The sequence below is a fragment of the Pseudomonas sp. S60 genome (assembly GCF_016647865.1).
Classification (GTDB): Bacteria; Pseudomonadota; Gammaproteobacteria; order Pseudomonadales; family Pseudomonadaceae; genus Aquipseudomonas; species Aquipseudomonas parafulva.
This window is the reverse complement of the sequence record NZ_JACVVH010000002.1, coordinates 107668-162446: the sequence shown is the minus strand read 5'-3', so window position 1 is coordinate 162446 and position 54779 is coordinate 107668. Positions and strand designations below refer to the sequence as shown.

General features: G+C 63.7%; 57 protein-coding genes (2 of these 57 only partly in view). 27 read left to right on the top strand and 30 right to left on the bottom strand.

Features of this window, described 5'->3' with window-relative positions; genetic code table 11:
- The 5 genes in view from IAE33_RS01745 to ydcS are tightly spaced (at most 16 nt apart) and all read right to left on the bottom strand, a layout consistent with a single transcriptional unit that may run on beyond the window.
- Window positions 1–964: the 5' portion of a gamma-aminobutyraldehyde dehydrogenase gene (locus tag IAE33_RS01745; protein WP_201161852.1), read on the bottom strand. It extends 461 nt beyond the left edge of the window; only the first 964 of its 1425 coding nucleotides appear in the window; it begins with the start codon at window positions 962–964; its stop codon lies beyond the left edge, outside the window.
- Window positions 965–980: 16 nt separating this feature from the next.
- Window positions 981–1787, bottom strand: a complete 807-nt coding sequence (locus IAE33_RS01740; protein WP_201161851.1) for an ABC transporter permease — start codon at window positions 1785–1787, stop codon at window positions 981–983.
- Window positions 1777–2688 (bottom strand): ABC transporter permease, encoded by a 912-nt coding sequence (locus IAE33_RS01735; RefSeq protein ID WP_201161850.1) that lies wholly within the window; start codon window positions 2686–2688, stop codon window positions 1777–1779. The genes IAE33_RS01740 and IAE33_RS01735 overlap by 11 nt, the downstream gene beginning before the upstream one ends.
- A 1-nt stretch (window position 2689) precedes the next feature.
- Complete coding sequence (locus IAE33_RS01730) at window positions 2690–3721, bottom strand: ABC transporter ATP-binding protein (RefSeq protein WP_201161849.1); 1032 nt, start codon at window positions 3719–3721, stop codon at window positions 2690–2692.
- Window positions 3722–3731: 10 nt separating this feature from the next.
- On the bottom strand, window positions 3732–4883 hold the full coding sequence (ydcS, locus tag IAE33_RS01725; protein ID WP_201161848.1) for a putative ABC transporter substrate-binding protein YdcS: 1152 nt from the start codon (window positions 4881–4883) through the stop codon (window positions 3732–3734).
- A gap of 161 nt (window positions 4884–5044) precedes the next feature.
- On the opposite strand from ydcS, the gene IAE33_RS01720 reads away from it, so the two are divergent.
- The 15 genes from IAE33_RS01720 to IAE33_RS01650 all read left to right on the top strand — a co-directional run bounded on the left by IAE33_RS01720 (window position 5045) and on the right by IAE33_RS01650 (window position 21128).
- Window positions 5045–5731 (top strand): tellurite resistance TerB family protein, encoded by a 687-nt coding sequence (locus IAE33_RS01720; RefSeq protein ID WP_028634864.1) that lies wholly within the window; start codon window positions 5045–5047, stop codon window positions 5729–5731.
- 128 nt (window positions 5732–5859) lie between these two features.
- On the top strand, window positions 5860–7482 hold the full coding sequence (locus IAE33_RS01715) for a methyl-accepting chemotaxis protein (RefSeq protein WP_201161847.1): 1623 nt from the start codon (window positions 5860–5862) through the stop codon (window positions 7480–7482).
- Window positions 7483–7487: 5 nt separating this feature from the next.
- Entirely contained in the window at window positions 7488–7994 is a 507-nt protein-coding gene (locus IAE33_RS01710) for a chemotaxis protein CheW (protein ID WP_201161846.1), read from the top strand.
- On the top strand, window positions 7991–9289 hold the full coding sequence (locus IAE33_RS01705; RefSeq protein ID WP_201161845.1) for a CheR family methyltransferase: 1299 nt from the start codon (window positions 7991–7993) through the stop codon (window positions 9287–9289). Before IAE33_RS01710 ends, IAE33_RS01705 begins: the two co-directional genes overlap by 4 nt.
- The gene (locus IAE33_RS01700; protein WP_201161844.1) at window positions 9286–9951 is read left to right on the top strand and encodes a chemotaxis protein CheW; all 666 of its coding nucleotides are present in this window, start codon (window positions 9286–9288) and stop codon (window positions 9949–9951) included. The genes IAE33_RS01705 and IAE33_RS01700 overlap by 4 nt, the downstream gene beginning before the upstream one ends.
- Window positions 9948–12224, top strand: a complete 2277-nt coding sequence (locus IAE33_RS01695; protein ID WP_201161843.1) for a hybrid sensor histidine kinase/response regulator — start codon at window positions 9948–9950, stop codon at window positions 12222–12224. The genes IAE33_RS01700 and IAE33_RS01695 overlap by 4 nt, the downstream gene beginning before the upstream one ends.
- Window positions 12221–13234, top strand: a complete 1014-nt coding sequence (gene wspF / locus IAE33_RS01690; RefSeq protein ID WP_028634870.1) for a Wsp signal transduction system protein-glutamate methylesterase WspF — start codon at window positions 12221–12223, stop codon at window positions 13232–13234. Before IAE33_RS01695 ends, wspF begins: the two co-directional genes overlap by 4 nt.
- A gap of 51 nt (window positions 13235–13285) precedes the next feature.
- The gene (gene wspR, locus IAE33_RS01685) at window positions 13286–14290 is read left to right on the top strand and encodes a Wsp signal transduction system regulator diguanylate cyclase WspR (protein WP_028634871.1); all 1005 of its coding nucleotides are present in this window, start codon (window positions 13286–13288) and stop codon (window positions 14288–14290) included.
- A 150-nt stretch (window positions 14291–14440) separates the two neighbouring features.
- A protein-coding gene (gene prfB / locus IAE33_RS01680; protein WP_154660095.1) for a peptide chain release factor 2 occupies window positions 14441–15536 on the top strand; the annotation gives its coding sequence in 2 pieces (ribosomal slippage) (window positions 14441–14512 and window positions 14514–15536; 1095 coding nt in all).
- Window positions 15537–15629: 93 nt separating this feature from the next.
- Complete coding sequence (lysS, locus tag IAE33_RS01675; RefSeq protein ID WP_028634873.1) at window positions 15630–17132, top strand: lysine--tRNA ligase; 1503 nt, start codon at window positions 15630–15632, stop codon at window positions 17130–17132.
- Between the two features lie 141 nt (window positions 17133–17273).
- A complete protein-coding gene (locus IAE33_RS01670; protein WP_028634874.1) occupies window positions 17274–17978 on the top strand; it encodes a TetR/AcrR family transcriptional regulator in 705 nt (234 codons plus the stop codon).
- Between the two features lie 28 nt (window positions 17979–18006).
- On the top strand, window positions 18007–18555 hold the full coding sequence (locus IAE33_RS01665) for a hypothetical protein (protein ID WP_201161842.1): 549 nt from the start codon (window positions 18007–18009) through the stop codon (window positions 18553–18555).
- 77 nt (window positions 18556–18632) lie between these two features.
- On the top strand, window positions 18633–19910 hold the full coding sequence (locus IAE33_RS01660; RefSeq protein WP_028634876.1) for a flavohemoglobin expression-modulating QEGLA motif protein: 1278 nt from the start codon (window positions 18633–18635) through the stop codon (window positions 19908–19910).
- A complete protein-coding gene (locus IAE33_RS01655) occupies window positions 19882–20805 on the top strand; it encodes an alpha/beta hydrolase (protein WP_201161841.1) in 924 nt (307 codons plus the stop codon). Before IAE33_RS01660 ends, IAE33_RS01655 begins: the two co-directional genes overlap by 29 nt.
- Complete coding sequence (locus tag IAE33_RS01650) at window positions 20802–21128, top strand: hypothetical protein (RefSeq protein WP_028634878.1); 327 nt, start codon at window positions 20802–20804, stop codon at window positions 21126–21128. Before IAE33_RS01655 ends, IAE33_RS01650 begins: the two co-directional genes overlap by 4 nt.
- A 140-nt stretch (window positions 21129–21268) precedes the next feature.
- Here IAE33_RS01650 and IAE33_RS01645 read toward each other — a convergent pair whose 3' ends face one another.
- The 3 genes from IAE33_RS01645 to IAE33_RS01635 all read right to left on the bottom strand — a co-directional run bounded on the left by IAE33_RS01645 (window position 21269) and on the right by IAE33_RS01635 (window position 23126).
- Window positions 21269–22051 carry an OmpA family protein gene (locus tag IAE33_RS01645; protein WP_028634879.1) on the bottom strand — a complete coding sequence of 261 codons (783 nt, stop codon included), beginning with the start codon at window positions 22049–22051 and terminating at the stop codon, window positions 21269–21271.
- 50 nt (window positions 22052–22101) lie between these two features.
- A complete protein-coding gene (locus tag IAE33_RS01640; protein ID WP_201161840.1) occupies window positions 22102–22515 on the bottom strand; it encodes a DUF4398 domain-containing protein in 414 nt (137 codons plus the stop codon).
- Window positions 22516–22784: 269 nt separating this feature from the next.
- Window positions 22785–23126, bottom strand: coding sequence for a pilin assembly protein (locus IAE33_RS01635; RefSeq protein ID WP_201161839.1), 342 nt, complete (start codon window positions 23124–23126; stop codon window positions 22785–22787).
- Between the two features lie 199 nt (window positions 23127–23325).
- On the opposite strand from IAE33_RS01635, the gene ppc reads away from it, so the two are divergent.
- The 7 genes from ppc (at window position 23326) to IAE33_RS01600 (ending at window position 30473) form a co-directional block, all read left to right on the top strand.
- On the top strand, window positions 23326–25953 hold the full coding sequence (ppc, locus tag IAE33_RS01630; protein WP_201161838.1) for a phosphoenolpyruvate carboxylase: 2628 nt from the start codon (window positions 23326–23328) through the stop codon (window positions 25951–25953).
- Window positions 25954–26210: 257 nt separating this feature from the next.
- Window positions 26211–26861 carry an adenylate kinase gene (gene adk / locus IAE33_RS01625; protein ID WP_201161837.1) on the top strand — a complete coding sequence of 217 codons (651 nt, stop codon included), beginning with the start codon at window positions 26211–26213 and terminating at the stop codon, window positions 26859–26861.
- A gap of 107 nt (window positions 26862–26968) precedes the next feature.
- Window positions 26969–27643, top strand: coding sequence for a tRNA (adenosine(37)-N6)-threonylcarbamoyltransferase complex dimerization subunit type 1 TsaB (tsaB, locus tag IAE33_RS01620; RefSeq protein ID WP_201161836.1), 675 nt, complete (start codon window positions 26969–26971; stop codon window positions 27641–27643).
- A gap of 129 nt (window positions 27644–27772) precedes the next feature.
- Complete coding sequence (locus IAE33_RS01615; protein ID WP_028634885.1) at window positions 27773–28054, top strand: hypothetical protein; 282 nt, start codon at window positions 27773–27775, stop codon at window positions 28052–28054.
- A 3-nt stretch (window positions 28055–28057) separates the two neighbouring features.
- A complete protein-coding gene (locus IAE33_RS01610) occupies window positions 28058–28927 on the top strand; it encodes a DUF72 domain-containing protein (protein ID WP_201161835.1) in 870 nt (289 codons plus the stop codon).
- 26 nt (window positions 28928–28953) lie between these two features.
- Entirely contained in the window at window positions 28954–29784 is an 831-nt protein-coding gene (locus IAE33_RS01605) for an isocitrate lyase/PEP mutase family protein (protein ID WP_201161834.1), read from the top strand.
- On the top strand, window positions 29784–30473 hold the full coding sequence (locus tag IAE33_RS01600; RefSeq protein WP_201161833.1) for an extensin-like domain-containing protein: 690 nt from the start codon (window positions 29784–29786) through the stop codon (window positions 30471–30473). Before IAE33_RS01605 ends, IAE33_RS01600 begins: the two co-directional genes overlap by 1 nt.
- Window positions 30474–30475: 2 nt before the next feature.
- On the opposite strand, the gene IAE33_RS01595 is transcribed toward IAE33_RS01600, so the two are convergent.
- Complete coding sequence (locus IAE33_RS01595; protein ID WP_201161832.1) at window positions 30476–31096, bottom strand: energy transducer TonB; 621 nt, start codon at window positions 31094–31096, stop codon at window positions 30476–30478.
- A 104-nt stretch (window positions 31097–31200) separates the two neighbouring features.
- Here IAE33_RS01595 and IAE33_RS01590 point away from each other — a divergent pair, with 104 nt between their 5' ends.
- Entirely contained in the window at window positions 31201–31977 is a 777-nt protein-coding gene (locus tag IAE33_RS01590; protein ID WP_201161831.1) for a class I SAM-dependent methyltransferase, read from the top strand.
- 22 nt (window positions 31978–31999) lie between these two features.
- On the opposite strand, the gene IAE33_RS01585 is transcribed toward IAE33_RS01590, so the two are convergent.
- Window positions 32000–32647, bottom strand: a complete 648-nt coding sequence (locus IAE33_RS01585) for a TetR/AcrR family transcriptional regulator C-terminal domain-containing protein (RefSeq protein ID WP_201161830.1) — start codon at window positions 32645–32647, stop codon at window positions 32000–32002.
- 159 nt (window positions 32648–32806) lie between these two features.
- Between IAE33_RS01585 and IAE33_RS01580 the strand changes: the two genes are divergently transcribed.
- On the top strand, window positions 32807–33904 hold the full coding sequence (locus tag IAE33_RS01580) for an efflux RND transporter periplasmic adaptor subunit (RefSeq protein ID WP_201161829.1): 1098 nt from the start codon (window positions 32807–32809) through the stop codon (window positions 33902–33904).
- 6 nt (window positions 33905–33910) lie between these two features.
- Window positions 33911–36979 (top strand): efflux RND transporter permease subunit, encoded by a 3069-nt coding sequence (locus IAE33_RS01575; RefSeq protein WP_201161828.1) that lies wholly within the window; start codon window positions 33911–33913, stop codon window positions 36977–36979.
- A 73-nt stretch (window positions 36980–37052) separates the two neighbouring features.
- Here the strand turns inward: IAE33_RS01575 and IAE33_RS01570 are convergent, their stop codons facing one another.
- A complete protein-coding gene (locus IAE33_RS01570) occupies window positions 37053–37739 on the bottom strand; it encodes a DUF4197 domain-containing protein (protein ID WP_201161827.1) in 687 nt (228 codons plus the stop codon).
- Between the two features lie 31 nt (window positions 37740–37770).
- Entirely contained in the window at window positions 37771–40257 is a 2487-nt protein-coding gene (gene plsB / locus IAE33_RS01565) for a glycerol-3-phosphate 1-O-acyltransferase PlsB (protein WP_201161826.1), read from the bottom strand.
- 231 nt (window positions 40258–40488) lie between these two features.
- Here plsB and IAE33_RS01560 point away from each other — a divergent pair, with 231 nt between their 5' ends.
- The gene (locus tag IAE33_RS01560) at window positions 40489–40698 is read left to right on the top strand and encodes a cold-shock protein (protein ID WP_028634906.1); all 210 of its coding nucleotides are present in this window, start codon (window positions 40489–40491) and stop codon (window positions 40696–40698) included.
- 81 nt (window positions 40699–40779) lie between these two features.
- On the opposite strand, the gene IAE33_RS01555 is transcribed toward IAE33_RS01560, so the two are convergent.
- The 4 genes from IAE33_RS01555 to IAE33_RS01540 all read right to left on the bottom strand — a co-directional run bounded on the left by IAE33_RS01555 (window position 40780) and on the right by IAE33_RS01540 (window position 45868).
- Window positions 40780–41154, bottom strand: a complete 375-nt coding sequence (locus IAE33_RS01555; RefSeq protein WP_028634907.1) for a hypothetical protein — start codon at window positions 41152–41154, stop codon at window positions 40780–40782.
- Window positions 41155–41171: 17 nt separating this feature from the next.
- Window positions 41172–41984: a putative RNA methyltransferase gene (locus tag IAE33_RS01550; RefSeq protein WP_060481773.1), complete on the bottom strand. Its 813-nt coding sequence runs from the start codon at window positions 41982–41984 to the stop codon at window positions 41172–41174.
- On the bottom strand, window positions 41984–43135 hold the full coding sequence (gene dapE, locus IAE33_RS01545) for a succinyl-diaminopimelate desuccinylase (protein ID WP_201161825.1): 1152 nt from the start codon (window positions 43133–43135) through the stop codon (window positions 41984–41986). Before dapE ends, IAE33_RS01550 begins: the two co-directional genes overlap by 1 nt.
- A gap of 141 nt (window positions 43136–43276) precedes the next feature.
- Window positions 43277–45868 (bottom strand): glycosyltransferase, encoded by a 2592-nt coding sequence (locus IAE33_RS01540; protein WP_201161824.1) that lies wholly within the window; start codon window positions 45866–45868, stop codon window positions 43277–43279.
- Window positions 45869–45987: 119 nt separating this feature from the next.
- On the opposite strand from IAE33_RS01540, the gene tcdA reads away from it, so the two are divergent.
- Window positions 45988–46794 carry a tRNA cyclic N6-threonylcarbamoyladenosine(37) synthase TcdA gene (tcdA, locus tag IAE33_RS01535; RefSeq protein WP_201161823.1) on the top strand — a complete coding sequence of 269 codons (807 nt, stop codon included), beginning with the start codon at window positions 45988–45990 and terminating at the stop codon, window positions 46792–46794.
- Window positions 46795–46801: 7 nt separating this feature from the next.
- Here tcdA and IAE33_RS01530 read toward each other — a convergent pair whose 3' ends face one another.
- The 14 genes from IAE33_RS01530 to IAE33_RS01465 all read right to left on the bottom strand — a co-directional run.
- A complete protein-coding gene (locus tag IAE33_RS01530; RefSeq protein ID WP_201161822.1) occupies window positions 46802–47212 on the bottom strand; it encodes a SufE family protein in 411 nt (136 codons plus the stop codon).
- Entirely contained in the window at window positions 47209–48414 is a 1206-nt protein-coding gene (locus IAE33_RS01525) for a cysteine desulfurase (protein ID WP_201161821.1), read from the bottom strand. The genes IAE33_RS01530 and IAE33_RS01525 overlap by 4 nt, the downstream gene beginning before the upstream one ends.
- Before the next feature lie 81 nt (window positions 48415–48495).
- Complete coding sequence (gene dapD, locus IAE33_RS01520; RefSeq protein ID WP_028634914.1) at window positions 48496–49530, bottom strand: 2,3,4,5-tetrahydropyridine-2,6-dicarboxylate N-succinyltransferase; 1035 nt, start codon at window positions 49528–49530, stop codon at window positions 48496–48498.
- Between the two features lie 29 nt (window positions 49531–49559).
- Window positions 49560–49907 (bottom strand): ArsC family reductase, encoded by a 348-nt coding sequence (locus tag IAE33_RS01515; protein ID WP_201161820.1) that lies wholly within the window; start codon window positions 49905–49907, stop codon window positions 49560–49562.
- A 67-nt stretch (window positions 49908–49974) separates the two neighbouring features.
- Window positions 49975–51081, bottom strand: a complete 1107-nt coding sequence (locus IAE33_RS01510; protein ID WP_201161881.1) for a phage integrase Arm DNA-binding domain-containing protein — start codon at window positions 51079–51081, stop codon at window positions 49975–49977.
- On the bottom strand, window positions 51062–51304 hold the full coding sequence (locus IAE33_RS01505) for an excisionase (protein ID WP_080667897.1): 243 nt from the start codon (window positions 51302–51304) through the stop codon (window positions 51062–51064). The genes IAE33_RS01510 and IAE33_RS01505 overlap by 20 nt, the downstream gene beginning before the upstream one ends.
- A 34-nt stretch (window positions 51305–51338) precedes the next feature.
- Window positions 51339–51836, bottom strand: a complete 498-nt coding sequence (locus IAE33_RS01500; protein ID WP_201161819.1) for a hypothetical protein — start codon at window positions 51834–51836, stop codon at window positions 51339–51341.
- A gap of 53 nt (window positions 51837–51889) precedes the next feature.
- On the bottom strand, window positions 51890–52810 hold the full coding sequence (locus tag IAE33_RS01495) for a DHHA1 domain-containing protein (protein ID WP_236405945.1): 921 nt from the start codon (window positions 52808–52810) through the stop codon (window positions 51890–51892).
- A gap of 107 nt (window positions 52811–52917) precedes the next feature.
- On the bottom strand, window positions 52918–53151 hold the full coding sequence (locus tag IAE33_RS01490; protein WP_201161818.1) for a hypothetical protein: 234 nt from the start codon (window positions 53149–53151) through the stop codon (window positions 52918–52920).
- Window positions 53152–53194: 43 nt separating this feature from the next.
- The gene (locus IAE33_RS01485; RefSeq protein ID WP_201161817.1) at window positions 53195–53521 is read right to left on the bottom strand and encodes a hypothetical protein; all 327 of its coding nucleotides are present in this window, start codon (window positions 53519–53521) and stop codon (window positions 53195–53197) included.
- A 35-nt stretch (window positions 53522–53556) separates the two neighbouring features.
- Complete coding sequence (locus IAE33_RS01480) at window positions 53557–53934, bottom strand: phage protein NinX family protein (RefSeq protein WP_201161816.1); 378 nt, start codon at window positions 53932–53934, stop codon at window positions 53557–53559.
- Complete coding sequence (locus tag IAE33_RS01475) at window positions 53931–54152, bottom strand: hypothetical protein (RefSeq protein ID WP_201161815.1); 222 nt, start codon at window positions 54150–54152, stop codon at window positions 53931–53933. The genes IAE33_RS01480 and IAE33_RS01475 overlap by 4 nt, the downstream gene beginning before the upstream one ends.
- Window positions 54149–54400 carry a hypothetical protein gene (locus IAE33_RS01470; protein WP_201161814.1) on the bottom strand — a complete coding sequence of 84 codons (252 nt, stop codon included), beginning with the start codon at window positions 54398–54400 and terminating at the stop codon, window positions 54149–54151. The genes IAE33_RS01475 and IAE33_RS01470 overlap by 4 nt, the downstream gene beginning before the upstream one ends.
- Window positions 54397–54779, bottom strand: partial view of a hypothetical protein gene (locus IAE33_RS01465; protein WP_201161813.1) — the 3' portion only. Its footprint extends 370 nt past the window's final position; only the last 383 of its 753 coding nucleotides appear in the window; its start codon lies beyond the right edge, outside the window; the stop codon is at window positions 54397–54399. Before IAE33_RS01465 ends, IAE33_RS01470 begins: the two co-directional genes overlap by 4 nt.

Genomic DNA, 54779 nt, shown 5'->3' with positions numbered 1-54779 from the left:
GCGGGCCCAGCTCTGTACCCTCCGCATCCTGCAGACCCTGCTTGAGGCTGGCCACCGCCGCACCCAGGCGTTCGACGAAACGCTCGTAGATACCGTCCTGCACATACAGGCGGCAGGCCGCGGTGCAGTCCTGGCCGGCATTGTAGAAGCCGAACGTGCGGATGCCGTCGATGGCGGCGTCGATGTCGGCATCGTCGAACACCAGCACCGGGGCTTTGCCGCCCAGCTCCATATGGGTGCGTTTTACGCTGTCGGCGGTGGCACCGATGATGTGAGCCCCGGTGGCGATCGAGCCCGTCAGCGAAACCATGCGCACCAGCGGGTGAGTGACCAGCGGGTTGCCCACCGTCTGGCCGCGGCCAAACACAATGTTCAGCACCCCTGGTGGCAGCAGCGTCTTGGCCAGCTCACCCAGGCGCAAGGCCGTAAGCGGGGTCAGCTCCGATGGCTTGATCACCACGGTGTTACCCGCAGCGAGTGCCGGGGCGACCTTCCAGGCCAGCATCATCAACGGGTAGTTCCACGGCGCGATCGAGGCCACCACCCCCAGTGGGTCACGGCGGATCATCGACGTGTGGCCTGGCAGGTACTCGCCGGCAGCCAGGCCACCCAGGCAGCGTGCGGCACCGGCAAAATAGCGGAATACGTCGGCAATCGCGGGGATCTCGTCGTTGCGGGCAGCGCCCAGCGGTTTGCCGCAGTTCTGCGATTCCAGCCCGGCCAGCTCGTCACCGTTGGCCTCGATGGTATCTGCCAGTGCCAGCAGGGCCTGCGCGCGGTCCTTGGGGCAGGCCTGCGACCAACTGTCGAACGCCTGATGCGCGGCACGCACCGCGCTATCCACCTGGGCTTCGCTGGCTTCCTGGATTTGCGCCAGGGCTGTGCCCTTGGCAGGGTCCAGCACGGTCCAGGCCGGGCCTTCGCCGGCAACCAGCTGGCCATTGATCAGCATCTGGGTTTGCATGGGGGTTCCTCCGGGTTCATTTGCCGCTGCCCGCAACGGCGTCGCCGCCCCGGGTCAGGTAGTAGGCGCCAAGAATGGGCAGCATGGTCACCAGCATCACCAGCATGGCAACCACGTTGGTCACGGGTACGTCACGTGGGCGGCTGAGCTGGTTCAGTAGCCAGATGGGCAGGGTTCGCTCATGGCCCGCGGTGAAGGTGGTCACGATGATTTCGTCGAACGAGAGGGCAAAGGCCAGCATGCCGCCTGCCAGCAGCGCGGAGCCCAGGTTGGGCAGGATGATGTAGCGGAACGTCTGCCAACCGTCCGCGCCCAGGTCCATCGAGGCTTCTATCAGGCTTTGCGAGGTGCGCCGCAGGCGCGCGATCACATTGTTGTAGACGATCACCACGCAGAAGGTGGCGTGGCCGACCACGATGGTGAACACACCCGGTTCGATACCCAGGCTGCGGAACGCCGAAAGCAAGGCGATGCCGGTGATGATGCCGGGCAGGGCGATAGGCAGTATCAGCACCAGCGAAAGGCTTTCCTTGCCGAAAAAGCTGCGCCGGTACAGCGCCGCCGAAGCCAGCGTGCCAAGCACCAGCGCAATCAGCGTGGCCAGGCAGGCCACCTGCAGGGAGAGGCTGATTGCATCCAGCACGTCGGGCCTGGCCAGCGCCACGGTGAACCACTTCAGGGTCAGGCCCCGGGGCGGAAAGCTGAACGCTGCATCTTCGGTATTGAAGGCGTACAGCAGAATGATCAGGATGGGAAAGTGCAGGAACAGCAGCCCGCCCCAAGCGGCCAGGCGCAGGCCCCAGGGCGCCTTGTCAGAGTGCATCGAAGGCCCCCATGCGCTTGACCACAGCGAGGTAGAGGGCGATCAGCACAATGGGCACCAGGGTGAACGCCGCAGCCATGGGCATGTTGCCGATGGCACCCTGCTGGGCATAGACCATGCTGCCGATGAAGTAGCCGGGCGGGCCCACCAGCTGTGGCACGATGAAGTCGCCGAGGGTGAGCGAGAAGGTGAAGATCGAGCCGGCGGCGATGCCGGGTATCGACAGCGGCAGGGTCACCTGCATGAACGTTTGCAGCGGCCTTGCCCCCAGGTCGGCCGAGGCTTGCAGCAGCGACGGCGGCAGGCGCTCCAGCGCGGCCTGGATCGGCAGGATCATGAATGGCAGCCAGATATAGACGAACACCAGAAAACGCCCCAGGTGGGACGTGGACAACGTGCTGCCACCTACCCCCGGAATGCCCAGTATGGCCTGCAGCAGGCCGTCCAGAGCCAACTGCTGGGTGAACCACTGGGCCACGCCGCCCTTGGCCAGCAGCAGGGTCCATGCGTAGGTCTTGACGATGTAGCTGGCCCACATGGGCATCATCACTGCAATGTAGAAAAACGCCTTGGTCTTGCCGCGGGTGTAGCGGGCCATGTAATAGGCAATGGGGAAGGCCAGCACCGCACTTGCCAGTGATACGGCGACTGCCATGGTCACTGTGCGCACGATGATGTCGAAGTTGGACGGGTTGAACAGCGCTGCGAAATTGGCGAGGGTCAGCGTTGGCGTCACTGCCATGGTGAAGTCATCGAACGTGTAGAAGCCTTGCCACAGCAGGTTCAGCAGCGAGCCCAGGTAGATGGCACCGAACCACCCCAGCGGCGCAACCAGCAGCAGCGCCAGGTACAGGTTGGGGCGCTGGTACAGCACGTTGCACAAGGTGCGCAGTGGGGTCATGTCAGTACGCCTCGGTGTCCTGCAGCTGGGTCATGGCCTCTTGCGGCCAGTGCGCTTGCACGCGTTGCCCCGGCTGCCAGGCCTGGGGCATGGCCTGCCAGCTGTCATTGGCCTGGCTGACCGCCAGCAACTGGCCGCTGTCCAGCTGTACTTCGAAGCGCGTGGCACTGCCTTGGTACTGGATATCGCGCAACAAGCCTTCGACTTGAACGTGACGGCTGTCGGGCCCGGCGGCGCCCAGGCGGATGTGTTCGGGGCGGATGGAGAAGGGCGCAGGGCTGCCGCTGAGGGCTTCGGCCAGCGGGCCACGCACCACGTTGGAGGTGCCGACGAAGGACGCCACGAAGGGGGTGGCTGGGTTCAGGTAGAGGTTGCGCGGCGTGTCCACCTGTTCGATACGGCCACGGTTGAACACCGCCACCCGGTCGGACATCGACAGCGCCTCGGTCTGGTCATGGGTCACGAACACGAAGGTGATGCCCAGTTGCCGTTGCAGGTTCTTCAGCTCGACCTGCATCTGTTCACGCAGCTTGAGGTCCAGCGCCCCCAGCGGCTCGTCCAGCAGCAGCACCCGCGGGCGGTTGACCAACGCCCTGGCCAGCGCCACCCGCTGGCGTTGGCCGCCCGACAGCTGGGCAGGCTTGCGCGCGCCGTAACCGGCCAGGGCGACCATGGCCAGGGCGTTTTCGGCACGGCTATGGCGCTCGGCCTTGGGCGTGCCCTTTACCTTCAGGCCGTAGGCCACGTTGTCCAGCACGTTCATGTGCGGGAACAGGGCGTAGTCCTGGAAAACCGTATTGACGTCTCGCTGATACGGCGGCACGCCAGCGGCTTCCGCCCCATGGATGCGGATGGAACCGCTGCTGGGCTGTTCGAAGCCCGCTATCAACCGCAGGCACGTGGTCTTGCCAGAGCCCGAGGGCCCGAGCAGGGAGAAAAATTCCCCTTCGGCGATGTCGATGCTGACCTGGTCGACTGCCTTGACCTCGCCGAAGGTGCGGGAAACCTGGGTGAACTGGACGGCTAGGGGCATTCAGAAAACCTCAGCGTCCGCCCATGATCGCGATGTAGTCCTGGGTCCAGCGGCTGTAGGGTACGAACTTGCCGCCCTGCGCCTGTGGGGTTTTCCAGAAGGCAATCTTGTCGAAGTTATCGAAACCATTGGTCTTGCAGCCTTCAGCGCCCAGCAGCTGGCTGCCGGTGCAGGCGGCCGGTACGGCGGGTAACGAGCCGAACCAGGCGGCCACATCGCCCTGCACCTTGGGTTGCAGTGACCAGTCCATCCACTGGTAGGCGCAGTTGGGGTGCTTGGCCTCGGCGTGCAGCATGGTGGTGTCCGCCCAGCCGGTCGCACCCTCCTTGGGAATCGTCGAGGCGACTGGCTGGTTGTCGGCTTTCAGGCCGTTGACCATATAGCCCCATGAGCTTGAGGCGACCACGCCTTCGTTTTTCACGTCGCTCATCTGCACCGTGGCGTCATGCCAGTAACGATGCACCAGCGGATGCTGCTGGCGCAGCAGTTCCAGCACCGCCTGGTACTGCGGTTCGGTGAGTTCGTAGGGGTCGGCAATGCCCAGTTCGGACCTGGCTGATTTCAGGTACAGCGCGGCATCGGCGATGTAGATAGGCCCGTCGTACGCTTGCACGCGGCCTTTGTTGGGCTTGCCGTCAGGCAGGTCCTGCGGGACGAACACCACCCCCCAGGTAGTGGGCGGTTGGGGAAAAACACGGGTGTCGTAGAGCAGCACGTTGGGGCCCCATTGATAGGGTGTGCCATAGACCTGCTTGTCGACCACGTACCAGCCACCGTTCTGCAAGCGCGGGTCGATGTGCTTCCAGTTGGCAATCAGCGCGGTATTGATCGGCTGCACCCGCTTGCCGGCAATCAGGCGCAGCGAGGCATCACCCGAAGCGGTCACCAGGTCATAACCGCCCTTGGTCATCAGGCTGACCATTTCGTCCGAGGTGGCGGCGGTCTTGACGCTGACCTTGCAACCGGTCTGCTGCTCGAAACCGGTTACCCAGTCGTAGGCCTTGTCGCTTTCACCGCGCTCGATGTAGCCAGGCCAGGCGACGATGTCCAGGCGCCCTTCGCCCGGGCCCAGCGCCTTGAGCGGTTCGCCGGCCTGCAGGCCGGCGCTGGCGAGCAGGGCGGTCGACAAGGCGCCGAGCCATGCGGTCTTGTGCACTGACATGGTGTTCCCTCTTGTGGAGTTCTTGTTCGGGAGGTGCTGGCGATATCGAGTCTAGTTGGCTTTTTGCCGGTCAATGCAACATCCGGATGCAAATCCGCTGTGGCGAGTTGTAGGGCAAGTCTTACTCTGGCTGTTCATTTCCTTTATGTGGAGACGCACCGATGAATACTCGGGGCCTGCTGGATCAACTGCTCAAATCGGGTCAGCAACTGCTCGAAAAACAGGCTGGCGGTGGTAAGCCTGGGGCTGGCGCCGGTGGCCTGGGCGGGCTGCTGTCGGGCGCCGGCGGCGGGTTGCTGGGCGGGGGCGCGCTGGGGGTACTGCTGGGCAGCAAGAAGGCCCGCAAGTTCGGTGGCAAGGCCCTGACCTATGGTGGCCTGGCTGCGCTCGGTGTGCTGGCGTACAAAGCCTACGGCAACTGGCAGGCCAGCCAGCAGGGTGCTGCGGTGCAGCCGCAGACCGTAGACCGTGTGCCACCCGCTGAGGTGGAGCAGCACAGCCAGGCGGTGTTGCGGGCGCTGGTGGCAGCCGCAAAGTCCGACGGCCACGTGGACGACCGGGAGCGGGCGCTGATCGAAGGCGAGTTCACCCGCCTGGACAATGACGGCCAGCTGCAGCAATGGCTGCATGCGGAGCTGAACAAGCCGCTGGACCCGGCAGAAGTCGCCAGCGCCGCGCAAACGCCGGAAATAGCCGCAGAAATGTACCTGGCCAGCCTGATGATGGTCGACCAGGAAAACTTCATGGAGCGCGCCTACCTGGACGAACTGGCTCGCCGTCTGGGCCTGCAGCCGGGGCTGCGCGAAGAGCTTGAAAAGCAGGCCCGGCAGGCTGCCGCCCAGGCCTAGGCAACACGGCCGCCTCAGTGAGGTGGCATTTTGCGGCCACTGCCCGCATTTGAGCCGCAAAACTGTAGGGCGCCTGGGCTATACTTCGACGATTTTTCCCGCTCGTAGTGAATTCCTGAGGGCTGAATGTGAAGAACTGGACGTTGCGCCAACGGATCCTGGCAAGTTTTGCCGTGATCATCACCATCATGCTGTTGATGATCGTGGCAGCCTACTCGCGGTTGGTGACCATTGAGACTGCCGAGGAAGCGGTGGGCACCAACAACATTCCAGGCGTCTACTACAGCTCGATGATCCGCAGTGCGTGGGTGGACAGTTATGTCACCAGCCAGCAACTGGTGGGGCTTTCCGACCGCCGCGAACTGTCTTCGGCCGACCTCGAGCTGTTCAAAAGCTTCGAAGACCGGCTCAAGCAGCACATGGCCAGCTACCAGAGCACCATCCGTAGCGGTGAGGACCAGGCGCGCTTCGAGGCCTTCGTCCAGCTGGAGCAGACCTACGTCGGTGAAATCGGCCAGGTGCTCGATGCCTACCGCCAGCGCAACTACGCCGAGGCCCAGCGCCTGATCACCGACGTCCTGACCCCGACCTGGGTAGAGGGTCGCAAGCACCTGAACGAAGTGATCGAACAGAACCGCTTGTCTGCCGATGCGGCGACCCGCGAGATCGTCAGCGCCGTGGCCACCGCCAAAGGCAGCATGGTGGTGTCGCTGTTGATGGCCATTGCGGCCGCCGGCATTTGTGGGTGGCTGCTGCTGCGTGCCATCACCGCCCCCATGAAACAGATCGTCACCGCCCTGGACAAGCTGCGCTCGGGTGACCTGAGCATGCGCCTGAACCTGGCGCGCAAGGACGAATTCGGGGCCATCGAAGGCGGCTTCAACGAGATGGCGGAATCGCTGGCCAACCTTGTCGCCCAGGCTCAGCGCTCGTCGGTGCAGGTCACCACGTCGGTAACCGAAATCGCTGCCACCTCCAAGCAGCAGCAGGCCACGGCCACCGAGACGGCCGCCACTACCACCGAGATTGGTGCCACGTCCCGTGAAATTGCCGCCACCTCGCGTGACCTGGTGCGCACCATGACCGAGGTGACCTCCGCCGCCGACCAGGCATCGAGCCTGGCCGGTTCCGGCCAGCAGGGGCTGGCGCGCATGGAAGACACCATGCACCAGGTCATGGGGGCGGCCGATTTGGTCAACGCCAAGCTGGGCATTCTCAACGAGAAGGCCAGCAACATCACGCAAATGGTGGTGACCATCGTCAAGGTGGCCGACCAGACCAACCTGCTGTCGCTCAACGCCGCCATTGAGGCGGAAAAAGCCGGTGAATACGGCCGTGGTTTTGCGGTGGTAGCGACCGAAGTCCGGCGCTTGGCCGACCAGACAGCCGTCGCCACCTATGACATCGAGCAGATGGTGCGCGAGATCCAGTCGGCAGTGTCGGCTGGGGTCATGGGCATGGACAAGTTCTCCGAAGAAGTGCGCCGCGGCATGTTCGAAGTGCAGCAGGTGGGTGAGCAGCTCAGCCAGATCATTCACCAGGTGCAGGCCTTGGCACCCCGTGTGCTGATGGTCAACGAGGGCATGCAGGCCCAGGCCACGGGCGCCGAGCAGATCAACCAGGCACTGGCCCAGTTGAGCGATGCCAGCACCCAGACGGTGGAATCGCTGCGCCAGGCCAGCTTTGCCATCGATGAGCTGAGCCAGGTGGCGGCCGGCCTGCGCGGCGGCGTATCGCGCTTCAAAGTCTGACCGCGATGATCGACATGCAACCGCGCGCGGCGCAGGCGGACCACGACAAGGGCTCGTTGTATTTACTGTTTCATATCGATGACCAGCGCTTTGCCCTGAACGTGCATGAAGTGGTCGAGGTACTGCCGCGCCTGCCGCTCAAACCGGTGCTGCACGCGCCAGCCTGGGTTGCCGGCATTCTTGCCCATCGGGGGCGGCTGGTGCCGGTGGTCGACCTGACCGCCCTGTGCATCGGCCGGCCTGCCGTGCAGCGCACCAGCACCCGCCTGGTACTGGTGCACTACCGTGCCGGCCTGCAGCTTGGCCTGGTGCTCGAACACGCTACCGAAACCTTGCGTTGCCACCCTGGCGAGTTCAAACCCTATGGCGTACATAATGCGCCAGCCCCCTACCTAGGCCCGGTCCGCCAGGATGACCAGGGCATGCTGCAGCGCATCGAGGTCGGTGACCTGCTGCCTCAGGCCGTGCACCAGTTGCTGTACGTGGATGAGCCAAGCGGGGCGTCGACATGAACGAGCAACACTTCTTCAACTTCCTGCGCGAACGTATTGGCCTGGATGTGGACTCGGTGGGGGCGCCGATGGTGGAGCGAGCCCTGCGCCAACGGTGCAGTGCACTGCAGGCCAACGGGCTGGATGACTACTGGCTGCGCTTGCAGCAGTCGCACGATGAGCAACAAGCGCTGATCGAAGCGGTGATCGTGCCGGAAACCTGGTTTTTCCGTTATCCGGACTCTTTCACCGCCCTGGCCAGCCTGGCCCATAAACGCCTGGCCGAACTCGCCGGGGCACGGCCCCTGCGGTTGCTGAGCCTGCCGTGTTCCACGGGTGAAGAACCCTACTCGCTGGCAATGGCGCTGATCGATGCCGGTATGGCGCCGCCGTCATTTTTGATCGACGGCATGGACATCAGCCCTATTTCGGTGACCAAAGCCAATCAGGCGACCTATGGGCGCAATGCCTTCCGGGGCAATAACCTGGGCTTTCGCGAGCGACACTTCGAAGCCCTGGAGGATGGCCACCGCCTGCACGAACGCGTGCGCCAGCGGGTAAGCCTGCAGGTAGGCAATGTGCTGGACCCCGCGTTGGCCAGCCGCGACGGGCTGTACGACTTTGTTTTCTGCCGCAACCTGCTGATCTACTTCGACGTGCCGACCCAGCAGCGGGTATTCGAAACCCTCAAGCGCCTGCTGCACCCCCAGGGCGTGCTGTTCATCGGCCCCGCCGAAGGCAGCCTGCTGGCGCGCATGGGTATGCGCCCCTTGGGCATACCCCAGTCGTTTGCTTACGTGCGCCAGGAAGAAACCCTCCCGGCGCTGCCATCCGTCGCCGATGGAAAAAGCGCGCGGAGCGTTCACGTGCCCCCTCGCAACCCCTCGGCGCTGTACCTGCCCGGTAAGTCGCCGCCCTCGGCGCCGCTGCCTCGCCCGCTGCGTGCAGCCGTGGCTAGCGCACCGGCACGCTCCCCTCTGGGCGAAGCCAGCACAGATACCGAACGCGAGTTGCTGGCCAGTATCGCCCGCTGCGCCAATGCCGGCGACAGCCAGCAGGCCCGCAGCGAATGCCAGCGTTACCTGCGTCAGTTCGCCCCAAGCGCACAGGTGTATTACTGGCTGGGGCTGCTCAGTGACACCGAAGGCGATGCGCCGCAAGCCCTGACGCATTATCGCAAGGCCCTGTACCTGCAACCCCAGCACCCAGAGGCCTTGGTGCACCTGGCCGCGCTGCTGGCCGCCCAGGGTGACCTGGCCGGCGCCAGGCGCCTGCAGGACCGCGCCGTGCGTGCTGGTCGGGAGCCTGGCCAATGAACAACGGGTCCTCGCTCAACCTGCTCGCTGAAACCGATGTCACCATTGATGATTGCTGGAACCGCATTGGTGTGCACGGTAACAAGCAGTGCCCGCTGCTGCAGCGGCACATTCATTGCCGCAACTGCGAAGTGCACGCTGCTGCGGCCACACGCTTGCTGGACCGCTACGCACTGGTGCAAGACCGTGAGGCTGCCCAGCCTGCCCCTGCTGAAGACTGCGCCGGCCGGTCCATGCTGCTGTTTCGCCTGGGCGATGAATGGCTGGCATTGCCCACCGCCTGCCTGGCTGAAGTTGCGCCCCTGCAAGCCATTCACTCGCTGCCCCATCAGCGTTCACGGGTGCTGTTGGGGGTGGCCAACGTGCGTGGTGCCCTGGTGCCTTGCCTGTCACTGGCCGAGTTGCTGGGGGCATCGGCGGGTGCGGGTGAGCAGCGCGGTAGCCGGGCTACCCCGCGCATGCTGACGCTGGCGGCAGACGGCGGGCCGGTGGTGATGGCCGTCGAAGAGATCGACGGCATTCACCGGCTCGACCCTGGCCTGCTGGGCAGCGCCCAGGACGCAGTACGCTTCACGGCTGCGGTACTGCAGTGGCGGGGGCGCAGCGTGCGTGTGCTGGACGAACAACAATTACTGTCTGCCGTGCAGCGGAGCCTTTCATGACCCCAGAGCAAATGCGCGATGCATCGTTGCTCGAACTGTTCAGCCTGGAGGCCGATGCCCAGACGCAGGTGCTGAGCGCTGGCCTGATGGCCCTGGAACGCAACCCCACCCAGGCCGACCAGCTCGAAGCCTGCATGCGCGCCGCCCACTCCCTGAAGGGCGCGGCGCGTATCGTCGGGGTGGATGCCGGCGTCAGCGTTGCCCACGTGATGGAGGATTGCCTGGTCGCTGCCCAGGAAGGCCGCTTGCGCCTTACCGCCGAGCATATCGACGCATTGCTACAAGGCACCGACCTGCTGATGCGCATCGCCACGCCTGGCGATGCCGGGGCGCAGGGCAGCGTACCGGGCTTCCTGGCGCAGATGGCCGCGTTGCTGGACCCGGGGGCTGCGCTGCCGGTGGGGGCGGTTGCACCGGTTACGACGCCACCTGAGCCATCGCCTGCGCCACTGGCTGTGGCCATGGAACCGCCGGTGCCCGAAGTCGCCCCGCGGCGCAAAGCCGGGCGGCGTGAAGGTGAGGGCGCAGAGCGGGTGCTGCGGGTAACCGCCGACCGGCTCAACAGCCTGCTTGATCTGTCCAGCAAGTCGCTGGTGGAAACCCAGCGGCTCAAGCCTTACCTGGCCACCCTGCAACGTCTCAAGCGCCTGCATGGCCAGGGCATGCAGGCCCTCGACGGCCTGCGCCTGCAACTGGAAGCCAGCGGCCTGGGCAGCGAGGTACTCGACGCCCTGGCGCAGACCCAACGCGTGCTGGGCGAAACCCAGCAGACCCTGCGCGAGCAGGCAGCGGACTTGGATGAATTCGGCTGGCAGGCCAGCCAGCGCGCGCAACTGCTGTACGACAACGCCCTGGCCTGCCGCATGCGCCCGTTTGCCGATGTGCTGGCCGGCCAGAGCCGCATGGTCCGCGACCTGGGCCGCTCGCTCGGCAAGCCGGTGCGCCTGGTGGTGGAGGGCGAGAAAACCCAGGTTGACCGCGATGTGCTGGAAAAGCTCGAGGCACCGCTGACCCACTTGCTGCGCAATGCCGTGGACCACGGCATTGAATCGCCCGAACGCCGGCTGCTGCTGGGCAAGCCCGAGGAAGGTTTGATTCGCCTGCGCGCCTCACACCATGCCGGCATGCTCAGCCTGGAACTGCTGGACGACGGTGCCGGCATCGACCTGGACCGCCTGCGTGCCAGTATCGTCGAGCGGGCCTTGTCACCGGTTGAAACCGTGCTGCGCATGAGCGACGACGAACTGCTCACGTTCCTGTTCCTGCCCGGCTTCAGCCTGCGTGACAAAGTTACGGAGGTGTCTGGCCGCGGCGTCGGGCTGGACGCCGTGCAGCATATGGTCCGTGAGCTGCGTGGCGCCATCGAGCTGACCCAGACTGCGGGGCAGGGCTGTCGTTTCCACCTGCAGGTGCCCCAGACCTTGTCGGTCGTACGCAGCCTGGTGGTAGAGGTAGGCGGCGAGGCGTACGCCTTCCCGCTGGCCCACATCGAGCATGCGCTGGAAGTGACCGCCGAGGAGATCGTGCAGATCGAGGGCCGGCAGCATTTCTGGCACGAAGGCCGACACGTTGGCCTGGTCGCGGCCAGCCAGTTGCTCAACCGCCCGCCGGCCCAGGCCGACCAGGGCAGCCTGCGCGTGGTGGTGATCCGCGAGCGTGAACAGCTCTACGGGGTGGCGGTGGAGCGCCTGATTGGCGAGCGGGTGCTGGTGGTAATGCCGCTGGACCCGCGCCTGGGCAAGGTACAGGACATTTCTTCGGGCGCTCTGCTGGACGATGGTTCAGTGGTGCTCATCGTGGACGTGGAAGACTTGTTACGCTCCGTGGACAAGCTGCTGAGCACCGGCAGCCTCGAACGGGTCGAACGCGGTAGCGGCGGGGCGGCAGGGGTGGCTCGCAAGCGTATTCTGGTGGTGGACGATTCGCTGACCGTGCGCGAGCTGCAGCGCAAGCTGCTGGGCAACCGTGGCTATGATGTCGACGTGGCAGTGGACGGCATGGACGGCTGGAACGCGCTGCGCGGCGACGACTTCGACCTGCTGATCACCGATATCGACATGCCGCGCATGGACGGTATCGAGCTGGTCACCCTGGTGCGGCGTGACCAGCGCCTGCAGTCGTTGCCGGTGATGGTGGTGTCGTACAAGGACCGCGAGGAAGACCGACGGCGTGGTCTGGATGCCGGGGCCGACTACTATTTGGCTAAGGCCAGTTTCCACGACGATGCGTTGCTGGATGCTGTGGTCGAGCTGATTGGAGGTGCTCAGGGATGAAGATCGCCATCGTCAATGACATGCCCCTGGCCGTTGAGGCCTTGCGCCGGGCGATCGCCCTGGAGCCTGCCCACGAAGTGGTCTGGGTGGCCAGCAACGGTGCCGAAGCTGTTCAGCACTGTGCCGAGCGCCTCCCCGACCTGATCCTGATGGACCTGATCATGCCGGTGATGGATGGCGTGGAGGCAACCCGGCGGATCATGGCCGACACCCCCTGCGCCATCGTCATCGTCACGGTCGACCGTAAACAGAATGTGCACCGGGTGTTCGAGGCCATGGGCCACGGCGCGCTGGATGTGGTGGACACGCCAGCGCTTGGCGCTGGGGACGCGCGAGAGGCGGCAGCACCGCTGTTACGCAAGATCCTCAACATCAGTTGGCTGATCGGCCAGCAGCGCCCGCCTGCACCGCGGCACGTGGCCGCACCGCTACGGGAAGTGTCCCAGCGCCGCGGCCTGGTGGCCATTGGCTCCTCAGCCGGTGGGCCGGCTGCCCTCGAGGTGCTGCTCAAGGGCTTGCCGCCGGCGTTTCCGGCCGCCATCGTGCTGGTTCAGCACGTGGACCAGGTGTTTGCTGCAGGCATGGCCGAATGGCTCAGCAGCGCGGCCGGGCTGCACGTGCGGCTGGCACGCGAAGGCGAGCCACCGCAGCCCGGTGAAGTGCTGTTGGCCGGCACGAACCATCATCTGCGCCTGCTCCAGAACGGCCAACTGGCCTACACTGCCGAGCCGGTGAATGAAATCTATCGCCCTTCCATCGACGTGTTCTTCGAGAGCGTGGCGCGTTACTGGTCTGGGGATGCGGTGGGGGTACTGCTCACAGGTATGGGGCGCGACGGTGCGCAAGGTTTGAAAATGATGCGCCAGCAAGGGTTTCTGACCATCGCCCAGGACCAGGCAAGCAGTGCGGTCTATGGCATGCCCAAGGCTGCTGCGGCAATTGATGCCGCAGTGGAAATCCGCCCGCTCGAACGCATCGCCGGGCGCTTGATGGAAGTTTTCGCAAAATGACGAAGTGTATTGAATCACGCCGCCAGGCCGGCAGTGATCGGGTGAACAGGCATGAATGATTTACCGATCGAAGGTTTCGCGAGCACCGACGAGAATTCGGCGATGGTGCTGTTGGTGGACGATCAGGCAATGATCGGCGAGGCCGTGCGGCGGGGGTTGGCCAACGAGGACAATATCGACTTCCATTTCTGTGCCGACCCGCACCAGGCGGTGTTGCAGGCGATGCGGATCAAGCCCACGGTGATTCTGCAGGACCTGATCATGCCTGGCCTGGACGGGTTGACGCTGGTGCGCGAGTACCGCAGCAACCCGGCCACCCAGGACATTCCGATCATCGTCCTGTCGACCAAGGAAGACCCGTTGGTCAAGAGTGCTGCATTTGCCGCAGGCGCAAACGATTACCTGGTCAAGCTGCCAGACACCATCGAGCTGGTGGCGCGTATTCGCTACCACTCGCGCTCCTACCTCACGCTGCTTCAGCGTGACGAAGCCTACCGTGCCTTGCGTGTCAGCCAGCAGCAGCTGCTGGATTCGAACCTGATGCTGCAGCGGCTGATGAACTCCGACGGTTTGACCGGGCTGTCCAATCGCCGGCACTTCGATGAGTACCTTGAGCTGGAGTGGCGCCGTGCCATGCGCGAGCAGCAACAGCTGTCGCTGCTGATGATCGACGTGGACTATTTCAAGGCCTTCAACGACAGCTTCGGCCACCTGGCAGGTGACGAGGCCTTGCGCCGGGTGGCCGAAGCCATTCGCAGTTCGTCGTCGCGCCCCAGCGACCTGCCGGCCCGCTATGGCGGCGAGGAATTTGCGCTGGTGCTGCCCAACACCTCACCGGGCGGCGCACGGCTGGTTGCCGAGAAACTGCGCCAGACGGTGCTGGCCCTGGGCATCCCCCACACCGCACCCGAGGCCGGCTCGCACCTGACCGTAAGCGTGGGCCTGGCCACCCAGGTACCGGCAATCGGCAGCCATTGCCGGCAGCTGATATCCGCCGCCGACAAAGGCCTGTACCAGGCCAAGAACGGCGGCCGCAACCAGGTAGGTATCGCCTGAACCAGCGCGCCTGCCGCCCGGTAGGCGCAAGCAGACGCGCGATGCGCCGCAACCGCGGCGCCTGGCCCACCACCGCTACCCCGTTACGGCAAACCGCATACTCGGTTATACTCGCAGGCTTTTCACCGAATTCGCACGAGTAGCCCGCCCATGGAAATCCAACCGATCCTGAACACCATCAAGGACCTCACCGAGCGTTCCCAGTCCATTCGGGGGTATCTTTGACTACGATCACAAGCATGACCGCCTGATCGAAGTCAACCGCGAGCTGGAAGACCCCAACGTCTGGAACAAACCCGAGTACGCGCAGGCCCTGGGCCGCGAACGTGCCATGCTGGCCCAGGTGGTGGAAACCCTGGACAAGATGGCCAACGGGCTGTCCGACTGCAAGGACTTGCTCGACATGGCCGTCGAGGAGGGTGACGAAGGCGCCGTGAGCGATGTCGAGACCGAGCTGCAGGCCCTGGAGGAATCCCTGGCGCAACTTGAGTTCCGTCGCATGTTCAGCGGCGAGATGGACATGAACAACGCCTACCTCGACATCCAGGCCGGTTCTGGCGGTACCGAGGCGCAGGACTGGGCCAACATCCTGCTGCGCATGTACCTGCGCTGGGCCGACAAGCGCGGGTTCGACGCCACCATCATCGAGCTCTCCGAAGGTGAAGTGGCGGGCATCAAGGGCGCCACCGTGCATATCAAGGGCGAATACGCGTTTGGCTGGTTGCGTACCGAAATCGGCGTGCACCGCCTGGTGCGCAAAAGCCCGTTCGACTCCGGCGCCCGTCGCCATACGTCGTTCTCGGCCGTGTTCGTGTCCCCGGAAATCGACGACAAGGTTGAAATCGAAATCAACCCGGCCGACCTGCGTGTCGACACCTATCGCTCCTCCGGCGCCGGCGGGCAGCACGTGAACACCACCGACTCGGCGGTGCGTATCACCCACGTGCCAACCAATACCGTGGTGGCCTGCCAGAACGAACGCTCCCAGCACGCCAACAAGGACACCGCCATGAAAATGCTGCGGGCCAAGTTGTACGAGCTGGAGATGCAGAAGCGCAACGCCGCCTCGCAAGCACTCGAGGACAGCAAGTCGGACATCGGCTGGGGGCACCAGATCCGCTCCTACGTGCTGGACGACTCGCGTATCAAGGACTTGCGCACCGGTGTCGAGCGCAGCGACTGCCAGAAGGTGCTCGATGGCGACCTCGACCAGTACCTCGAAGCCAGCCTCAAGCAGGGGCTGTAAGCCGAACACCACCGCCGCGATACCCGGCCACTGGCCGGGGTCGCGTGCCCTGCCCGACAAGGGCAACGAATACCTGATGGAAAGACTGACGACATGAGCGACCTGAAGACCGAATCGCAAGACCTGCAACAGGAAGAAAACGCCCTGATCGCCCTGCGCAAGGAAAAACTTGCCGCAGAGCGCGCCAAAGGCAACGCCTTCCCCAACGACTTCCGTCGCGACAGCTACTGCAACGACCTGCAGAAGCAGTACGTGGACAAGACCAAGGAAGAGCTGGAAGCAGCCGCGATCCCGGTCAAGGTAGCTGGCCGTATCATGCTCAACCGCGGCTCGTTCATGGTTATCCAGGACATGACCGGCCGTATCCAGGTCTACGTCAACCGCAAGACCCTGCCTGAGGAAACCCTGGCGGCGGTCAAGACCTGGGACCTGGGCGACATCATCAGCGCCGAGGGTACCCTGGCCCGCTCGGGCAAAGGTGACCTGTACGTCGAAATGACCAACGTGCGCCTGCTGACCAAGTCGCTGCGCCCGCTGCCAGACAAGCACCACGGCCTCACCGACACCGAGCAGCGCTACCGCCAGCGCTATGTCGACTTGATGGTCAACGAGGAAACCCGCCACACCTTCCGTGTGCGTTCCCAGGTGATCTCGCACATTCGCAAGTTCCTCATCGAGCGTGACTTCCTCGAGGTGGAAACGCCGATGCTGCAGACCATCCCCGGCGGTGCCGCCGCCAAGCCGTTCGAAACCCACCACAATGCCCTGGACATGGCCATGTTCCTGCGCATCGCGCCGGAGCTGTACCTCAAACGCCTGGTGGTGGGTGGCTTCGAGAAGGTCTTCGAGATCAACCGCAACTTCCGCAACGAAGGCGTCTCGACCCGGCACAACCCCGAGTTCACCATGCTCGAGTTCTACCAGGCCTATGCCGACTACCGCGACAACATGGACCTCACCGAAGAGCTGTTCCGCGAGCTTGCGCAGCTGGTTCTGGGCAGTACCGATGTGCCGTACGGCGACAAGGTGTTCCACTTCGGTGAGCCATTCGTTCGCTTGTCGGTGTTCGACTCGATCCTCAAGTACAACCCTGAGCTGACTGCAGCAGACTTGCAGGACGTAGACCGCGCCCGTGACATCGCCAAGAAGGCGGGTGCCAAAGTGCTGGGCCACGAAGGCCTGGGCAAATTGCAGGTCATGATTTTCGAGGAGTTGGTTGAGCACAAGCTGGAGCAGCCGCACTTCATCACCGAATACCCGTTCGAGGTGTCGCCGCTGGCACGTCGCAACGACCAGAACCCCGCTGTTACCGACCGCTTCGAGCTGTTCATTGGTGGCCGCGAGATTGCCAACGCCTACTCCGAGCTGAACGACGCCGAAGACCAGGCCGAGCGCTTCCTGGCCCAGGTGGCGGAAAAGGACGCCGGTGACGACGAAGCCATGCACTACGATGCTGACTTCGTACGCGCGCTGGAGTACGGCATGCCGCCGACTGCAGGTGAGGGCATCGGTATCGACCGCCTGGTGATGCTGCTGACCAATTCGCCGTCGATTCGTGACGTGATCCTGTTCCCGCACATGCGCCCGCAGGGCTGAGTCTGCTGCACACAGGTACGTCATTTGGGGCCGCTTTGCGGCCCCATTTGCGTTCTATGACGAGCCAACGGCATGTTCCCACCGAACATTTGGTATTGTCTGCGACACCCCAGTTCCCGAGGTTATCCCGTGACACCTGCCATGCCTGACCAGGGCGCCGCCGGCATCGCCACCGCCGTCGCCGAGAGCGTGCAATACCAAGGACGCAAAACTGCCCGCCTGGGCAGCGAACAGCGCCGTCAGCGCATCCTCGACGCTGCCATGCGCATCGTGGTGCGCGATGGCGTGCGCGGCGTGCGTCATCGCGCCGTCGCCGCAGAAGCCGGTGTGCCCCTGTCGGCCACGACCTACTATTTCAAGGACATCGAAGACCTGCTCGCCGACTCTTTCGCCCAGTATGTCGAGCGCAGCGCCGCCTACATGGCCAAGCTGTGGGCCAACACCGAAGTGGTGCTGCGCCAGTTGCTCGCCCAGGGTGATGGCAGCCCGCAGGCACGCGCCCGGCTGGCCAATGAAGTGGCAGCCATGACCGCTGACTACGTGCAGCGCCAGTTGCTCAACCGGCGTGACTTTCTCATGGCTGAGCAGGGGTTTCGCCAAGAGGCGCTGCTGTGCCCCCGGCTGGCCGCGCTGGTGCGCGCCCACGAGCAAATCCTGCTGCACGGAACGCGGCAACTGCTGCAGGTTGTCGGCTCGCGCCAGCCCGAACAGGATGCGCAGATGTTGACGGCGATTATCGAGCAGATGGAATATCAGGGCCTGCTCAAGGGCGCTGATGCGCAAGCCGATGGGCAGATGCTCGCTATGCTTACCCGATACCTGCAACTGGTGCTGGCATCGGCCTGAGCATGGGTCGTCACTCAAGGAGAACCTGATGAAAGCCTGGCGTGTGGTGCTGTTGACGCTGTCATTCCTGATGCTGGGCGGTTGTCTGGTGACATTCCCACAGCCTTTGCCTGGTAACCAGGCGGCGCCCAAAGGGCTGCTGGGCAAGTGGCAAAGCAAGGATGCCTGGGGTGAGCCATTGCAACTGGTGATCAGCCGCAGCGGTGCGGATGCCTACAAGGCGGTGGCCACAGCCAAGGGCAAGGCCCCCGAGGAGTACGTCTTTACCGTGTCGCGCCATGGTAACCGCTGGTACCTGTCAGCCCGTGTGCCGCAAACGCTGGGCGGCAACTTCGTCATCGGCGGCTTCGATATCGTCGATGGCAAACAATTGGTGGTCTATGACCTGGACCTCCAGCAGGTTCAGCAGGCCGTGGACAGCAAGGAGCTGAGCGGCCACAGCACCGAAGTGCCGCAGGATAATGGCGAGGGTGTGTTGGTCGACAGCCCGCCGGCCCGTGTGCTTGCCTACCTGGAGGACCCCGCCAATTCCGACCTGTTCGTGGAAGCCGCGCGGTTCCAGCGATCCGGCAAGTGACGCGTTGCCCTCTTCGCGGCTAAAGCCTCGCGCACCTGCCAGCAGTGTCACCCCCGGCCCCGCAGAAGGAGTACCCGTTGGACGAATACCAACAAACCATACGTACCCTGTCCGACCGCATCGTCGCGGCACAAACCCCCATCCGGGTGCTGGATGCGGTGAAGTGGGACGACGGCATCCGCCAGGGGTTCTTCGAAGCCAAGGGCAAGGAGCCCCCAGCCGTTGACCGTGCCTACTACCACGCGCGGCCGCTGGGCTTTGACTCTAGCGCGGTCAAGGCAGAGTTCCAGGCCATCGAGCGTGACATCATCCGTCAGCTCGGCCAGTTCAGCCCGGTAGGGCAGATCATGAAGCGCATGTGCCGCGAGTACCGCATGGTGGTGCGGATGCTCGAAGCCCGTGGCACCGAGGACTTCGGGCTGATTTCCCAGGAGTTGTACGGCGCGGCGTCCGATGTGTTCCACGCCGGCGACCCGACCTTGGCCGACCTCGGCCTGATGCTCTCGGACTACCTGAACAACATCGATGGCCGTGGCGACCTCAAGGACGAACCCAAGAACCTGACCGCCAAGGAAGCCGTGGCCATTTTGCAGCGGCGCTTGAACACCGTGTTTGGTGAGGCCGAAAGCACCATCCGGGTATTCGAGTCCGATGGCATCGTCGCCGACGCCGCAGCGGGCGCCGACTACATCAAGGTGCGCGCCGACGCCATGTTCAATGCCCGTGACGTGCGAGCGCTGGAAGTGCATGAGGGGCTGGTGCATGTGGGCACAACGCTCAACGGCCTGAACCAGCCCATCTGCACCTTCCTGGCCAAGGGCCCGCCTTCTTCGACGGTGACCCAGGAGGGCCTGGCCATTTTGATGGAGGTGATCGCCTTCGCGTCCTACCCCAGCCGCCTGCGCAAGCTCACCAACCGCACCCGGGCCATCCATATGGTTGAGGAGGGCGCCGACTTCATGCAGGTGTACCGCTTCTTCCATGAGCAGGGCTTCGACATGGCGCAGAGCTACAGCAACGCCAGCCGGGTGTTCCGTGGCTCGGTGCCGGATGGGCTGCCATTCACCAAGGACTTGTCCTACCTCAAGGGCTTCATCATGGTTTACAACTACATTCAGTTGGCCGTGAAGAAGGGCAAGCTGGAACAGATCCCGTTGCTGTTCTGCGGCAAGACTACCCTCGAAGACATGCGCACCTTGCGTCAGCTGGTGGAGGAAGGCCTGGTGGAACCTCCCAAGTACCTGCCGGAGCAATTCCGCGACCTTAACGCGTTGTCGGCCTGGATGTGCTTTTCCAACTTCCTCAACCACCTGAGCCTGGACCGTATTGAAACCGACTACGCCAACATTCTGTAGCGTGCGCCGCCTGCTTGCCGTGGTCATCGCCATGCTGGCCCTGAACGGCTGCAGCAGCCTGCTGTTCTATCCCGAGCGTGGCCAGGCATTCACCCCGGAGCGTGCCAAGCTTGCGTACCAGGATGTCACACTGGTTGCGGCCGACGGTGTGCGGTTGCACAGTTGGTGGCTGCCTGCCAAAGCGGGTGTGCCGGTCAAAGGCACGGTGCTGCACCTGCACGGCAACGGCGGCAACCTGCCCGGGCACCTGGGGGGCAGTTACTGGCTGCCGGAGCAGGGTTACCAGGTGTTGCTGATCGACTACCGCGGTTACGGCTTGTCGGAAGGCAAACCCCGGTTGCCCGAGGTGTACCAGGACATCGCTGCTGCCATGGCCTGGCTCGACCAGGCGCCGGAGGTCAAGGGCAAGCCGTTGGTGCTGCTCGGCCAGAGCCTTGGCGGCGCCATGGCCATTCACTACCTGGCCGCGCACCCCGAGCAGCGCCAACGCTTCAGTGCACTGGTGTTCGACGGCGTGCCGGCGAGCTACCGCGCGGTGGGCCGCTACGCGTTGAGCACGTCCTGGATGACCTGGCCGTTGCAGGTGCCATTGTCGTGGCTGGTGCCGGACAGCGACAGCGCGATCAACGCCATCGAGCAGCTGACCAGCCCGCCCAAGCTGTTCTTCCACAGCATCGACGATGACCTGGTGCCGATGGACAATGTGATCCGCCTGTACCAGCACGCGCCGCCACCGCGGGTGTTGCAGCTGACCCGGGGCGGGCACGTGCAAACGTTCGCCGACCCCACCTGGCGCGAAGTGATGCTGCGTTTTCTGGATGACCCCAGCCACTTCAGCAGCCTGAGGCGGCTGGCCGAGCTACCGAATTCCCCTGACGAGAAGGCCCCGCAATGAGTGAAGAACGCAACGCCATACCGCTGATCCTTACCGGCGTTGGCACGATCATCGTGACGGTTGGGGCCTTGTGGTACTACGGTTACCTGCACTTTGCCAAACCGCAGGATGCCTTGTTGCTGCAGGATTTCACCATGCTCAAGACCGTACCCGGCGAAGACTACAAGGTCTCCCTGGAGCCGGCGCTGCAGGTAGCGCAGTGCGTAGATGGCGTGCTGGTGCTGTTCGATACCCAGCAGAAGGGCCTGACGGGTGTACTGGTGGATAACCGCAAACGCGCGGTGAGGTGCATGGGCGAAGAGACGCCTCAGCAGGTGCAATAAGCCTGAATTGAAATTTACCTAAGCTGCGCTGTAGCCATTCGCAGGAAAGCCCGCTCGCACAGGATTGTGTAATCACTGTAGGAGCGGGCTTGCCCGCGAAGAGCCGCAAAGCGGCTCATTGTGTTGCAGCCGAACGCGTGTTAGCGCATCGACGAGCGCGGTGCTACCGGCTGGTTGTCGTTGGAGATGGTGACTTCCACGCGACGGTTCTGGGCACGGCCAGAGTTGCTGGAGTTATCCGCTACCGGGTACTCCTTGCCATAGCCCTGCGACACGATGCGAGCCGGGTCTACGCCTGCGCGAACCAGTGCCATGCGCACGCTGCCAGCGCGGCGCTCGGACAGCGACTGGTTGTAGTTGGCCGAACCGACGCTGTCGGTGTAGCCCTCTACAATCACCTTGCGCTCAGGGTTTTCCTGAAGGAACTGGGCCAGCTTGGTGATGTTCGGGTAAGCGTTGCTTTTCAGCTCGGCCTTGTTGAAGTCGAACAGCACGTCGCCGAAGGTCACCAGGGTGCCACGGTCGGTTTGCTTGGCGTTCAGGCTCTGCTGCAGCTTGGCGATCTGGGCGTCACGGGCGTCCAGTTTGGCCTGGGCGCGCTGGGCAGCGGCGTTTTTCAGGTCACCTTCTGCGGTGCGCAGGGCGATGGTCTGCTTGGCCACTTCGACGCGCTGGTTGGTCAGGTAGGCCAGCTGGTCGACCTTCTTGTCGTCTTCACGGTCCATGTAGGCCTTGTCGGCCTTGTTCAGCCAGTCCTGGGCATCCTTGGTTTCAAGGGCTGCCACTTTGCTGGCTTGCGGATCGCTCTGCAGCGACGAGAAGTTGGTACGTGCCGCTTCCAGGTTGGCGTTCGGGTCGTGGGAGCAGGCTGCCAGACCAACGCTGAGGGCCAGAAGAGCGGGAATCATGACGTGTTTGCGCATAGTGTTCATCCTTTGATCGAATACGAAGGCTAGGGTTGGCGGGGCAGGGCTCACTGAGCGCTGCGCAGGCCTTCCTCACGTACGTCCTGAACGCCCTGGCGGGCATCCTGCACGGCCTTCTGGGCCTTGGCCGCCTGGGCCTTGCGTTCGGCGAGGCGAGCGTCCCATTCGGCCTGCTCGGCCAGACGCTTGGCTTCGTCGTACTTCTTGTCATGCATGGCGATTTCGGCCTGCTTGAACTTGTCCTGTGCTGCTTTCATTTCGACAGCAGCGTACTCGGTGCCCCCTGCGCTCACGGCAGAGTTCACGGCGGACTGGGTTACCGCGTACTGCTCGGTTGGCGGGTTGCCTGCACAGCCGGCCAGGACCAGGCTACTGCCCAGGGCCAGCGCGGCCAGCTTGAACCCGCGCACGTGAGAGGATGACGGTTTGAAAGTGCGGGTTTTCATGGTGGTCAGCTCCATTGGATCACTCCTGATAATGACGATGTCCGTAGCAGTCCATCGCTCATCCCCCCCAACCGTTTCCGTACGCTTCAGCTGAATGACGCACAAGTACCGGTGTGCAGGGTTTTAGCGTGATGGCTATTGGCTCCGACTGGAACATTTTTCGAATAGTTCAGAAAAATCTCCCTAGGTTGGCCAACAATTTCTGACTGGTTGGTCAGTGCCCAGGCCCGGGCAAGTCCCGCCTAGGCGGGTGCGCTCGCCAATTTCCGGTACAAGGGGCTGCGTCATTGTTCGCCGTCGCCAGGTTTGGCGCGTGCGTGCAGATGATGGCGTGAGAGCGCCAGAAACCTGGGGGTAGGGCCCACATCCTCATAGAGGGGGTCGCCTTCCTCATCGGTGGCGATCACCTGGTGGCCCTGCACGTAAGGAAAGCTGGCTTCCAGTTCTTCAAGGGCCGCAGCCACCAGTTCGCCGAGCAGTTCCTCGGCGGTGCGTTTGGGGTACATGTCGATCAATGCGGCCAGACGCGCTTCGGACTCCAGGTCCAGGTGCAATACATGTTCTGTGCGGCTGAGGGCGCCGGCGGCATTTTGTTCCCAGTGCTGGGCGAGTTCACGTATTTTCATGGTGGCCTCTGGTAACGCCTGTTAAAAGGCATGCAGTGCATGGGAGTGTCGTGGCTTCACTTTAGTTTGCTTTGGCCGAAGGTGGCTTGCCTTTGCGCCCTGGCTGTAGGCACTCTTGATGCAACCACGGCCGTCACCGGCAGTGCGCGAAGCCTTACCAGGGATGCAAGGCGCCTGAGCTGCGCCACAGAGAGGGCCAATGACCGATATCGATGTGCGTTTGCGTGAAGATGTCCATGTGCTGGGCGAGCTGCTGGGTGAGACCATTCGCCAGCAGCATGGCGAAGCGTTTTTGCAGAAGATCGAAGCCATTCGTCACAGCGCCAAGGCTGATCGCCGCAGCGCGGGCGAACAGCTCAGTTCAACCCTCGGTGATCTGGCAGAGGATGACCTGCTGCCGGTTGCCAGGGCCTTCAACCAGTTTCTGAACCTGGCCAACATGGCCGAGCAGTACCAGCTGATCCGCCGTCGTGCTGGCGACCAGCCCGAACCCTTCGAGGCGAGGGTGCTGCCAGAGTTGCTGGCCCGTCTGAAACACGCTGGCCATGGCAACCAGGCCTTGGCCGACGAGGTTGCTGCGCTGGATATCCAGCTGGTGCTGACCGCGCACCCTACCGAGGTGGCGCGCCGCACCCTCATCCAGAAATACGACGCCATTGCCGGGCAACTGGCTGCTCAAGACCACCGTGACCTGACCCCTCAGGAGGCCGAACAGGTGCGTGAACGGGTGCGCCGGCTGATTGCCGAGGCCTGGCACACCGAAGAAATCCGCCGCACACGCCCTACACCGGTCGATGAAGCGAAGTGGGGCTTTGCCGTCATCGAGCATTCGCTCTGGCAGGCAATTCCCAGTCACCTGCGCAAGGTTGACAAGGCCTTGCACGATGCCACTGGCCTGCGCCTGCCGCTCGACGCCGCGCCAATCCGCTTTGCGTCGTGGATGGGCGGTGACCGAGATGGCAACCCCAATGTCACTGCAGCGGTTACCCGCGAAGTGCTGCTACTGGCCCGCTGGATGGCCGCCGACCTGTTCTTGCGCGACATCGACGCGCTGGCAGCGCAGTTGTCCATGCAGCAGGCCAGCAATGCCTTGCGCGAGCGTGTCGGGGACAGCGCTGAACCTTACCGTGCACTGCTCAAGCAACTGCGCGACCGCCTGCGGGCCACGCGCGCCTGGGCACATGCTGCTCTTACGGGCAGCCAACCGCCCGGCGCCGAGGTACTGGTTGATAACCGTGACCTCATTGCGCCCTTGCAACTGTGCTACGACTCCCTGAACGAATGCGGCATGGGGGTGATTGCCGATGGCCCGCTGCTGGATTGCCTGCGCCGGGCCGTTACCTTTGGTCTGTTCCTGGTACGCCTGGACGTGCGTCAGGACGCTGCCCGCCACCGCGATGCCTTGAGTGAAATCACTGAGTATCTCGGCCTTGGGCGTTATGCGGACTGGGACGAAGAGCAGCGCATTAGCTTCCTGCAGGATGAACTGAAAAATCGCCGGCCGTTGCTGCCCGGGCATTTCACGCCAGAGGATGACACCGCCGAAGTGCTTGCCACTTGCCGGGAGATCGCAGCCGCGCCAGGCGCTTCGCTGGGGTCTTACGTGATCTCGATGGCTGGCGCAGCCTCTGATGTGCTGGCCGTGCAACTGCTGCTCAAGGAAGCCGGCCTGACCCGCCCAATGCGTGTGGTGCCGCTGTTCGAAACCCTGGCGGACCTGGACAACGCCGGCCCGGTGATGCAGCGCCTGCTGGGGCTGCCCAGTTACCGTGACAGCCTGCACGGCCCACAGGAAGTGATGATCGGTTATTCCGATTCAGCCAAGGATGCTGGCACCACGGCCGCCGCCTGGGCGCAGTACCGCGCCCAGGAAAGCCTGGTGCGCATCTGCGCCGAGCATGAGGTTGAGCTGCTGCTGTTCCATGGCCGAGGCGGCACGGTAGGGCGCGGTGGTGGCCCTGCACACGCCGCCATCCTGTCGCAGCCGCCTGGCTCGGTCGCCGGCCGGTTCCGTACTACCGAGCAAGGGGAGATGATCCGTTTCAAATTCGGCCTGCCGGGCATCGCCGAGCAGAACCTCAACCTGTACCTGGCCGCGGTGCTGGAGGCGACCCTGCTGCCTCCGCCGCCGCCGCAACCCGCCTGGCGCGAGGTGATGGACCAGTTGGCCGCCGACGGCGTCAAGGCCTACCGGGCGGTGGTACGCGAGACGCCGGACTTCGTCGAGTATTTCCGTCAGTCCACCCCAGAGCAGGAGCTGGGCCGCCTGCCGCTGGGCAGCCGCCCGGCCAAACGCCGCGCCGGCGGTATCGAAAGCCTGCGGGCCATTCCGTGGATTTTCGGGTGGACCCAGACACGCCTGATGCTGCCGGCATGGCTGGGCTGGGAAACCGCCCTGAACAATGCGCTGGCCAGCGGACAAGGAGCGATGCTGGCGCAGATGCGTGAGCAATGGCCGTTTTTCCGCACCCGCATCGACATGCTCGAGATGGTGCTGGCCAAGGCCGATGCGCAGATCGCCGAGGCCTACGACGAACGTCTGGTGCAACCTGAATTGCTTCCTTTAGGTGCACATTTGCGCGACCTATTGTCGCAGTCGTGCCAGGTGGTACTGGCCCTGACCGGGCAGCCGGTGCTACTGGCACACAGCCCGGAAACCCTCGAATTCATCAGCCTGCGCAACACCTACCTGGACCCGCTGCACCGGCTGCAGGCCGAGCTGCTGGCGCGCTCGCGCGCCCGCGAAGCCGCGCTGGACAGCCCGTTGGAGCAGGCCTTGCTGGTTACAGTGGCGGGGATTGCAGCGGGGCTGCGCAACACCGGTTGAGGCTGTAGGGGGATTGCCCACGCGCACATTGCTGCACCTTGTGCGCGGGTGCTGGCAGCCGGGTTGCGACGGGCGCAACCGCCTGCAGGGTTGGCCTCAAGTGGCGCATTCCTGCAACTTTGGGACGCTTGTCTGGCTGCCGGGCGCTGTGTATCTTGAGCAGCCCTCTGGCCGCTTTATGGCCATACCGATATTTCCGGACTTGGCCCTGGTCGCCGAATCCATTGAATTCCATAAAAAAATTTGAGGAGCACAAGATGCGCGTAATTCTGCTGGGAGCTCCCGGGGCCGGTAAAGGTACTCAGGCAAAGTTCATCACCGAAAAGTTCGGTATTCCGCAGATTTCCACCGGTGACATGCTGCGTGCCGCCGTCAAGGCGGGCACCCCACTGGGCCTGGAACTGAAAAAAGTCATGGATGCGGGCCAACTGGTGTCCGATGAACTGATCATCAACCTGGTCAAGGAGCGCATCGCCCAGCCTGACTGCGCCAACGGCTGCCTGTTCGACGGCTTCCCGCGCACCATCCCGCAGGCCGAGGCCATGGTCAAAGCCGGCGTGGCCATCGACGCCGTAGTCGAAATCGCCGTGGATGACGAAGAGATCGTTGGCCGCATGGCTGGCCGCCGTGTGCACCTGGCGTCGGGCCGCACCTATCACATCCAGTACAACCCGCCGAAAGTGGAAGGCAAGGACGATGTGACGGGCGAGGACCTGATCCAGCGCGACGACGACAAGGAAGAGACGGTGCGCCATCGTCTGTCGGTCTACCACAGCCAGACCAAGCCGCTGGTGGAGTTCTACCAGAAGCTGTCCCAGGAAAACGCCGGCAAGCCGAAGTACAGCCACATTGAGGGCGTAGGTTCGGTCGAGGCAATCACTGCCAAGGTGCTGACCGCGCTGAGCTGAGCCGGTCAGGTTGGGCGCCCCGTGCGCCCACCCTCACCATAACGTTCCCCGCCCATTGCCGCTGCTTTATACTGCTGCGTTCTCCCAAGCACCTGGATACCCGTTCGATGACCACCCTGTTGGCCCTGGATACCGCCACCGAAGCCTGTTCCGTTGCGCTGCTGCATGACGGCAAGGTAACCAGCCACTACGAAGTCATCCCCCGCATGCACGCGCAAAAGCTGCTGCCGATGATCAAGCAGCTGCTGGCCGAGTCCGGTGTGGCGCTTGGCGCGCTGGATGCCATCGCCTTTGGCCGTGGCCCGGGTGCCTTTACCGGTGTGCGCATTGCCATCGGCGTGGTGCAGGGCCTGGCCTTCGCACTCGAGCGCCCGGTGCTGCCGGTGTCCAACCTCGCTGCCCTTGCCCAGGGGGCCCTGCGCGAGCAGGGCGCGCAACAGGTGGCGGCCGCCATCGACGCGCGCATGGATGAAGTGTACTGGGGCTGCTACCAGGCCACCGCAGGTGAAATGCGCCTGGTGGGCGCCGAAGCGGTATTGCCGCCCGAGCAGGTGGCATTGCCTGAGGGCAGCACCGGCCAATGGTTCGGCGCCGGGACCGGGTGGGGTTATGCCGACCGGCTGGCTGTGCCTGTGCAGGCCAGCAACGCCACTGCCTTGCCCAGCGCGCAAGACGTGCTGAGCCTGGCCAGCTTCGCCTGGGCGCGTGGGGAGGCCATTGCAGCTGACCAGGCGCAACCGGTGTACCTGCGCGACAATGTGGCGACGCCCAAGAAGGCCTGATGCTACTCGTCGGTTATTACCGATAGCGCTATAACTCTTTGCTCGAAATGTGGTCAAGTTATCAATCGGGCATTAGTAACAAGTGCCCGATGCTGCTAGATTGCCATCACTGGCCCTGAGTGCTCTCCCATGCGTATCGACGGTTTCTCCTCGCAGTCCTACCCAATCAAGCGCCCGCCGCGCAAGGCTGGGGTGCGCGAAGCATCCGTGGATGATGCGGAAGTGGTTGAGGAGCAACTTGCCCAAGAGCCCACCCCCCGCCGTCGTTCTGCATTGCCTGCCCGCCAGCAGGACATGGTATTCCCCCGCGCCCGTGACAGGCGCACCGCCACGGCGCTGGCCAGCTACCTGAGTACTGCCGGTTTCACCGATTGGGACATGGAAGTGCTGGGGCTGGACCTGTACATTTGACGGATGATTCCGTCCCCACTGCCTTACTACCTGGGTTGCCCGTCGTGGAGCGAAAGCGCCTGGCGTGAGTACCTGTACCCTGCCGATGCCAGCAGCAACGAGATGCTCGGCCTGTACAGCCAGGTATTCAACGCCGTTGAGGGCAACACCACGTTCTATGCCAGGCCTGCGCCCGCGACTGTTGCCCGTTGGGCCCAGGTGATGCCAGAACATTTCCGTTTCACAGCCAAGTTCCCACGGGACATCAGCCACGAGGGTGACCTGCGTGATCAGCTGGAGCCTGCGTTCGACTTCACCCGCCTGATGGCCCCGCTGGGGCGTCGCGTTGCACCGTACTGGCTGCAGTTGCAGGCGTCCTTCGGCCCAGCGCGGCTGGCGGAACTGGACCAGTTTCTGCAGCAGATCGGTGTGCCCGTGGCGGTGGAGGTGCGCCACCCCGCGTTTTTCGCGAAAGGCGAGGAAGAACGCGCGCTCAACCGGTTGCTGCATGCCTGCGGCGTGGAGCGCGTATGCCTGGACCCGCGAGCCTTGTTCAGCTGCACCTCCCGCGACCCCGCGGTGCTGCATGCCCAGGCCAAGAAGCCCAAGGTACCGCCGCGCCCGGCAGCCTTCAGCCAGCATCCCCAGGTGCGCTTCATCGGCCACCCGCAACTGGAGGCCAATGAGCCCTTCCTGACGCCGTGGGTGGAAAAGGTTGGCGCCTGGATCGAAGAAGGGCGCAGCCCATACATCTTCCTGCACACCTCGGACAACCGCCTGGCGGCGGCGCTGGCGCAGCGTTTTCATCAACGGCTGATGCAGCGCCTGCCAGGGCTGGCGGCACTGCCGGAATTGCCACGCGCGCCTGAGGTCGAACAACTGGGTCTACTCTGACCCTTTCTGACTGCCGGAGTGTAACCATGGATGTGCAAACCCTGCGAGCCGAAGCCTTCAAGGCCCTGCATGAGCGCGAGGGCGCCTTCGTCATGCCCAACCCCTGGGACGCAGGCTCGGCCAGGCTGTTGGCAAGTCTGGGTTTCGAGGCGCTGGCCACCACCAGTGCAGGCTTGGCCTTCAGCCTTGGGCGGCCCGACGCAGAGGGGGCGCTTGGCCTGGATGAGGTGCTGGATAACGCCGGCGAGATCGTTGATGCCACCCCGTTGCCGGTGGCTGCCGACCTGGAGAACGGCTTCGGTGACCTGCCCGAAGCCTGTGCCCTGGCCATCCAGCGTGCCGCCGAGGCCGGCTTGGTGGGGGGTTCCATCGAGGATGCCAGTGGCCAGCAGGCGTCGCCCATCTACGACATGGGGCTGGCGGTCGAGCGGGTGCGCGCCGCTGTTCAGGTGGCTCGCGGGTTGCCGTTCCCGTTCACCCTGTGTGCCCGTGCTGAAAACCTGCTGCACGGGCGCCAAGACCTGGATGACACCATCCTGCGCCTGCAAGCCTATGCCGAGGCTGGGGCCGATGTGCTCTATGCCCCGGGCCTGCGTACCGCCGAGGAAGTACGAGCGGTGGTGCAGGCTTTGGCGCCGCGGCCTGTCAACGTGCTGATGGGCATGAGCGGCGTGTCGCTGAGCGTCAACCAATTGCAGGACCTGGGGGTACGCCGCATCAGCGTAGGCTCGTCCATGGCCCGGGCGGCCTTCGGGGCCTTGCACCGCGCAGCGATGGAGATTCGTGAGCAGGGCACGTTCGGCTACGGCGAACACGCGTTGCCGTTCGATCAGCTCAACGACCTGTTCCGCCGCTGATGCGCCTGTTGCTGGGGTTGCTGGCCGGTGGGCTATTGCTGGCAGCCCTGGCCTGGCAACTGGGCTGGCGCCTGCCGGCCCAGTGGAACCCTTTGGCACCGCTGGATGTGCGCCAGCCGCCCAATTTGCTGACCGCCTACAAACTGTCGCGCCTGCGCGATGACCCTGTACTGTGCCGCCAGGCGCTGGAAACCAGCCAGTTGCGCTACCGTGCCCAGGCCGACAGCCCCGCGTCGGCCAACTGCCCCTTGCGCAACGTTTGGCGTATCGAGGGTGGGGAAGCGCGGCTGAGCAGCAGCTTTCTGGCCACATGCCCTTTGGCAGTGGCTTATGCGCTGTTCGAGCGCCATGGCTTGCAACCGGTCGCGCAGCGGGTACTGGGCCAACCCGTGGCGCAGGTCGACCACTTGGGCAGCTTTGCCTGCCGTAACGTTTACCACCGCAAGGAAGGCAGGCTGAGCCAGCATGCCACGGCTAACGCCTTCGATATCAGCGGCTTTCGCCTGCAGGATGGCCAGCGCATCGTGCTGGCCCGTGACTGGCAGGCGGGCGGGCAGAAGGCAGCGTTCTTGCGCGAGGTGCAACAGGCTGCCTGTGAGCAGTTCAGCACGGTGCTGGGCCCGGAGTACAACGTGGCGCACCGTAACCATTTCCATGTAGACATGGGCCGCTGGCAGATCTGCCGCTAGCCTCAGGCGTGGGCGCGAACGTTGTTGAGCACCACAGGGCGCGCCCAGTGGATATCGAACGCCAGGTCGCTCTGCTGAATCGCCAGGGTGGATTCGTCGTAGGGCTCGGGTGCCGGGTCCAGCAGATGCGTTTCGAATTCGGCGATGGGCAGGAACAGCGGGCGCGGTGCAGGCCCCGGGCCGGGCTCGGCAACAGGGTGGCCCTGGCTCATGACCACCGGGCGCAACCAGCTGTTGTCCATGTCCAGCTGGCGCTGCTGCTCGATCACGTCGATAGCGCTGTAGGGCTCGGGTGCAGGTGGCAACAGCTTGGCTTCCAGTTCGGCCTTGGGCAGGAACAACGGCTCTGGCGGTGCCACTACAGTGTCTAGCACCGGGCAGGCGCGCTGGGCATCGATCAGGGCCAGGGCACGGGCACCCCCCACAGGTTCTCCACTGTCCTCGTCGTGCTGTTCCAGCGCCTGGCTGAAGCCATCAACCGGCAGCGCTTGCTGTTCGGCCATGGCCCGGGCAAAGAAATCCTGCCACAGGTGGCTGACGCCCCCGAGTGCCTGGGTGTTGTGCTGACTGTAGTTGCCGACGGGCGACAAATAGGTCAAGCCGATGGGAAGAGTTTCTGACATGGCAGCCGCGCGCGTTGTGCTCTGGCAGAATAGCGGGATATTGCCTGTATCGGCCGTGGTGGCCGGTTCATTAAGGGTAGCGTTGGTTTTTTCAGGTGTGGACGATGCAAGAGCAAAGTGTGGTGATCAGGGTCGAGGCAATGGCTGGCGAATACTCCGAGCAGGCCCAGGTGTGGGCCGAGCGCCTGGGCCTGCCGCTGCAGCAGGATGAGGCCGAATTTGCGGTGCAGGTCGGGGCCGACGGCTTGCAGATCCAGCAGTTGGGGCCCCAGGCGCCCGGCCCGGTGCGGGTGGACTTTGTCGAGGGCCAGGCCGCCCATCGGCGCCAGTTCGGCGGCGGCAACGGGCAGATGATCGCCAAGGCCGTAGGCATTGCCCAGGGCATACGGCCGCAGGTACTGGATGCCACTGCCGGCCTGGGCAAGGATGCGTTCGTGCTGGCCAGCCTTGGCTGCCGGATGACCCTGATCGAGCGCCAGCCACTGATCGCCGCGTTACTGGAAGATGGCCTGGCGCGGGCGCAGCGGGATGAAGAGGTGGGGCCGATTGTAGCGCGCATGCGCCTGCTGACGGGCAACGCCATCGAGCGCATGCGCGGCTGGGAAGGCGAGCCGCCACAGGTGATCTACCTCGACCCCATGTTCCCGCACCGCGACAAGAGCGCGCTGGTGAAGAAGGAAATGCGCGTGTTCCGGCCATTGGTTGGTGACGACCTGGACGCCCCGGCCCTGCTTGAAGCCGCCTTGGCGCTGGCCAGCCACCGGGTGGTGGTGAAGAGGCCGCGCAAGGCGCCCATCATTGAGGGGCCAAAACCAAGCCACAGCCTTGAGGGCAAGTCCAGCCGGTATGATATTTATCCAAGAAAGGCCTTGAAGGCCTGACCATGACAGGGGGGGGCTCGCGTCAGCTTTCAGGCCGATACGCCCGCAGGAACAAGCCCACCACCCCGCGTACATGTGCCTCGGCCTCATCAGTATCCAAGGGGCCTGAGCAGCCCAGCAGTAATCGGTAATCCGGCGCACCTTTGATCAGGCAAAAGAAGTGTTCTGCTGCATGCATGGGGTTGTCGATGTGCAGCAACCCGCGTTCGTGTATGCGCCGCAGCAGCGCTTCCATCTCCGCCAATACCCGTTTGGGCCCGGCCTCATAGAAATACTGGCCAAAGCTCGGGTCCAGGCTGCCTTGGGCCACGATCAGGCGGCTGAGTTTGACCGCTTCGTCACTGCTGATCAGCGCCTGGAAGCCGCGGCCGATCGTCAGTAGCACATCGTCTACACGTGCGCCCTCGGGGTAGTCAAACAACTGGTCGGGCAGTTGTACCTGGCAGGTAGCCATAACGGCGGACGTGAACAAGGTCTGCTTGTCGGTGAAATGGCTATAGACCGTAAGCTTCGAAACGCCTGCTGCCGCAGCCACCGCATCCATGCTGGTGCTGGCGTAACCAAGGCTGAGGAACAGCGCCTTGGCCGCCTCGAGGATCGCCTCGCGCTTGGCCAGGTCCTTGGGGCGACCTGGGCCGGTGGGTGCGTCATTGGACATGGTGGTCTGCATCTGCTGAAAAGTTGCCTATCTTAATACGTCTGAGGGGCCGACAGCCCACTCATCCCGTTCGTTCAAAAAACCTCCCTGCCTCTTCCCGGTGAACATCCGCTGATTTAATATACTCGCCAGTACAAATATTCGATCCTGCACGCCGCGAAAGGATTCCAGATGCTGCGCCATGCCATCCCCCTCGCCATGCCCGTTGCCTTGCTGCTGCTTGCCGCGTGCAGCCAGGAACCCGCCCCGCCACCCGCAGTGCGCCCGGCACTGGTCACCCAGCCGCAGCCGGCTGAAGCGGCAGCCGACAGCTACCCTGGCGAAGTCAGGGCCCGGCTGGAGCCTGCGCTGGCCTTTCGCATCGGCGGCAAGGTCAGCCGCCGGCTGGTGGAGGAGGGGCAGCGGGTCAAGGCCGACCAGCCGCTGGCCGAGCTCGACCCCCAAGACGTACGCCTGCAACTGGAAGCCAACCGTGCCCAATTAGCCGGGGCCGAAGCCAACCTGGCGCTGGTGCGCACCGAGCGTGACCGTTATCAGAAATTGCTGGACCGGCAGATGATCAGCCATTCCCAATACGACAATGCGGAAAACCTCTACCGCGCCGGCCTTGCCCGCCTAAAGCAGGCCAAGGCCGAAGTCGATGTGGCCGGCAACCAGGCGGACTACGCCGTGCTGCGCGCCCCCCAGGCGGGGGTTGTGGCCCGGCGTCAGGTGGAAGTTGGCCAGGTGGTCGCTGCAGGCCAGACCGTCTTCACCCTGGCCGCTGACGGTGAGCGTGAAGTGGCCATCGCCCTGCCTGAGCAGCAGTTCGCCCGGCTGAAGGTGGGCCAGCCGGTCAGCGTGGAGCTGTGGTCGAACCCCGGCCAGCGCTTTGCTGGGCGCATCCGGGAGCTGTCGCCTTCGGCCGATGCCCGCTCGCGCACCTTCGCCGCGCGCATCGCTTTCACCTCCGCTGCTGTGCCCGCCGAACTGGGCCAGAGCGCCAGGGTGTTCATCGCCCATCCAGGGCAGGTGCCATTGTCGGTGCCGCTGTCAGCCGTTACCGCAGAAAACGGCCAGGCCTACGTCTGGCGGGTGAACAGCGAAAGCCGGCTGGAGCGCGCCGTGGTGCAGCTGGGGCCCTACGGGTCAGAAAGCGTGCCGGTACTGGCGGGGCTTGCGGCGAGTGACTGGGTGGTGGCAGCGGGTGGTCATGTACTGCGCGAGGGCCAGCAGGTTCGCCCGGTGGACCGTAATAACCGGGTTGTGAACCTGACGGTCAAGGAGTAAGTCCCCATGGGGTTCAACCTGTCTGCCTGGGCGTTGCGCAACCGCCAGATCGTGCTGTTCCTGATGATTCTGCTGGCCGCGATCGGCGCGCTGTCCTACACCAAACTGGGGCAAAGTGAAGATCCGCCCTTTACCTTCAAGGCCATGGTCATCCGTACCCTGTGGCCGGGCGCGACCGCCGAAGAGGTCTCGCGGCAAGTCACCGAGCGCATCGAGAAGAAGCTGATGGAAACAGGCGAGTACGAGCGGATCGTCTCGTTCTCGCGCCCCGGTGAGTCACAGGTCACCTTCATGGCGCGGGACTCGCTGCATTCCAAGGACATCCCCGAGCTGTGGTACCAGATCCGCAAGAAGGTCGCGGATATTCGCCACACCCTGCCACCGGAAATCCAAGGGCCGTTTTTCAATGACGAGTTCGGTACCACCTTCGGCAATATCTACGCACTGACCGGTGAAGGGTTCGATTATGCGGTGCTCAAGGACTATGCCGACCGCATCCAGATTCAGCTGCAGCGGGTGAAGGATGTGGGTAAGGTCGAGCTGCTCGGCCTGCAGGACGAAAAGGTCTGGATCGAACTGTCCAACCTAAAACTGGCAACGTTGGGCATACCCCTGCAGGCCGTGCAACAGGCCCTGCAGGAGCAAAACGCAGTCAGCACCGCAGGCTTCTTCGAAACGCCCAGCGAACGCTTGCAATTACGTGTGAGTGGGCGTTTTGACAGCGTCGAGCAAATCCGCCAGTTCCCCCTGCGCGTGGGTGACCGCACCCTGCGCATTGGCGATGTGGCCGAGGTGCACCGTGGCTTCAACGACCCCCCCGCGCCGCGTATGCGCTTCATGGGTGAGGATGCCATTGGCCTGGCGGTGTCGATGAAGGACGGCGGTGACATCCTGGTGCTGGGCAAGGCCCTGGAAAGCGAGTTCGAGCGGCTGGCGCGCAGCCTGCCGGCGGGCATGGAACTGCGCAAGGTTTCCGATCAGCCTGCGGCGGTGAAAGCCGGTGTAGGCGAATTCGTCCAGGTGCTGATCGAGGCATTGGTCATCGTGCTGCTGGTCAGTTTCTTCTCACTGGGGCTGCGTACCGGGCTGGTAGTGGCCCTGGCCATCCCGCTGGTGCTGGCCATGACCTTCGCTGCCATGTACTACTTCGGCATCGGCTTGCACAAAATATCCCTGGGCGCGCTGGTATTGGCGTTGGGGCTGCTGGTGGACGATGCGATCATTGCCGTGGAAATGATGGCGATCAAGATGGAGCAGGGCTACGACCGCCTCAAGGCCGCCAGCTATGCCTGGACCAGCACCGCGTTCCCGATGCTCACCGGCACACTGATCACGGCGGCGGGTTTTCTGCCCATTGCGACGGCCGCCTCCAGTACTGGCGAGTACACCCGTTCGATCTTCCAGGTGGTCACCATCGCCCTGCTGGCTTCGTGGGTAGCAGCCGTGGTGTTCGTACCGTATCTGGGGGAGCGCCTGCTGCCGGACCTGGCCAGGCAGCGTGAAGCGCGCCATGGCGAGGATGGTTTTGCGCCCGACCCCTACGCCACACCCTTCTATCGGCGGGTCAGGCGGGTGGTGGAGTGGTGCGTGCGCCGGCGCAAGACAGTGATCCTGCTGACCCTTGCCGCCTTTGCCGGAAGCATCCTGCTGTTCCGTTTCGTGCCGCAGCAGTTCTTCCCCGCATCGGGCCGCCCAGAACTGATGGTAGACCTGAAGCTGGCCGAGGGGGCGTCCCTGGCCAACACCGCCGAGAAGGTGAGGCAACTCGAAGCGCTGCTGCGCCAGCAGCAGGGCATCGACAATTACGTGGCTTACGTGGGCACCGGCTCGCCGCGCTTCTACCTGCCGCTGGATCAGCAGCTGCCGGCGCCCAGCTTTGCCCAGTTCGTGGTGCTGGCCGAATCGATGGAGGCCCGCGAGCGCCTGCGCAACTGGCTGATCGACACTGTGGACCAGCAGTTCCCGGACGTGCGCGCCCGGGTCACGCGCCTGGAAAACGGCCCGCCTGTGGGCTACCCGGTGCAGTTTCGGGTCACCGGCGAGCATATCGAGACCGCGCGCGAGCTGGCACGGCAGGTGGCCGAGAAGGTGCGCGAAAACCCCCATGTGGTCAATGTGCACCTTGATTGGGAAGAGCCCAGCAAGGCGGTGTTCCTGGAGATCGATCAGGACCGCGCGCGGGCACTGGGTGTGAGCACTGCGCAGCTGTCCAGCTTCTTGCGAAGCTCGCTGACCGGTACCACGGTCAGCCAGTACCGCGAGGACAACGAACTGATCGAGATCCTGTTGCGCGGTACCGCGCAGGAGCGTGGCGAGCTGGGCAATCTGGCCAGCCTGGCCTTGCCCACTGAAAATGGCCACAGCGTGGCGCTGTCACAGGTGGCCACCCTGGCCTATGGCTTCGAGGAAGGCATCATCTGGCACCGCAACCGCTTGCCGACGGTCACCGTGCGTGCCGATATCTACGACAAGCAGCAACCCGCGACCCTGGTGAAGCAGATCGAGCCGACGTTGCAGGGCATCCGGGCCAGCTTGCCGGAGGGTTACCTGCTGGAGGTGGGCGGCACGGTCGAGGATGCCGAGCGTGGGCAAAAGTCGGTGAACGCGGGTATGCCGTTGTTCGTGGTGGTGGTGCTGAGCCTGTTGATGATCCAGCTGCGCAGTTTCTCGCGCACGGTCATGGTGTTTCTCACTGCGCCGCTTGGGTTGATCGGGGTAACCCTGTTCCTGCTGGTGTTCCGCCAGCCATTCGGCTTCGTCGCCATGCTCGGCACCATTGCCCTGGCGGGGATGATCATGCGCAATTCGGTGATTCTGGTGGACCAGATAGAGCAGGACATCGCCGCAGGCCTTGGCCGTTGGCAAGCAATCATCGAGGCCACGGTGCGACGTTTCCGCCCCATTGTGCTGACTGCGCTGGCGGCCGTGTTGGCGATGATCCCGTTGTCGCGCAGCGTGTTCTACGGGCCGATGGCGGTGGCGATCATGGGGGGGCTGATTGTGGCTACTGCCTTGACCTTGCTGTTTCTGCCAGCGCTGTATGCGGCGTGGTTCAGGGTCAGGAAAAGCGACTAGGCAACATCGCTGCAGTTCGTGGTGACGAAGCGCTGCGACGAAGGGGCTGCAAGGCAGCCCCGACACTTCGGAATCACAGTGCGCCAAACACCTTCTTGGCTAGGCTGGTGGCCGCCTGTGCAGGGTTCTGGCGGATGCTCTGCTCTTGCTTGCCGATCATCTCGAACAGGCCGTCCAGTGCCTTTTCCGTCACGTAGCTTTCGATATTGGGGTCGTTTTTTACCAGGCCCAGGCCTTTCGCCTGAGCAGCGAAGGCGTTGTACTGCTGGACCACACCCACCTGGTCGGTGGCTTGCTTGACGATGGGCAGGAACTTGGCACGGATCTGCTCGCGGCTGCTTTTGTTCAAGTACTGAGTGGCAGCGTCTTCACTGCCGCTGAGGATGCCTTTGGCGTCGGTCACGGTCATGTTCTTCACCGCGTTGACCAGAATTGCCTGCGCCTGTGGCACGGCGGCCTCGGCGGCCTTGTTCATGCTGGTTTCCAGGGCCTCGACCTGCTCGCCCTTGCCGAACATCTTCATGGCCTTGGCCGCCTTGCCCAGGTTGCCGGGCAGTTCGATGCGCACATCGGGGTTGTTGTTGAAACCGCCGGGTGCGCTGAGCTGCTTGACGGCCAACTGCGCCCCTTGGGTGAGCGCATCCTTGAGGCCGCCGGTGGCGTCCTTCTGGCTCAGGTCGGACAAAGACAGCGCCAGGGCGCTGGCCGACAGCAGCAGGCCGGCGCACAGGGTGGTTAGACGCAGTGGGGTACGCAACATAGGGGGCTTTCCTTACACAGAGAATGAATGTTCACAGCGCCGAGGTGCTCAAGCCGTCATCGCGGTGCAGTGCCACCTGGCGGATCGAAAGGCGCAGTTCGGCCGATAGCACGCGCTTGGCCACCGCTTCGGCCACGTCGCCCAGCTTGTCGTGATAGCCCAGTTTGCCTTGCCCATCGGCGCGCAGCACGCCTTGCGTGACAAGGGTCTGGATGAAATGGCGGAACAGCGTCTTGTCGAAAAACTCCGGCGCGTTCAGGCCATGCAGAATCGACAGCCGCTGGGCCATCATCACGCACAGGTCTTCCAGGGCTTCGGCGCTCAAGCTGTGCTGGCCGCTGTTGAGCAGCAGCGAAGTGGCCATGTAGAAGCGCTGCAGGGTCTGGGTGATGCTGCGCGCCAGCAGGGTCAGCAAGACGAACTGTCGCGAGCTGGGCGACGGGCGTATGTACACGTCATTGTCCTGGCGCAGCAGGCCTTGCTCCACCAGCGCCGCAAGCCACTGGTCAATCGCCTCGTCCAGCTGTCCAGGCGACCAGCGCAAGAACAGCTCGGCCTGCAGGTAGGGGTACAGCGCGTGCACATACTGGCCCAACAGCTCGCGGTTCATCCGTGAGTTGCTGAGGAAGAAGCTTGCCAGCAGGGCCGGCAGGGCAAAAATATGCAGCACGTTGTTGCGGTAATACGTCATCAGTACCGCGTTGCCCTCGTCCAGGTAAAGGATGCGGCCCAGTGCGTCCTTCTGCTCGGCCACCAGGTCCATGCCGCGCACGTGCTCGATCAGGGCCTGGCCATCGCCCTCGGGCAGCGTGGTATGGGGCGAGTAGGGCACCTGGCGCAGCAGTGCCAGGTACAGGTCGAGCACGCGAACCAGCGCCCGCTCGTCCAGCGCCAGGCGGCTGGTAGACAGCAGCGCCAGCGCCACCAGGTTGACCGGGTTGATGGCCGCCGCGCCGTTCAGGTGCCTGGCCACGGTTTCGCCCAGGCGGGTGGTGGTTTCGTTGAGCCAGGCCGGGCGGAACTGCGGCGCATGGTCCTGTTCGCGCCAGCCGGGCTGCTGCTCGTCCAGAAAACCTGCCAGCTTGATAGGTTCGCCGAAGTTTACCGATACCTGGCCGAAGCGCTGACGGAGTGCGCCGAACACCTTGAAGATGTCGAATATCGACTCTTTTTTCTTGCTGGCGCCGCGCAGCTCGCCCAGGTACGTGCGGCCCTCGAGCACGCGTTCATAGCCGATGTACACCGGGACGAACACGATCGGTGTACGGGATGACCGCAGAAAGCTGCGCAAGGTAATGGCCAGCATGCCGGTGCGGGGCTGCAGCATGCGCCCGGTGCGTGAGCGCCCGCCTTCGACGAAGTACTCCACCGGGAAGCCCTTGGTATAGAGCGTATGCAGGTACTCGTTGAACACGGCGGTGTACAGCGGGTTGCCCTTGAACGTGCGGCGCATGAAGAACGCGCCGCCCCGGCGCAGCAGGTTGCCGACCACGGGCATGTTCAGGTTGATGCCGGCGGCGACGTGGGGCGGCGTCAGGCCGTTGCGGAACAACAGGTACGACAACAGCAGGTAGTCGATGTGGCTGCGGTGGCAGGGCACGTAGATCACCTCATGACCCGGCGCGATGCCTTGCACCTGCTCGATATGGTTGACCTTGATGCCGTCATAGATCTTGTGCCAGAACCAGCTGAGTACCACCTCAAGGAAGCGTATGGCGGTGTAGGTGTAGTCCGAGGCGATTTCATTGCCGTAACGCAGTGCCTGGGCTTCCGCCTTGGCCTGCGGGATGTTCTCGCGCTGGGCTTGCTCGGCGATGGCCTGGCGCACCAGGGGCGCATGGACCAAACCTTTGACCAGGTTGCGCCGGTGCGAGATGTCCGGCCCGATGACGGCAGTGCGCAGGTTGCGAAAATGCACGCGCATCAGGCGCTGGGCCAGGCGTACGGTTCGCTCGTGGCCTTTGTTCTGCTCTACCAGTTCGCGCAGGTGGATGGGGGCGGAGAACTGCACCCGTGTCTTGCGCCCCAGAATCAGCACTGTCAGCAGCCGGCGCAGGCGCCCGGTCACGGCCCAGCTGTCGGCGAACAGCAGCTTCCACGGGCTCGACTCGCTGGCTGGTGTCTGCCCCCAGAACACGCTGACGGGAATGATCTGCGCGTCCTCTTCGGCGTGTTGGCTGACTGCCGCGACCAGCCGCTCCAGCGTGGGCGGTGCGCCGCTTTTGTCATGGCGCCCGAGCCAGTCGGGTTCGGGGGTGAGGTAGAAGAACGCGGCGGGTTCATGCAACTCGCCGACGGCCACCGGCAGCACCGGGCGTGGCAGCCCGGCCTTGGTGCATTCATGGTCCAGCACCACCAGGTCGGTCAAGGCCGGAGAGGGCAGGGCATAGAACACCGGGCGGCTGCGATCGAGCTCGAGGCTGAGGGACGACTGGTTGATGGTTTCAGAGCGCACCCACAGGTACAACAGGCGACGCAGGCCGCCGAAAATCAGGCGGCGCAGGGGGGAACGGGTCATGGGGTGTGTGCCCTGGGTGAAGGGTTCGAGGGGTATTCAGCCATTTAGTCTGCCGTATCCGCGCAAGTTCAGCAAAAACCGTCGAACGGCGCCATGGTCATCAAAATTTTTTGTTCTGGGTCATAAAATCGGCCTGCCACTTGCAGGATATTCGCTCAAGCGGCGTCGACCCAGGCATGCGGTCATGGGTCGGCAAGGTGACGTTCACAATAAAAATCCGGAGTAGTTCAGATGTCGTCTCGTGAGACTGGGAATGTAAAGTGGTTCAACGATGCCAAGGGTTACGGCTTCATTCAGCGCGAGGGCGGCGCGGATGTGTTTGTCCACTATCGGGCGATCCGCGGTGAGGGGCATCGTACCCTGGTCGAAGGGCAACGCGTGGAATACGCCTGCATCGAGGGCCAGAAAGGCTTGCAAGCCGAGGACGTGGTAGGCCTCTGAGCCACGCAATGCAGGGTTTGTGGCGCAAGCGGGCTTGCCGGTGTGACCGGCAGGCCAGGCTTCACGACAGGCGTGGTGCAGTCAGGTACGCCAGGTGATTTCTTCTTCACCGTCGGCACTGATGCGCACCCACCGGTCGGCGTCTTCCTCGCCGTCTTCCTCTACCCAGCCGCCCGGTGCGCAACGTACTTCCACGCCCAGTGCAGCGAAAGCAGCGCGGGCGCAGGCCACATCATCGGCCCACGGCGTCTGGTCGCTTTCCAGGTAAAGGCTGTTCCATTTCCCCACAGCTTTGGGTAACCAGGTGACTGGAATGTTACCGGCCTGGCATTTGAAGGTCTGGCCTTTCTGCTGCCAGTCACTGCAAGGGGCTATTGCCTGGGTCAGCCACTGGGCAAGCTGCTTGTGGTCGACGTCCGCGTCCCTCAGGTAGATCTCGATATCAGGTTGGCGCATGAAGGCTCCGGGTGTGCTCAGTCTTGGCGCACGAAATAGTCGTACCGCATGGACACTGTAACGTCGAATGGCGCGGGGTGCTCGATCACCTGCGCACGTTTGTCGGCACTGGCGCGCCAGCCGTGTGGGGTCATGGCCAGCAGGTCGGCGCGGGCCTGGGGGGCAACCAGGCTCAGGCGGAACTCCAGGGTTTCGCCATGGGCATGGGCCATGCCAGGGGGCACCAGGCCCAGGTGCTTGTCATCGGCATAGGGCCGCACTTCATCGTAGAGCGCCTGGCGCAGTTCCATCAGGTGGCCGCTGGTGGGGCCGACACGCATCAGGCCACCACCGGGGCTGAGTACGCGCCTTGCTTCGGCCCAGTCCAGCGGGCTGAACACGCTGGCCACGAACTGGCAGCTTTGGTCTGCCAGCGGCACCCGGGCCATGCTGGCGACCATCCAGGTGACGGCTGGGGCACGCCGGCACGCCCGCTTTACCGCTTCACGGGAGATATCCAGGGCATAGCCCTGGGCATCCGGCAGCGCCTGGGCAAGCTGGGCCGTGTAGTAGCCCTCGCCACAGCCGATATCCAGCCAGGCGCCGGGTTGCCGCTCGCTGGCCAGCTCCGCCAGGCGTTTGGCGACCGGCGCATAGTGGCCGGCGTCGAGGAAGTTGCGACGGGCCTCGACCATGGCCTGGTTGTCACCCGGGTCACGGCTGTTCTTGTGCTGCACCGGCAGCAGGTTCAGGTAGCCTTGGCGGGCGCGGTCGAAGCGATGCCCGGCAGGGCATACCACGCCATTGTCCAGCTGGCTGAGCGGCGCCTGGCAGAGTGGGCAGGTGAGCATCAGGCCAGCAACCTTACCAGGGTGTGGTAATAGATCTCGGTCAGCAGGTCGAGGTCGCTGGCCAGGATTCGCTCGTCGACCTGGTGGATGGTCGCGTTGACCGGGCCGAGCTCCACCACCTGGGTGCCCATGGTGGCAATGAAGCGGCCATCCGAGGTGCCGCCGCTGGTGGAGGGCACGGTGTCACGGCCGGTGACGCCCTTGATGCTGGCCGCCACGGCGTCGAGCAGCTCGCCTGGCTCGGTGAGGAACGGCAGCCCCGACAGTGCCCACTCCACCGACCAGTCCAACTGGTGCTTGTCGAGAATCGCCGCTACCCGCGCTTGCAGGCCTTCTACCGTGGATTCGGTGGAAAAACGGAAGTTGAACAGGGCGTAGAGTTCGCCCGGCACCACGTTGGTGGCACCAGTGCCGGAATTGAGGTTGGAGATCTGGAAGCTGGTGGGCGGGAAGAAGGCATTGCCCTCGTCCCAGTGCTCGGCGGCCAGCTCCGCCAGTGCCGGTGCGGCCAGGTGAATAGGGTTACGCGCCAGGTGTGGGTAGGCCACATGGCCTTGCTTGCCGCGCACGGTCAGCTTGGCACCGAGCGAGCCGCGCCGGCCGTTTTTCACCACGTCGCCCAGCAGGCGGGTGCTGGACGGCTCGCCGACGATGCACCAGTCCAGGCGCTCGTTACGCGCCTGCAGGCGCTCGACCACCGCCTTGGTGCCGTGGTGGGCCGGGCCTTCTTCGTCGCTGGTGATCAGGAACGCCACCTTGCCGCGGTGGTTCGGGTAGTCCTGCACGAAGCGTTCGCTGGCGATCACCATGCAGGCCAGGCTGCCCTTCATGTCGGCAGCACCGCGGCCGCAGAGCATGCCGTCAGCATCGATCAGTGCATCGAACGGTTCATGCTGCCATTGCTGCACCGGCCCGGTCGGCACCACGTCGGTATGGCCAGCGAAGCACAGCACCGGGCCTTCCTGGTTGCCGTGAGTGGCCCAGAAATTGTCGACGTCTTCGATGCGCATCGGCTCAAGGTGGAAACCCACGGCGCCCAGGCGGTGCATCATCTGCGCCTGGCAATCGGCGTCAACGGGGGTGACCGAGGGGCGCCGGATCAGGTCGCAGGCCAGTTGAAGGGTAGGCGAGAGGTCGGCGTGGGCCGTCATGGGTAACTCCGGGGCAAGGCAAGGCGGGGAAATCTGAGGGGCGTTATCTTATATCAAATGGTGTCAGCCTTCACTGCCCGATCGCCCCGGCCCGTCGTGACGACGAACTGCGGCGATCGGGCTGCAAAACAGCCCCCAATCTCAACCTTCCTGCGCCTGCACGGCCTTTTCCTCAGGCTTGGGCAGCGACGAGAGGAACGCCATCACCAGCGCCGCCAGATACGGCAGCGACTGCACCAGCAACATCGCCACCCAGAAACGCATGTCCGAGCTTGGCAGCCCCTGCACCAGGTAGATGCCCAAGGCTGCGCCCCACAACAGCACCATGATGAACAGCTCCTCCCGTGCCTCGGAAATGGCCACCAGCAACCCATGGCTGTCGGCGTTCTTTGGCGTGCGGAAGAACGGCATGCTGCTGGTGAAGAAGCCATACAGCACGGCCTTGGCGATGGTGTGCGACAGCGCCAGCCCGGCCAGCGCAGCCGCAAAGGCGTCCTTGAGGTTAACCCCGACTGCGCGGCGATACAGGAAGATGATCTTGCCCACCTTGAAGAAGAACAGCGCCAGCGGCGGGATGGCAAAGATCATCAGCGGCGGGTCCACCCGGTGCGGCACGATGATCATGGCAGCCGACCACAGCAGCGCGCCGACGGTGAAGAAGATGTTCATGCCATCGGCGATCCAGGGCAGCCAGCCGGCCAAAAAGTGGTAGCGCTGGCCCCGTGTCAGTTCGCTGCCCTTGCCGCGCAGCAGGGCGCCCGCGTGGTGCTTGATGATCTGGATGGCCCCATAAGCCCAGCGGAACCGCTGCTTCTTGAAGTCGATGAAGGTGTCGGGCATCAGGCCCTTGCCGTAGCTGTTGTGGGCGTAGGCTGCCGAAAGGCCTTTTTCGAAGACCCGCAGGCCCAGTTCGGCGTCCTCGCAGATGCACCATTCGGCCCAGCCCAGTTCGTCCAGCACACTGCGGCGGGTCATGGTCATGGTGCCATGCTGGATGATGGCGTCCCGGTCGTTGCGGGTGACCATGCCAATGTGGAAAAAGCCTTTGTACTCGCTGTAGCACAGCTTCTTGAACGCGCTCTCGTGCTGGTCGCGGTAGTCCTGGGGTGATTGCACCACGGCAATCTTCGGGTCGGCGAAGTGCGGCACCATGTGCTTGAGCCAGTTGCGGTCCACGCAGTAGTCCGAGTCGATCACGGCAATCACTTCGGCGTCCTTGGCCGTGTGCGGAATCAGGTAGTTCAGGGCGCCGCCCTTGAAACCGGCAAGCGGTGCCACGTGGAAGAACCTGAAACGTTCGCCGAGCTTTTCACAGTGGGCCTTCAGCGGCTCCCACACAGCCGGGTCCTTGGTGTTGTTGTCGATCACCAGCACTTCGTAGTCGGGGTAGTCCAGTGCGGCAAGGGCATCGAGGGTCTGTTTGACCATCTCTGGCGGTTCGTTGTAACACGGCACATGCACCGAGACCTTGGGCCGGTAGGGGCTGTCGCCCTGCACAGGCAGGAATTCGCGGCGGCGCTTGTGGATCCACACCGCCTCGGCCAGTTCGTGGGCTTCGGTAAGCAGCACGATGAAGACGCCCAGCGCCCCGAGGGCCAGCAGCACGCCTACCGTCAAACTGAACCAGGTGCTGTATTGCTGGCTGTAGTCGTAGGCAATCCACACCAGCACCGACCCGCACAGGAAGGTGATGAAGGTGAGGAAGGTGCGCCCCCGCTGGCGCAAGGCAGAACCGTCGATGAACAGCACCATCAAGGCGATCAGTGCCAGCACCACCGAGGCTACCGCCAAGGCGCGCCACTGCGGGATCGCCACCACCGGGCCCTCGAAGTTGAATTTCTGCTGGCGCTCGGCGTTGAACACGCCCCAGTAGGCGCCTACCGACCCTTCGTCACTGGCTTTCCACGGCTGGTCATAGGCCTCGATGACGAAGTAGTTGAAGCCTCGACGGTTAAGGGTGTTGACCAGGGTGCGCAGGTAGATCGCCTGGTCGGCCTGGGTGGCGTCGGCGCCACCGCGCATGCGGCCATTGCTGGGCCAGCCGACCTCCGACAGCAGCAGGGGTTTGCGCGGGAACTGGTGCTTGAGCTCACGGGCCCGGTCCAGCACGAATTCCACCGAGTCCTTCATGGGCACGAATTCCCAGTACGGCAGGATGTGCGCGGCAATCAGGTCGACATGCTTGGCCAGTTGCGGGTTCTGCTTCCAGATGTGCCACTGCTCACTGGTGGTCACCGGCACTTTAACGGCAGCGCGCACCCGGTCCAGGTACTTGATCAGGTTTTCCGGGGTGACCTCTTCGCGGAACAACGCCTCGTTGCCGACCACCACACGCACGACGCTGCGCGAGGTATTGGCCAGCTCGATGGCTGTGGCGATTTCCCGCTCGTTGCGCTCCAGGTCGGGGCTGATCCAGATGCCCAGGGTGACCCGCAGGCCAAACTCCTCGGCCAACTTCGGGATATCGGCCTGGGTGCCTTCCACCGTATAGATACGAATGCTGTCGGTCAGTTTGCTCAACTGCTCCAGGTCCTGGCGCATCTCGTTGTCGTCGGGGTACTGGCCTTTCTGCGGGCTCTCCCCCAGGCGGAATGGCGAGTAGGAGAAGCCGGAGATCTGCTCAGGCCACGCAGGCGCCGAAACGGGGCGGTTGATCAGCGCCCAGAAGCCGGTGAACAACGCGGCGATGGCCAGGACCACAACCAGGTTCAGGCCGAATTTACGTGAAGACATTGTCGTCCATATGTGTCGAGGTGATAGGACATTAAAGCAGGGTTGATAGGATCTTTCCTAACGGTGCAGGCTGAGGGCAGGCTCGCTTATACTGCGCGCCGGTTTTTTGGGGGTTGAGCATGAGTACAGAGGATCCACGCTTCGCCGGTGTCGCCCGGTTGTATGGCGACCAGGGGTTGCAACGCCTGCAGCAGGCCCACGTGGCGGTGGTGGGGATAGGCGGCGTAGGCTCGTGGGTGGCCGAGGCGCTGGCACGCAGTGGCGTGGGCGAGCTTACCCTGTTCGACCTGGACGATGTCTGCGTCAGCAACACCAACCGCCAGGCCCATGCCCTGGAGGGGCAGGTAGGCCGGGCGAAGGTGGACGTCATGGCCGAGCGCCTGCGCGCGATCAACCCGGCGTGCAAGGTGCATGCGGTGGCCGATTTCGTCACCCGTGACACCATGGTCCAATACATCACCGAGCACCTGGATTGCGTGATCGACTGCATCGACAGCGTGATGGCCAAGGCGGCGCTGATCGCCTGGTGCCGCCGCCGCAAGATCGCCGTGGTCACCACCGGTGGCGCGGGCGGGCAGATCGACCCAACCCAGGTGCAGATGGCCGACCTCAACAAGACCTTCAACGACCCGCTGGCCTCGCGGGTGCGCTCAACCCTGCGCCGCGATTACAACTTCTCGCGCAATGTCAGCCGCAACTACGGTGTGCCTTGTGTGTTTTCCAGCGAGCAGCTGCGTTATCCCAAAGGGGATGGCAGTGTGTGCCTGCAGAAAAGCTTCGTGGGTGAGGGCGTGCGGCTGGACTGCGCCGGTGGCTTTGGTGCGGTGATGATGGTGACAGCCACCTTCGGCATGGTGGCGGCGAGCAAGGCGGTGGAGAAGCTGGTAGCCGGCGCCCGCCGCCCCTCCGAGCGCCCCGCCCCGTAGGTGGCGATCAGCGGCCAGAGGCCAGTTCCGCCATCCGCTGCACCACCGCATGCAGCCCGTTGCTGCGCGATGGCGACAGCTGGCGCTCCAGGCCCAGCTGGCTGAACCAGTCGCGCAGGTCGAGCCCCGCCAGGTCTGCAACCGCCAGGCCTTGTACCCGCACCAGAAGCAAGGCCAGCAGGCCTCGCAACAGGCGTGCATCACTGCTGGCCTTGAACCGCCAACGCCCATCCACCTGCTCTGCCACCAGCCACACCAGGCTTTCGCACCCATGCACCCGGTTGGCTTCGGTTTTATCGGCGGCTGTCAGAGGCTCCAGCTGGTCGCCCCATTGCATCAGCAAGCGGGCCCGCTGCTCCCAGCCCTTGCCTTGGGCAAACGTATCCAGCGCCTGCTGCGCCTGCTCCGGCAAGTTCATCGAAGCAACTCCAGTGCCTGATCCAGCGCGCTGAAGAACCGTTGCAGGTCGTCACCGTCGTTGTACATCCCCAAGGAAACACGGATGGCACCGTCCAGCCCAAGCCCGTTGAGCAGGGGCATCGCACAGTGGTGGCCGGCCCGTACGGCGATACCCTGCTCGGTCAGCAGGTGGGCGATGTCAGCGTGGTGGACGCCTTCCACCACGAAGCTGGCCAGTGCCGTGTCGGGCGCACCCACCAACCGTATGCCATCGCGCTCGGCCAGGCCGCGCAGCAGATGCTGGTGCAAGGTGGCCTCGTGGGCGTTGATCGCCGAAGCGTCCAGGCTACCCAGGTAGCCGAGGGTTGCCCCAAGGCCGATCACCCCGGCAATAGGCGGCGTACCGGCTTCCAGCCCCAGCGGTGCAGGGCGGAAGCTGGCGCTTTGATAGTCGGCCACTTGCACCATTTCACCGCCGAACTGCCAATGCTTCAGCAGGGGTAGCGCCTGGCTGTGCCCGTACAGCACCCCGACGCCATCGGGCCCGTAGAGCTTGTGGCTGGAGAACACGTAGAAGTCGCACCCCAACCGCTGCACATCGTGCTGGCCATGCACCACGCCCTGAGCACCGTCCACCACCGTTATCGCGCCTTGCGCACGGGCATGGGCCAACAGTGCTTGCAGCGGCTGCCAGGTGCCCAGCACGTTGGACAACTGGCTGACAGCCAGCACGCGGGTGCGCGGGCCGATCAGTTGCAGCGCCTGCTCCAGGTCGATATGACCACTGGCATCCACCGGCAGTACCACCAGGCGCAGGTTGCGGCGCTGGGCCAACTGCTGCCAGGGCAGCAGGTTGGCATGATGTTCAAGGGCACTGATGGCGATTTCTTCGCCCGCTTCAAAGCGATGCGCCAGGCCATACGCCAGCAGGTTGAGCGCTGATGTCGCACCGTGGGTGAACACGATCTGGCTGGCTTGCTCGGCATTGAGCCAGGCCGCCACCTTGTTGCGGCTGGTCTCGAACGCCTGGGTTGCCAGGGCGCCCGGCAGGTGCTGGGCCCGGTGCACATTGGCCGCACCGTTGCCGTAGTAGTGGGCCAAGGCATCGAGTAGCGCCTGGGGTTTTTGGGCAGTAGCGGCGCTGTCCAGGTAAGTCTGGTGCTGGCGTTGCAGAGCGGCGATGGCGGGGAAATCGGCACGCCAGGGGGAGGGCTGGAGCATGTTCGCGGGGCCTGGAATGAAAATCGGGTCTGGCGCATGTGCACCAGACCCGATCTTAACACTTCAAACCTTGTCAGGTTTTCAGTTGTGCGCGTGCAGCGCCTCGTTCAGCTCGATGGCCGACTTGTGGGTCTTGCATTCCACTGCACCGTTGAGCGAGTTGCGACGGAACAGCAGGTCGGTCTGCCCGGCCAGGTCGCGGGCCTTGACCACCTTGACCAGCTCGTTGTTCTCGTCCAGCAGGTTCACCTTGGTACCTGCGGTGATGTAGAGGCCGGCTTCGACGGTGTTGCGATCGCCCAGCGGAATGCCGATACCTGCGTTGGCGCCGATCAGGCAGCCTTCGCCTACCTTGATGACGATGTTGCCGCCACCCGACAACGTGCCCATGGTCGAGCAACCGCCGCCCAGGTCTGAGCCCTTGCCAACGAACACGCCCGCCGAGACGCGGCCTTCGATCATGCCCGGGCCTTCGGTGCCCGCGTTAAAGTTGACGAAGCCTTCGTGCATGATGGTGGTGCCTTCACCGATGTAGGCGCCCAGGCGCACACGGGCGGTGTCGGCGATGCGCACGCCGGCAGGTACCACGTAGTCGGTCATTTTCGGGAACTTGTCTACCGAAAACACTTCCAGCAGCTCACCCTTCAGGCGCGCTTCCAGTTGCAGCTCGGCCAGCTCGGCCAGGTCGACTGCGCCCAGGTTGGTCCAGGCCACGTTCGGCAGCAGTGGGAAGATACCCGCCAGGCTAACGCCGTGGGGTTTGACCAGGCGGTGCGACAGCAGGTGCAGCTTGAGGTATGCCTCAGGCGTGGAAGCCAGAGCGGCGTCTTCGGCCAGCAGCGTGGCGACCAGCGGCTTGTGGCTCTCGGCCAGGCGGGTCAGCAGTGCCGCTTGGGCTGCGTCCACGCCCCGCACGGCTTCGGCCAGTTGTGCGGCCTGGGCATTGCTGAAGGCGATCGCCTGGTTGCCGCCTTCATAGCCCAGTACCGGGGCGATGGCTGCGACCAGTTCAGCGCTCGGGTTGAGCAGGGGTTGTGCGTAGAACACTTCCAGCCAGGCGCCCTGGCGGTTCTGGGAGCCGACACCGAAGGCCAGGCTGAACAGAGTATTGGACATGGAATTACCTCGTGCGAAATAGGGGGTGGTCAGGCCAGGGTCGCTGCGTAAAGGTCGGGCTTGAAGCCCACCAGCGTACGCGCGCCAAGGTCCAGCACCGGGCGTTTGATCATCGACGGCTGGGCCAGCATCAACTCGACGGCCTTGGCCTGGTCGAGGTCTGCCTTGCTGGCGTCATCCAGCTTGCGGAAGGTGGTGCCGGCACGGTTGAGGATGACTTCCCAGCCGTGTTCGCCACACCAGCGGTTCAGGCTGTCACGGTCGATGCCTTGGGTCTTGTAGTCATGGAATTCGTAGACGATGCCCTGGTCGTCGAGCCAGGTTCGTGCTTTTTTCATGGTATCGCAGGCTTTGATGCCGTAAAGAGTGTAAGTCATTGAATTTAAAGGGGCTGGGATTCCTCCCCAAAACCTCCCCAATATCTCCCAAAAATTAGTCGCAGGATTATGCGACATCGATCCACTCAGCGCCACGGCTGTCACGGTATAGATCGGTCATCTTGGCCGAACGGTGACCCAGCAGTCGCTGTGCATCTCGACCCTCTTCCTCATGCAGCCGGGCAGCCAATGATCGCTGTTCGTGGAAGGTTGGCGGGCTGGCGCCCATGTCGAGCCTAAGCTTCGCAGCGGCTCTGTCACGCGCCGCCGCGAACTCTTTGCTGATTGTGTCGAGCATGATGGGAGATCCCGCCTTTGCGCGGCTGATTGTCCGGTGGTGGTGCACCAGGTGCTTCGACAACACTCGATCCCGGCAACGCCGTATCACTTCACCCAGACTCAGGCTGATGCATTCCAGTGTTACGCTGGTGCTGATCCTTAGCCTGGCCCCCGTCTTCGATTGGACGACCTGCAGGAATCCGTCCACCTCATCCCTGAAAACGAATGAAGCAATGTCCTCACGGCGCTGACCGGTTATAAGAGCGAGCTCCATGGCGCGCTTGAGCCATGGCTGTGCAGCCTCCTCATATATCGCTTTCCACAGCTCTAGCGTCAGGCGCTGGCGCTTGATCTTAACTCGTGCGGCTTTGGTAGCTTCGACTGGGTTGGCGTCGACCCAGCCCCTGGCCATGGCCCCCATGAACAGGTCGCGCAGTAGGGAGCGCATAGCCCTGGCCATCTGGGCTTTACCCTCTTTGACGTAGGTCGATAGGTAATCCGCGATGTCCATGGTCGTCAGCGTGCGGATATCGCGCTCTCCGAATGCTTTCTCGACCCGGTTCAATCGCATACGAAGGTTGCGCATGCTCGATTCTGAAAGCTCACGGTCCTTCAGGTCTGCCAAGTACTCGACGATCCACTCGCTGAATTTCCGATCAGGCGCGCTCGGTTCGGGCGCTATGCGCGCTGACAGGGTGGGCGGCGCGACCTGCAGGGCCATGTTGGCGGAGACCGCCTCAGCGATCGCTTTTGCCTTGTCGCTGCCCAGGCCAAACATCCGATTGCTCACGGGGTCGCGGTACGTGTAGTAGGTGACCCCGTTACGCTTGTCGGTCTTTCTGTAAAGGTTGGGCGGTAGGTCCTTTGATCCAGGATTACGCGGCCTGGGCGCCATATCGTGCACTCGCAATTCGATTAACAAGGGAACTGCCCACTGGAACTCGGGGCAGCGGCTCTGGCTCCCGGTAGCAGGCATCGGCCTCAACATAGTAGCTGCGACCGTGCTTTACCGGGGCCGGGGTGATCAGGCCCTCACGGGCCCAACGGCGAAGAGTGTTGCTGCTGGGCGGCGTTCTGAAGTGATCGTGCGCCCATTCATCGAGGGTGACTTTGCACATGATGGTCTCCACGCCGCCGGTGGCGGCAGGTTAGTCAGGCGGGGATTTTGTCCAGTACCGAGTCGGCTTCCTTGATGGCTGCCTGGGCGTCATTGACGTAGGCCGGGTCGAATCCGCCGGCGTAGTGGATCACACGCTGGCAGGCGTCTAGTTCTTTGCGGGCCATGCGGAGTGCCTGAGTCAGTTCTTGCTGCAGCGCACCCTCAGCCCGGCCGATGTCCCAAAACCGCTGGCCCCAGTGCCCCTCGGGCGGCCGGTTATTGTTCTGTTTCCCTGCTGCCATGGCCCCAACGACTACATCGCATACCCCACGTTTGTAGGTGTTATCGCCATCAAGTCCCAGCGCGGCACGTCGCCGCAGGGTGTTCACGACCTCATCAGCAGCGACACCAGGTCCCATCAGGACGATGTCCTGCTCAGGTTCGCCTGGTACGTAGATGGCCAGGGTGAGCTTGGCTCCCGGCACCAGGTGGTCGCTGATCTGCACCAGCGCATCGTTGGCTACTTCGTGGAAACGGTTTATTGCGGACATAGGAGATCCTCGACCGGCAGCTATTAGCGCCGGCGCCAAATGAAAGGGGGGTATTACTTGGTCAGTTCGTGGCCGAAGGGCACGCGGAAACCGGAGGCGTTGCGGTGGCCACCACCGCCGTACTGCTTGGCGATTTCCGAAACGTCTAGACCTTTATCGGTGCTGCGCAGGCTGAATACGCGTCCTTCTGGGGTGTCCCAGTAGCACGCGGCGAATGGCTCGCCCTGGGCCATGAGGTGACCGGCGTCGCTGGTGAGCGTGTACGGCAGGCTGGCCACCGGCACATCGTGCCCGGCGATGACGAGGCGCCGCTTGGTAACGGCGACCAGTTCGGCAATGTCCTTGTGGTGCTTACGCTCGATCGCTGCACCGTCGGAGCGGAGGGTTTGCACGTCGGCGGCCATGAGCTTGTCCCAGACCTCGAAGTCATAGGGATAGCTGAACAGGTTGGCCTGAATCTCGCGGGTACCGTCCAGCTGGAACAGCCAAAGATCGCGGTCCTCGATGTGGCGCAGCAGCATCGGAGGCTCTTGCCCCGGGAAGAAGTGATCCCAGGCCAGCATGGCGCCGCTGCGATGCATGTCAAAGCAGCAGGCTATCGCCGGTGAGTTCTGCGAGCTCATGAAAGTGTGCGCGCTTTCCCAGCCCAGCGCGGTTGACCCGTCGGCGCGCCGGCCATCTAGCCGAATGCCGGCATGGAAAGGCGGGAACTTCGCGAGGTCCTCAGCCGCGGATTTATGATGGTCCAGGACGATGATGCTCCGGGCTTTCCAGCTGATCCGTGCTAGCACGTCGTACTTGTAGCTGAAGTCGACGATGATCACGTCTTTGTCGGTGACATCAGGTGGCTCCTGCCCATGCACGCCGGCCACAAACTCGACCTGGTCGCCCAAGGCCCTGCGAACGACCCAGGCGCCGCCGAATCCATCAGCGCAGTTGCCATGGTAGATGCACATCGTTTTTCGTTCAGACATAGGTGGTCCTCCCCCGCGCGGCTTGCGGCGGGCTTGAATGATGATTGAGGATAACTATTCGGCGTGGTCGCCGATATGGTGCCGCTGCGTGGCGGGCTAAGAAGGGATTAATCGATGCGGCCAGTCAGCCGTTCTCGCCAAGTGAGGCGGCGGGGAAGGTGCTCTCGGTCGTCGATTTCGACTGTCACATAGGCGGTGCGGTCGAAGGTGGCATTGCGTCGTGCAGAAAGCAGACATGCTTCGTCATCTGCATCTTTCTGGTTGGTTGCGGTCAGCTGATGCACGTTGAATCCGTTGCTGTCGACGTGCCATCCGTGAACCACGGCAATGAATCGGCTCATCTCGGCCCCCTGTAGATCAGGTAGGCCATGTAGGCGAGGACGATCATTCTTGAGCATCCTGCGTTACGCCCAGTTCGCCCATTACCTCGGTTGCAATGGCGAAGCCCGGCGAGCCCAAAGGGCATACCTGAATGATGCGGTTCATGCCAGACACAAGGTCGCGGGCCGTGCCGATCATCATGTCTGCGTCGGCATCCATATCCAGGCCCATGGCCTCGCCGATAGAGCCGATCTGCACGCAGGCGTCCAACAGCATGCTTTTGCTGCGTTCGGCGTCCTTGCGCAGCGCTTCGCTCTCGGCGGAAAGAGCAAGCACGCCCTCGGCCAGAAACCGGTGTTGTGCGTCCCAGCAGAATTGCCTGTCATTCATTACACGCTCAGCCAGCGCTTTTAATGCTTCTCGATTCACGGCATCAGCTCCTTAGGCACCTGGACTGCCCATCCAGTGATCTTTACGACGACGGCGCGGCAGATCGCAGTCAAAGGCTCTGCGGCCTCAAGCCAGTCTGTGGGTTCGTTTGGCCTGCTGGGGTGCGCAACCCAGCCCCCGTGTATCGGACCGTCTCCGATGCGGTGCTTGAGCTTCAGCGGGCCGCCCAGCGCCCAGTCCTCCTGCGGGTTGTAGCGCTTGCTATTCCCAAACGTGGTATCGCAGAACACACGCCAGCCGTTGCCGTAGTGCGGTGATTCCAGGCGCGGCTCAAGGCCCTCCGCTTTCGCAACAGCCCAGGCCAGAGCTTCGCCGCTCAGTTCTGCCGTCTTCACTTCGATCAGGTCGGTCATGGCTTCACCTTCAGAGCTAGATCGATTGCCATCCTTTTCGCCTGTTCTTCCTCCTGATCGGAAGGATTGGTGAGGCGAACTGCCCCATAGGTTTTTGTCCCCATGAAGCCTTCTTCCACGTAAACATCTCGCCCCCCGAATGGCAGAACCTCTACCACCACCTTTCGGCAATTGCTGAGCATGAAATCCAAGCGTTGTGTATCCGTGAATTCGCTCACAGTTGGTACCTCTCATCAATCCAGCGCCCAGGCGCCAGTGCGGGTGTAGGTTCGGGTTGGGTTTCGTGCGGGGAGAGCTGGCGCTCGTTGCCTGCCTGCAGCTGGCTGTCGGGGATGCAGCTGATGCCGATCCCATTCAGGAGGTAGCAGGTCACGCCGCGCTGGCTGTCGTGCTGCACGTCGATGACGTTCTCGGTTGCGCTGGCGCCGGTGGCCAGCAGCAGGAGGCAGAGGGCGAGGCGGATCATGGCTGAATCCTTTTGAACTCGATGACCCAGACCCAGGGGTTGGCGTTCCAGGAGTCGGCCCCGTTGATGGATACCCAGAGCTCGCGCCAAGCGTCGAAGGGATCGGCCCAGTTTCCCGGCCCAGGATCGCTCTTGAATGGGTGGTAGTAGTGTTCGCCATCGCCGTGGTGAATGCGGTGTATGCCCTCGGCGACGTAGCGGCTTTCGAAATCCGTCTCGCCCTCGCCATCCTGCAGGCGCTCGACACGCACGTCGGTGACCTCCAGCAGGATGCGGCCGGCCACGCGGGGCATGTGGATGCTGGGCTTCCATGCTGACCGTGGATCGCCACCCCCATCCTCGTCACCTGCCCATTCGCAGGGGCCGTCTGCCGCGTAGA

Bases quoted from the DNA above. Each gene is read 5' to 3' on its own strand.
- IAE33_RS01495 (WP_236405945.1), bottom strand. From the start codon at position 52,810: ATGTCTGAACGAAAAACGATGTGCATCTACCATGGCAACTGCGCTGAT.
- IAE33_RS01510 (WP_201161881.1), bottom strand. From the start codon at position 51,081: ATGGCGCCCAGGCCGCGTAATCCTGGATCAAAGGACCTACCGCCCAAC.
- IAE33_RS01730 (WP_201161849.1), bottom strand. From the start codon at position 3,721: ATGCCCCTAGCCGTCCAGTTCACCCAGGTTTCCCGCACCTTCGGCGAG.
- plsB (WP_201161826.1), bottom strand. From the start codon at position 40,257: ATGACCCGTTCCCCCCTGCGCCGCCTGATTTTCGGCGGCCTGCGTCGC.
- IAE33_RS01645 (WP_028634879.1), bottom strand. From the start codon at position 22,051: ATGCGCAAACACGTCATGATTCCCGCTCTTCTGGCCCTCAGCGTTGGT.
- wspR (WP_028634871.1), top strand. From the start codon at position 13,286: ATGAATGATTTACCGATCGAAGGTTTCGCGAGCACCGACGAGAATTCG.
- IAE33_RS01665 (WP_201161842.1), top strand. From the start codon at position 18,007: ATGAAAGCCTGGCGTGTGGTGCTGTTGACGCTGTCATTCCTGATGCTG.
- dapE (WP_201161825.1), bottom strand. From the start codon at position 43,135: ATGACGGCCCACGCCGACCTCTCGCCTACCCTTCAACTGGCCTGCGAC.
- ppc (WP_201161838.1), top strand. From the start codon at position 23,326: ATGACCGATATCGATGTGCGTTTGCGTGAAGATGTCCATGTGCTGGGC.
- IAE33_RS01615 (WP_028634885.1), top strand. From the start codon at position 27,773: ATGCGTATCGACGGTTTCTCCTCGCAGTCCTACCCAATCAAGCGCCCG.
- IAE33_RS01600 (WP_201161833.1), top strand. From the start codon at position 29,784: ATGCGCCTGTTGCTGGGGTTGCTGGCCGGTGGGCTATTGCTGGCAGCC.
- IAE33_RS01530 (WP_201161822.1), bottom strand. From the start codon at position 47,212: ATGAACTTGCCGGAGCAGGCGCAGCAGGCGCTGGATACGTTTGCCCAA.
- dapD (WP_028634914.1), bottom strand. From the start codon at position 49,530: ATGTCCAATACTCTGTTCAGCCTGGCCTTCGGTGTCGGCTCCCAGAAC.
- tsaB (WP_201161836.1), top strand. From the start codon at position 26,969: ATGACCACCCTGTTGGCCCTGGATACCGCCACCGAAGCCTGTTCCGTT.
- IAE33_RS01540 (WP_201161824.1), bottom strand. From the start codon at position 45,868: ATGTCTTCACGTAAATTCGGCCTGAACCTGGTTGTGGTCCTGGCCATC.
- IAE33_RS01570 (WP_201161827.1), bottom strand. From the start codon at position 37,739: ATGTTGCGTACCCCACTGCGTCTAACCACCCTGTGCGCCGGCCTGCTG.
- IAE33_RS01555 (WP_028634907.1), bottom strand. From the start codon at position 41,154: ATGCGCCAACCTGATATCGAGATCTACCTGAGGGACGCGGACGTCGAC.
- IAE33_RS01735 (WP_201161850.1), bottom strand. From the start codon at position 2,688: ATGACCCCACTGCGCACCTTGTGCAACGTGCTGTACCAGCGCCCCAAC.
- IAE33_RS01710 (WP_201161846.1), top strand. From the start codon at position 7,488: ATGATCGACATGCAACCGCGCGCGGCGCAGGCGGACCACGACAAGGGC.
- IAE33_RS01635 (WP_201161839.1), bottom strand. From the start codon at position 23,126: ATGAAAATACGTGAACTCGCCCAGCACTGGGAACAAAATGCCGCCGGC.
- adk (WP_201161837.1), top strand. From the start codon at position 26,211: ATGCGCGTAATTCTGCTGGGAGCTCCCGGGGCCGGTAAAGGTACTCAG.
- IAE33_RS01590 (WP_201161831.1), top strand. From the start codon at position 31,201: ATGCAAGAGCAAAGTGTGGTGATCAGGGTCGAGGCAATGGCTGGCGAA.
- IAE33_RS01575 (WP_201161828.1), top strand. From the start codon at position 33,911: ATGGGGTTCAACCTGTCTGCCTGGGCGTTGCGCAACCGCCAGATCGTG.
- IAE33_RS01705 (WP_201161845.1), top strand. From the start codon at position 7,991: ATGAACGAGCAACACTTCTTCAACTTCCTGCGCGAACGTATTGGCCTG.
- IAE33_RS01500 (WP_201161819.1), bottom strand. From the start codon at position 51,836: ATGTCCGCAATAAACCGTTTCCACGAAGTAGCCAACGATGCGCTGGTG.
- tcdA (WP_201161823.1), top strand. From the start codon at position 45,988: ATGAGTACAGAGGATCCACGCTTCGCCGGTGTCGCCCGGTTGTATGGC.
- IAE33_RS01670 (WP_028634874.1), top strand. From the start codon at position 17,274: ATGCCTGACCAGGGCGCCGCCGGCATCGCCACCGCCGTCGCCGAGAGC.
- IAE33_RS01515 (WP_201161820.1), bottom strand. From the start codon at position 49,907: ATGACTTACACTCTTTACGGCATCAAAGCCTGCGATACCATGAAAAAA.
- lysS (WP_028634873.1), top strand. From the start codon at position 15,630: ATGAGCGACCTGAAGACCGAATCGCAAGACCTGCAACAGGAAGAAAAC.
- IAE33_RS01585 (WP_201161830.1), bottom strand. From the start codon at position 32,647: ATGCAGACCACCATGTCCAATGACGCACCCACCGGCCCAGGTCGCCCC.
- IAE33_RS01525 (WP_201161821.1), bottom strand. From the start codon at position 48,414: ATGCTCCAGCCCTCCCCCTGGCGTGCCGATTTCCCCGCCATCGCCGCT.
- ydcS (WP_201161848.1), bottom strand. From the start codon at position 4,883: ATGTCAGTGCACAAGACCGCATGGCTCGGCGCCTTGTCGACCGCCCTG.
- IAE33_RS01470 (WP_201161814.1), bottom strand. From the start codon at position 54,400: ATGATCCGCCTCGCCCTCTGCCTCCTGCTGCTGGCCACCGGCGCCAGC.
- IAE33_RS01720 (WP_028634864.1), top strand. From the start codon at position 5,045: ATGAATACTCGGGGCCTGCTGGATCAACTGCTCAAATCGGGTCAGCAA.
- IAE33_RS01695 (WP_201161843.1), top strand. From the start codon at position 9,948: ATGACCCCAGAGCAAATGCGCGATGCATCGTTGCTCGAACTGTTCAGC.
- IAE33_RS01740 (WP_201161851.1), bottom strand. From the start codon at position 1,787: ATGCACTCTGACAAGGCGCCCTGGGGCCTGCGCCTGGCCGCTTGGGGC.
- IAE33_RS01550 (WP_060481773.1), bottom strand. From the start codon at position 41,984: ATGCTCACCTGCCCACTCTGCCAGGCGCCGCTCAGCCAGCTGGACAAT.
- IAE33_RS01580 (WP_201161829.1), top strand. From the start codon at position 32,807: ATGCTGCGCCATGCCATCCCCCTCGCCATGCCCGTTGCCTTGCTGCTG.
- IAE33_RS01650 (WP_028634878.1), top strand. From the start codon at position 20,802: ATGAGTGAAGAACGCAACGCCATACCGCTGATCCTTACCGGCGTTGGC.
- wspF (WP_028634870.1), top strand. From the start codon at position 12,221: ATGAAGATCGCCATCGTCAATGACATGCCCCTGGCCGTTGAGGCCTTG.
- IAE33_RS01605 (WP_201161834.1), top strand. From the start codon at position 28,954: ATGGATGTGCAAACCCTGCGAGCCGAAGCCTTCAAGGCCCTGCATGAG.
- IAE33_RS01505 (WP_080667897.1), bottom strand. From the start codon at position 51,304: ATGTGCAAAGTCACCCTCGATGAATGGGCGCACGATCACTTCAGAACG.
- IAE33_RS01610 (WP_201161835.1), top strand. From the start codon at position 28,058: ATGATTCCGTCCCCACTGCCTTACTACCTGGGTTGCCCGTCGTGGAGC.
- IAE33_RS01490 (WP_201161818.1), bottom strand. From the start codon at position 53,151: ATGAGCCGATTCATTGCCGTGGTTCACGGATGGCACGTCGACAGCAAC.
- IAE33_RS01480 (WP_201161816.1), bottom strand. From the start codon at position 53,934: ATGACCGACCTGATCGAAGTGAAGACGGCAGAACTGAGCGGCGAAGCT.
- IAE33_RS01485 (WP_201161817.1), bottom strand. From the start codon at position 53,521: ATGAATGACAGGCAATTCTGCTGGGACGCACAACACCGGTTTCTGGCC.
- IAE33_RS01700 (WP_201161844.1), top strand. From the start codon at position 9,286: ATGAACAACGGGTCCTCGCTCAACCTGCTCGCTGAAACCGATGTCACC.
- IAE33_RS01640 (WP_201161840.1), bottom strand. From the start codon at position 22,515: ATGGAGCTGACCACCATGAAAACCCGCACTTTCAAACCGTCATCCTCT.
- IAE33_RS01560 (WP_028634906.1), top strand. From the start codon at position 40,489: ATGTCGTCTCGTGAGACTGGGAATGTAAAGTGGTTCAACGATGCCAAG.
- IAE33_RS01595 (WP_201161832.1), bottom strand. From the start codon at position 31,096: ATGTCAGAAACTCTTCCCATCGGCTTGACCTATTTGTCGCCCGTCGGC.